The 57,671-nt window shown below is 43.3% G+C and carries 55 protein-coding genes and 1 tRNA gene (2 of these 56 cut by a window edge); 32 read left to right on the top strand and 24 right to left on the bottom strand.

Annotated elements, in window-relative coordinates:
• The 3 genes in view from ACUNWA_RS14385 to ACUNWA_RS14375 are tightly spaced (at most 6 nt apart) and all read right to left on the bottom strand, a layout consistent with a single transcriptional unit that may run on beyond the window.
• On the bottom strand, positions 1–1,942 hold the 5' portion of the coding sequence (locus ACUNWA_RS14385) for a TonB-dependent receptor (RefSeq protein ID WP_445592623.1). 578 nt of this gene lie to the left of the window's left edge; only the first 1,942 of its 2,520 coding nucleotides appear in the window; it begins with the start codon at positions 1,940–1,942; the stop codon falls past the left edge of the window.
• 6 nt (positions 1,943–1,948) lie between these two features.
• On the bottom strand, positions 1,949–2,845 hold the full coding sequence (locus ACUNWA_RS14380; protein WP_445592622.1) for a FecR family protein: 897 nt from the start codon (positions 2,843–2,845) through the stop codon (positions 1,949–1,951).
• Positions 2,842–3,330 carry an RNA polymerase sigma factor gene (locus ACUNWA_RS14375; protein WP_445592621.1) on the bottom strand — a complete coding sequence of 163 codons (489 nt, stop codon included), beginning with the start codon at positions 3,328–3,330 and terminating at the stop codon, positions 2,842–2,844. Before ACUNWA_RS14375 ends, ACUNWA_RS14380 begins: the two co-directional genes overlap by 4 nt.
• Before the next feature lie 171 nt (positions 3,331–3,501).
• Between ACUNWA_RS14375 and ACUNWA_RS14370 the strand changes: the two genes are divergently transcribed.
• Entirely contained in the window at positions 3,502–4,386 is an 885-nt protein-coding gene (locus ACUNWA_RS14370; RefSeq protein WP_445592620.1) for an N-acetylmuramoyl-L-alanine amidase-like domain-containing protein, read from the top strand.
• A gap of 153 nt (positions 4,387–4,539) precedes the next feature.
• Here ACUNWA_RS14370 and ACUNWA_RS14365 read toward each other — a convergent pair whose 3' ends face one another.
• Positions 4,540–5,322, bottom strand: a complete 783-nt coding sequence (locus tag ACUNWA_RS14365) for a glycerophosphodiester phosphodiesterase (RefSeq protein WP_445592619.1) — start codon at positions 5,320–5,322, stop codon at positions 4,540–4,542.
• Between the two features lie 126 nt (positions 5,323–5,448).
• Between ACUNWA_RS14365 and ACUNWA_RS14360 the strand changes: the two genes are divergently transcribed.
• The 6 genes from ACUNWA_RS14360 to ACUNWA_RS14335 all read left to right on the top strand — a co-directional run bounded on the left by ACUNWA_RS14360 (position 5,449) and on the right by ACUNWA_RS14335 (position 11,299).
• Positions 5,449–6,360 (top strand): lysophospholipid acyltransferase family protein, encoded by a 912-nt coding sequence (locus tag ACUNWA_RS14360; protein WP_445592618.1) that lies wholly within the window; start codon positions 5,449–5,451, stop codon positions 6,358–6,360.
• Positions 6,361–6,517: 157 nt separating this feature from the next.
• Positions 6,518–7,426 (top strand): lysophospholipid acyltransferase family protein, encoded by a 909-nt coding sequence (locus ACUNWA_RS14355; RefSeq protein WP_445592617.1) that lies wholly within the window; start codon positions 6,518–6,520, stop codon positions 7,424–7,426.
• A 2-nt stretch (positions 7,427–7,428) separates the two neighbouring features.
• Positions 7,429–8,313, top strand: a complete 885-nt coding sequence (locus tag ACUNWA_RS14350) for a lysophospholipid acyltransferase family protein (RefSeq protein WP_445592616.1) — start codon at positions 7,429–7,431, stop codon at positions 8,311–8,313.
• 40 nt (positions 8,314–8,353) lie between these two features.
• On the top strand, positions 8,354–8,902 hold the full coding sequence (locus tag ACUNWA_RS14345; RefSeq protein ID WP_445592615.1) for a hypothetical protein: 549 nt from the start codon (positions 8,354–8,356) through the stop codon (positions 8,900–8,902).
• A gap of 158 nt (positions 8,903–9,060) precedes the next feature.
• Entirely contained in the window at positions 9,061–9,921 is an 861-nt protein-coding gene (gene dapF / locus ACUNWA_RS14340) for a diaminopimelate epimerase (RefSeq protein WP_445592614.1), read from the top strand.
• Positions 9,922–10,036: 115 nt separating this feature from the next.
• Positions 10,037–11,299: a diaminopimelate decarboxylase family protein gene (locus tag ACUNWA_RS14335; RefSeq protein ID WP_445592613.1), complete on the top strand. Its 1,263-nt coding sequence runs from the start codon at positions 10,037–10,039 to the stop codon at positions 11,297–11,299.
• Positions 11,300–11,375: 76 nt separating this feature from the next.
• Here the strand turns inward: ACUNWA_RS14335 and serS are convergent, their stop codons facing one another.
• From serS to rplU, 3 genes are all read right to left on the bottom strand, one after another.
• Positions 11,376–12,650: a serine--tRNA ligase gene (serS, locus tag ACUNWA_RS14330; RefSeq protein ID WP_445592612.1), complete on the bottom strand. Its 1,275-nt coding sequence runs from the start codon at positions 12,648–12,650 to the stop codon at positions 11,376–11,378.
• A gap of 234 nt (positions 12,651–12,884) precedes the next feature.
• Positions 12,885–13,154, bottom strand: a complete 270-nt coding sequence (gene rpmA / locus ACUNWA_RS14325; protein ID WP_299583157.1) for a 50S ribosomal protein L27 — start codon at positions 13,152–13,154, stop codon at positions 12,885–12,887.
• Positions 13,155–13,172: 18 nt separating this feature from the next.
• Positions 13,173–13,484, bottom strand: a complete 312-nt coding sequence (gene rplU, locus ACUNWA_RS14320) for a 50S ribosomal protein L21 (RefSeq protein WP_445592611.1) — start codon at positions 13,482–13,484, stop codon at positions 13,173–13,175.
• Positions 13,485–13,749: 265 nt separating this feature from the next.
• Here rplU and ACUNWA_RS14315 point away from each other — a divergent pair, with 265 nt between their 5' ends.
• The 5 genes from ACUNWA_RS14315 to ACUNWA_RS14295 all read left to right on the top strand — a co-directional run bounded on the left by ACUNWA_RS14315 (position 13,750) and on the right by ACUNWA_RS14295 (position 18,518).
• Positions 13,750–14,328, top strand: coding sequence for a bifunctional nuclease domain-containing protein (locus ACUNWA_RS14315; protein ID WP_445592610.1), 579 nt, complete (start codon positions 13,750–13,752; stop codon positions 14,326–14,328).
• A complete protein-coding gene (locus tag ACUNWA_RS14310) occupies positions 14,325–15,782 on the top strand; it encodes a NupC/NupG family nucleoside CNT transporter (protein ID WP_445592609.1) in 1,458 nt (485 codons plus the stop codon). Before ACUNWA_RS14315 ends, ACUNWA_RS14310 begins: the two co-directional genes overlap by 4 nt.
• A 217-nt stretch (positions 15,783–15,999) precedes the next feature.
• Positions 16,000–16,995 (top strand): substrate-binding domain-containing protein, encoded by a 996-nt coding sequence (locus ACUNWA_RS14305; RefSeq protein WP_445592608.1) that lies wholly within the window; start codon positions 16,000–16,002, stop codon positions 16,993–16,995.
• Between the two features lie 165 nt (positions 16,996–17,160).
• Positions 17,161–17,955, top strand: a complete 795-nt coding sequence (locus ACUNWA_RS14300; RefSeq protein ID WP_445592607.1) for a thymidylate synthase — start codon at positions 17,161–17,163, stop codon at positions 17,953–17,955.
• A 68-nt stretch (positions 17,956–18,023) separates the two neighbouring features.
• On the top strand, positions 18,024–18,518 hold the full coding sequence (locus ACUNWA_RS14295; RefSeq protein ID WP_445592606.1) for a dihydrofolate reductase: 495 nt from the start codon (positions 18,024–18,026) through the stop codon (positions 18,516–18,518).
• A 55-nt stretch (positions 18,519–18,573) separates the two neighbouring features.
• On the opposite strand, the gene ACUNWA_RS14290 is transcribed toward ACUNWA_RS14295, so the two are convergent.
• Together ACUNWA_RS14290 and ACUNWA_RS14285 are read right to left on the bottom strand one after the other, a co-directional pair.
• Positions 18,574–19,239 carry an inorganic pyrophosphatase gene (locus tag ACUNWA_RS14290; protein ID WP_445592605.1) on the bottom strand — a complete coding sequence of 222 codons (666 nt, stop codon included), beginning with the start codon at positions 19,237–19,239 and terminating at the stop codon, positions 18,574–18,576.
• A 143-nt stretch (positions 19,240–19,382) separates the two neighbouring features.
• On the bottom strand, positions 19,383–20,879 hold the full coding sequence (locus tag ACUNWA_RS14285; RefSeq protein WP_445592604.1) for an aldo/keto reductase: 1,497 nt from the start codon (positions 20,877–20,879) through the stop codon (positions 19,383–19,385).
• A gap of 335 nt (positions 20,880–21,214) precedes the next feature.
• Between ACUNWA_RS14285 and ACUNWA_RS14280 the strand changes: the two genes are divergently transcribed.
• Positions 21,215–21,880: a hypothetical protein gene (locus tag ACUNWA_RS14280; RefSeq protein ID WP_445592603.1), complete on the top strand. Its 666-nt coding sequence runs from the start codon at positions 21,215–21,217 to the stop codon at positions 21,878–21,880.
• Between the two features lie 29 nt (positions 21,881–21,909).
• On the opposite strand, the gene ACUNWA_RS14275 is transcribed toward ACUNWA_RS14280, so the two are convergent.
• Positions 21,910–23,448, bottom strand: coding sequence for a YifB family Mg chelatase-like AAA ATPase (locus ACUNWA_RS14275; RefSeq protein WP_445592602.1), 1,539 nt, complete (start codon positions 23,446–23,448; stop codon positions 21,910–21,912).
• A gap of 123 nt (positions 23,449–23,571) precedes the next feature.
• Between ACUNWA_RS14275 and ACUNWA_RS14270 the strand changes: the two genes are divergently transcribed.
• The 7 genes from ACUNWA_RS14270 (at position 23,572) to ACUNWA_RS14240 (ending at position 29,496) form a co-directional block, all read left to right on the top strand.
• Positions 23,572–24,369 carry an ion transporter gene (locus ACUNWA_RS14270; protein WP_445592601.1) on the top strand — a complete coding sequence of 266 codons (798 nt, stop codon included), beginning with the start codon at positions 23,572–23,574 and terminating at the stop codon, positions 24,367–24,369.
• 113 nt (positions 24,370–24,482) lie between these two features.
• Entirely contained in the window at positions 24,483–24,779 is a 297-nt protein-coding gene (locus tag ACUNWA_RS14265; RefSeq protein ID WP_445592600.1) for a hypothetical protein, read from the top strand.
• Between the two features lie 9 nt (positions 24,780–24,788).
• The gene (mutL, locus tag ACUNWA_RS14260; protein ID WP_445592599.1) at positions 24,789–26,657 is read left to right on the top strand and encodes a DNA mismatch repair endonuclease MutL; all 1,869 of its coding nucleotides are present in this window, start codon (positions 24,789–24,791) and stop codon (positions 26,655–26,657) included.
• 82 nt (positions 26,658–26,739) lie between these two features.
• A complete protein-coding gene (locus ACUNWA_RS14255; protein WP_445592598.1) occupies positions 26,740–27,480 on the top strand; it encodes a rhomboid family intramembrane serine protease in 741 nt (246 codons plus the stop codon).
• 9 nt (positions 27,481–27,489) lie between these two features.
• Positions 27,490–28,362, top strand: coding sequence for a rhomboid family intramembrane serine protease (locus ACUNWA_RS14250; protein ID WP_445592597.1), 873 nt, complete (start codon positions 27,490–27,492; stop codon positions 28,360–28,362).
• Positions 28,363–28,423: 61 nt separating this feature from the next.
• Positions 28,424–28,840, top strand: a complete 417-nt coding sequence (arfB, locus tag ACUNWA_RS14245; RefSeq protein WP_445592596.1) for an alternative ribosome rescue aminoacyl-tRNA hydrolase ArfB — start codon at positions 28,424–28,426, stop codon at positions 28,838–28,840.
• A 44-nt stretch (positions 28,841–28,884) separates the two neighbouring features.
• On the top strand, positions 28,885–29,496 hold the full coding sequence (locus ACUNWA_RS14240; RefSeq protein WP_445592595.1) for a YiiX/YebB-like N1pC/P60 family cysteine hydrolase: 612 nt from the start codon (positions 28,885–28,887) through the stop codon (positions 29,494–29,496).
• Positions 29,497–29,558: 62 nt separating this feature from the next.
• Here ACUNWA_RS14240 and ACUNWA_RS14235 read toward each other — a convergent pair whose 3' ends face one another.
• Positions 29,559–33,218 (bottom strand): sensor histidine kinase, encoded by a 3,660-nt coding sequence (locus ACUNWA_RS14235; protein WP_445592594.1) that lies wholly within the window; start codon positions 33,216–33,218, stop codon positions 29,559–29,561.
• An 18-nt stretch (positions 33,219–33,236) separates the two neighbouring features.
• The gene (rlmH, locus tag ACUNWA_RS14230) at positions 33,237–33,710 is read right to left on the bottom strand and encodes a 23S rRNA (pseudouridine(1915)-N(3))-methyltransferase RlmH (protein WP_445592593.1); all 474 of its coding nucleotides are present in this window, start codon (positions 33,708–33,710) and stop codon (positions 33,237–33,239) included.
• Positions 33,711–33,958: 248 nt separating this feature from the next.
• On the opposite strand from rlmH, the gene ACUNWA_RS14225 reads away from it, so the two are divergent.
• The 4 genes from ACUNWA_RS14225 to ACUNWA_RS14210 all read left to right on the top strand — a co-directional run bounded on the left by ACUNWA_RS14225 (position 33,959) and on the right by ACUNWA_RS14210 (position 38,029).
• Positions 33,959–34,351 carry a DUF4783 domain-containing protein gene (locus tag ACUNWA_RS14225; protein WP_445592592.1) on the top strand — a complete coding sequence of 131 codons (393 nt, stop codon included), beginning with the start codon at positions 33,959–33,961 and terminating at the stop codon, positions 34,349–34,351.
• A gap of 5 nt (positions 34,352–34,356) precedes the next feature.
• On the top strand, positions 34,357–35,286 hold the full coding sequence (locus ACUNWA_RS14220; protein WP_445592591.1) for a YihY/virulence factor BrkB family protein: 930 nt from the start codon (positions 34,357–34,359) through the stop codon (positions 35,284–35,286).
• A gap of 96 nt (positions 35,287–35,382) precedes the next feature.
• Positions 35,383–36,150, top strand: coding sequence for a TIGR00266 family protein (locus ACUNWA_RS14215; protein ID WP_445592590.1), 768 nt, complete (start codon positions 35,383–35,385; stop codon positions 36,148–36,150).
• Between the two features lie 175 nt (positions 36,151–36,325).
• Entirely contained in the window at positions 36,326–38,029 is a 1,704-nt protein-coding gene (locus tag ACUNWA_RS14210) for a PNGase F N-terminal domain-containing protein (protein WP_445592589.1), read from the top strand.
• A 71-nt stretch (positions 38,030–38,100) separates the two neighbouring features.
• On the opposite strand, the gene der is transcribed toward ACUNWA_RS14210, so the two are convergent.
• The 9 genes from der to ACUNWA_RS14165 all read right to left on the bottom strand — a co-directional run bounded on the left by der (position 38,101) and on the right by ACUNWA_RS14165 (position 47,617).
• Positions 38,101–39,408: a ribosome biogenesis GTPase Der gene (der, locus tag ACUNWA_RS14205; protein WP_445592588.1), complete on the bottom strand. Its 1,308-nt coding sequence runs from the start codon at positions 39,406–39,408 to the stop codon at positions 38,101–38,103.
• 160 nt (positions 39,409–39,568) lie between these two features.
• Positions 39,569–40,453: a GTPase Era gene (era, locus tag ACUNWA_RS14200; protein ID WP_445592587.1), complete on the bottom strand. Its 885-nt coding sequence runs from the start codon at positions 40,451–40,453 to the stop codon at positions 39,569–39,571.
• A gap of 80 nt (positions 40,454–40,533) precedes the next feature.
• Positions 40,534–42,972 carry a DUF5686 family protein gene (locus ACUNWA_RS14195; RefSeq protein ID WP_445592586.1) on the bottom strand — a complete coding sequence of 813 codons (2,439 nt, stop codon included), beginning with the start codon at positions 42,970–42,972 and terminating at the stop codon, positions 40,534–40,536.
• The gene (locus tag ACUNWA_RS14190) at positions 42,959–43,642 is read right to left on the bottom strand and encodes a hypothetical protein (RefSeq protein ID WP_445592585.1); all 684 of its coding nucleotides are present in this window, start codon (positions 43,640–43,642) and stop codon (positions 42,959–42,961) included. Before ACUNWA_RS14190 ends, ACUNWA_RS14195 begins: the two co-directional genes overlap by 14 nt.
• Positions 43,643–43,652: 10 nt before the next feature.
• Positions 43,653–44,135 (bottom strand): RNA polymerase sigma factor, encoded by a 483-nt coding sequence (locus tag ACUNWA_RS14185; RefSeq protein ID WP_445592584.1) that lies wholly within the window; start codon positions 44,133–44,135, stop codon positions 43,653–43,655.
• A gap of 38 nt (positions 44,136–44,173) precedes the next feature.
• Positions 44,174–44,992 carry a pseudouridine synthase gene (locus ACUNWA_RS14180; RefSeq protein WP_445592583.1) on the bottom strand — a complete coding sequence of 273 codons (819 nt, stop codon included), beginning with the start codon at positions 44,990–44,992 and terminating at the stop codon, positions 44,174–44,176.
• A gap of 127 nt (positions 44,993–45,119) precedes the next feature.
• A complete protein-coding gene (locus tag ACUNWA_RS14175; protein WP_445592582.1) occupies positions 45,120–45,872 on the bottom strand; it encodes a hypothetical protein in 753 nt (250 codons plus the stop codon).
• 189 nt (positions 45,873–46,061) lie between these two features.
• Positions 46,062–47,291 (bottom strand): LL-diaminopimelate aminotransferase, encoded by a 1,230-nt coding sequence (locus ACUNWA_RS14170; RefSeq protein ID WP_445592581.1) that lies wholly within the window; start codon positions 47,289–47,291, stop codon positions 46,062–46,064.
• 252 nt (positions 47,292–47,543) lie between these two features.
• Positions 47,544–47,617, bottom strand: a tRNA-Met gene (locus ACUNWA_RS14165).
• A 264-nt stretch (positions 47,618–47,881) separates the two neighbouring features.
• Between ACUNWA_RS14165 and ACUNWA_RS14160 the strand changes: the two genes are divergently transcribed.
• The 7 genes from ACUNWA_RS14160 to fmt all read left to right on the top strand — a co-directional run bounded on the left by ACUNWA_RS14160 (position 47,882) and on the right by fmt (position 55,014).
• The gene (locus ACUNWA_RS14160) at positions 47,882–48,259 is read left to right on the top strand and encodes an START-like domain-containing protein (protein WP_445592580.1); all 378 of its coding nucleotides are present in this window, start codon (positions 47,882–47,884) and stop codon (positions 48,257–48,259) included.
• Between the two features lie 64 nt (positions 48,260–48,323).
• Entirely contained in the window at positions 48,324–49,805 is a 1,482-nt protein-coding gene (locus ACUNWA_RS14155) for an LptF/LptG family permease (protein ID WP_445592579.1), read from the top strand.
• Between the two features lie 94 nt (positions 49,806–49,899).
• Complete coding sequence (locus ACUNWA_RS14150) at positions 49,900–51,105, top strand: glycosyltransferase family 4 protein (protein WP_445592578.1); 1,206 nt, start codon at positions 49,900–49,902, stop codon at positions 51,103–51,105.
• A complete protein-coding gene (locus tag ACUNWA_RS14145) occupies positions 51,098–52,291 on the top strand; it encodes a glycosyltransferase family 2 protein (RefSeq protein WP_445592577.1) in 1,194 nt (397 codons plus the stop codon). Before ACUNWA_RS14150 ends, ACUNWA_RS14145 begins: the two co-directional genes overlap by 8 nt.
• Before the next feature lie 68 nt (positions 52,292–52,359).
• Complete coding sequence (locus ACUNWA_RS14140) at positions 52,360–53,583, top strand: bifunctional 3,4-dihydroxy-2-butanone-4-phosphate synthase/GTP cyclohydrolase II (RefSeq protein WP_445592576.1); 1,224 nt, start codon at positions 52,360–52,362, stop codon at positions 53,581–53,583.
• An 8-nt stretch (positions 53,584–53,591) separates the two neighbouring features.
• On the top strand, positions 53,592–53,813 hold the full coding sequence (locus tag ACUNWA_RS14135) for a DUF5522 domain-containing protein (RefSeq protein WP_445592575.1): 222 nt from the start codon (positions 53,592–53,594) through the stop codon (positions 53,811–53,813).
• A 238-nt stretch (positions 53,814–54,051) separates the two neighbouring features.
• Positions 54,052–55,014 carry a methionyl-tRNA formyltransferase gene (gene fmt, locus ACUNWA_RS14130; protein ID WP_445592574.1) on the top strand — a complete coding sequence of 321 codons (963 nt, stop codon included), beginning with the start codon at positions 54,052–54,054 and terminating at the stop codon, positions 55,012–55,014.
• A gap of 218 nt (positions 55,015–55,232) precedes the next feature.
• Here the strand turns inward: fmt and ACUNWA_RS14125 are convergent, their stop codons facing one another.
• The gene (locus ACUNWA_RS14125) at positions 55,233–56,174 is read right to left on the bottom strand and encodes a glucosaminidase domain-containing protein (RefSeq protein WP_445592573.1); all 942 of its coding nucleotides are present in this window, start codon (positions 56,172–56,174) and stop codon (positions 55,233–55,235) included.
• 95 nt (positions 56,175–56,269) lie between these two features.
• Here ACUNWA_RS14125 and ACUNWA_RS14120 point away from each other — a divergent pair, with 95 nt between their 5' ends.
• Positions 56,270–56,761 (top strand): cytidine deaminase, encoded by a 492-nt coding sequence (locus tag ACUNWA_RS14120; RefSeq protein ID WP_445592572.1) that lies wholly within the window; start codon positions 56,270–56,272, stop codon positions 56,759–56,761.
• A gap of 6 nt (positions 56,762–56,767) precedes the next feature.
• On the opposite strand, the gene ACUNWA_RS14115 is transcribed toward ACUNWA_RS14120, so the two are convergent.
• Both ACUNWA_RS14115 and panB read right to left on the bottom strand, forming a co-directional pair.
• Entirely contained in the window at positions 56,768–57,466 is a 699-nt protein-coding gene (locus tag ACUNWA_RS14115; RefSeq protein WP_445592571.1) for an RluA family pseudouridine synthase, read from the bottom strand.
• A gap of 143 nt (positions 57,467–57,609) precedes the next feature.
• A protein-coding gene (gene panB / locus ACUNWA_RS14110) for a 3-methyl-2-oxobutanoate hydroxymethyltransferase (protein ID WP_445592570.1) crosses the window boundary here: on the bottom strand, positions 57,610–57,671 show its 3' end. Its footprint extends 754 nt past the window's final position; the window shows 62 of its 816 coding nt (coding positions 755–816); its start codon lies beyond the right edge, outside the window; its stop codon occupies positions 57,610–57,612.

Raw genomic sequence — 57,671 nt, 5'->3', positions numbered from 1 at the left:
GATAAGTTAGTCCCGCCACCCCATGAGTAGCTTCCAAAACCGAAATAGCCTGATCATCTGAAACAGACCACAAATAATGGTAATTACCCACCTCATCGACCAACGAACTGCGGGTGATAAACTGATTATGACGGCCAACCGCCAAGTTCATTTTGAGCCCTTTTGTCAATTCGATACTCGACGAAACCCGCGGTTGCCAATACCATTTTCCAAGATTCACTGAATAATTACTTCGCAAGCCCAACTTAAATTCGAGTCGGGAACTTACCGAAATCGCATCCTGAACGAAAAAATTAAGCCGGGAAGCTTCAACCTGCTGATCGACCAAATTGATCTGAAAAGAATCCTCCTGAAATTGAATCGGATTAACCACCCATCCGGCGCCCATCTCCAACTGATGTTTTTCAGCCAGTGCACGTTGATGTGTGAGCTGAACCGTTACCTCAGCCACCTCATTCATCAGTAACTGATCCTCATTCAACACATTATCGAAACCACCTTGTCTCTGGCCTTGCCCCTGACCTCCTTGCCCGGATTGCTGCCGACCAATCATTCGCATATTCCGAATTTCCTTGTCCAGGCTAGAGTAAGCAGCCGACAACTTCGTTCGGCTGCCATTACTCCATTTTTTCTGAAAAAATCCGGAAACAGCATATTGATTGTTGTACTCATGGTCTTCATAGGCAAACTGCGACTGCTCGCTCTCCACATCCAACAAATAGGAAAAACGGTCTTCACCCAACAAAGCACTAATACCATAGGAATCGCCGTGCTTATTCGTTCCCGAATACTTCAGGTTCAAATCGCGAAAGTTGTAATCGGGATAAATCAATCGCTCAGTGGTATTGGGCGAATTTCCGGAGCGGCCACTGCGAAAAGACAGCTGCTTGCTATCATACAGTTCGTAGTAAGTTTGCCGGAAAGCTACCGTGAGTGCCGCCTGTTGAGCCACCGGAAGGCTGAACAGGCCATTCAGCGTCATGTTGTTAATCCTTACCCTGAGATGCGGATCATGCACATCGCCATCCAGCCCGGTAATATTGACCAAGCCGCCAACCCGTCCGCCCTGGTCGGCTCCATAAGCGCCTTTCAACACCTGAATATCTTTTGCCATCAAAGGGTTGACCGCACTAATGTTGTCATTGAAGTTTTTCATACCAAACAAGGTAAAGCCATCAAACAAGACCTGACTTTGCCCTTCGTAACTCCCCCAAATTACCAGGTCGTTGGATTGTTCGCCTGCTGCTAGTATTCCTGGTTGCAAGCGCAACAAATTAAACACTGAGTTATCTCCATTCCCAGGCAGGTACTGCGCAATTTGATGATTCAGACGTAAAACTCCGGGCCTATTACCAACCTGCAACGTCCGGACAACTTTCAGCTCTTTAACCTCAATTTCAGGGATTTCAAAGTTAGATGGCTCGAGCAAAAACCGATGATTAGTTCCGGCAGTAACCAGCGTATCCAATAAAAAATACCCCAGGTACGATGCCTGTAAGTGAAATTGATTATCCGGTCCAACAAATGAAAAGTTCCCCTTTTGATCGCTAACCAGGCCTGTACCATCAATTACAACATGGGTATAGGGCAAGGATTCGGAGCTGAATTTATCAGCAAATCGACCACTCAAGCTATAGTTCTTCTGGATGGGAGCCACATGAAATTCATAAAACAAATAAACAGCTCCTGCTTTTTTATAAGCTGCGGGAAGGTTCTGCAACAAAAAATCGAATGCTTTTTCAGGAGATGAAAACTTCTGTGAAACGCTCACCTTAAAATCAGAAAAATAGCGATCATCCAAGGAATATTGCAGTTTGTACCGCTCGCAAATATCAATAAGAATGCTACTCAGACTTTGTTCCTGATAAACCAATTCAACGTCCTGCGTAAAAGCCAGCAAAGTTGAAAAGAGTAGGCCAAGCAATAGAATGTACTTTTTCAAATTGACTTATTCATTTCGGCTAATCCGGTACTCGTTTGGATTGACCTTTTCAAATTTTAGGTTATAAATGGTACAAATCATTTCCAAAATAGCTTCTGCATTCAGTTCAGACCGCACCATATGCCCCGAGATACTTGCATCATAGGTGCCATGATTCAGCAAATCTTTGCCTTGAATATGCACACCATACTGCCGTTCCACCTCTTCCAAAACTTCCTTCAACGGTTTACCCCTGAAATTAAATTCATCGTTGATCCAGGCTGCTTCGGATTTAAAATTAATCTGCCGCTGTATCTCAAATCCATTGCCCGCTTTCAACTCTGCTTTTTCATTCGCTGTCAGAATCACTACCGATCCATCTGCCTGCCCAACAACTTTAACTTTTCCGGTTTGGCAGGCTACCCGGTACGATTGGTCACGCGCAAAAATATTAAAACTTGTTCCTAAAACGATCGTACTCGCCTTTTCAGATTTGACACTAAAACGACTGCCTTTTTCTACTTCGAAAAAAGCTTCGCCACTAAAACTAAGTTCGCGTGAAAAACGCCACCAATAAGGATGATAACTCACTTCTGAAACCGCACTCAGATGCACAGCCGAACCATCTGGCAAATCGACCACCAGCTGCTGCCCGGGATTGCTTATCACGTCAAGTGTGTAAAAGCGCATTAGTCCGACTAAGCCAACAACCAATAGAATAGATGCGGCCATAGCTAAGCGAAAAGCCGGCCGGCTATACAAACGAATCGGCTTAACCTGAGGAACAGTCTCTAACTGCGTCTCCATGGCAGCCCATACGTCCGTTTTCGACCTGGAGTAAGGAATCTCAAGCCGATTATTCAGCCGGTCCAGATCTGCCAGGACTTCGTCTGCTCGATTGGTATTATTATTCCAGGTTTTCATTTTACATTGAATTTCGATTTCAAATCATCAAGGGCATGTTTCATTCGTTTTTCAACGGCCTTTACACTAATATTTAAGCGATCTGCAATTTCATGATACTTCAAGCCATCCATCCGGTTCATTAAAAAAACCACCCGCTGCTTTTCCGATAAGCCCGCCAGGGCCCTTTCATACTTCTGCTGCAACTCTTTATACTGCAATTCCTCTTCCGGCGAAACCTCCTGTATCTTAAATGTCAGAGAGTTTTTGTAATTCAGCTCCAGCTTTTGCCTGCGATACAGAGATACAAATTCATCACTTGCCATTTTATAGAGCAAACCAACAGTAGCCTTTGGATGGTAATCCGGCTGTTTCTCCCAAAGACGCAGAAACACATCCTGAGCTAAATCTGTTGCCAAATCAGCATCGCCCGACCGGTAATAGATGTAATTACGGATGGCATCAAAATACTGGTCAAACAACTTTTTAAATTCTTGCTTCGTCAACGTCCAATAATCTATGTTTCAAAACTTGTCCTTATGGCTAACTTAATCTTTCGCCCGTAAAAGTTAAGCAATATTCGCTGCTTTTCATTCCTTAACCGTTTAAAATGCATCTTACCCTACCTTGCTTTCGAAATATATTTTTGTAATTTCAAACGCCAAATCAATCGGATTATGAAAAAAGCTACTTTTCTCCTTTACAGCCTTACTCTTCTTTTTGCCTGCCAGGGTATGAACAAGGAAAAAGCGATGGCTTCGCCCCCTGAGCAACAGCATGGTGTGCCATGCGAACGAGCCGACAGTCTGAAATTCGCGTCGGTAGCAAATCATTTTTCCACGGTTAAAAACCTGCCCATGCCGCAATTAGTCGCTGCTGTTGGAAAACAATTCCTGGGTGTCCCCTATGTGGCACAAACCCTCGAACACGGAGAAGATGAGCCCTTGACCGTTGAACTGGAAGGACTGGACTGCACCACGTTTGCAGAAACAGCACTAGCTCTGGCACGGACGCTTAAAAGCCCGAAGCCTGACTTTGCCCAATTTACTCGTCAGCTTGAAAACATCCGATATCGCGGGGGAAAACGCGAAGGCTATACTTCGCGACTACACTATTTCAGCGACTGGATTTATGACAACGAACAAAAAGGTTTGATTAGTCAACCGACCAAAACCTTTGGGCAACCACTGGATTTGAATATTGATTTCATGTCAACACATCCAAATAGTTATCCGGTATTAAAAGCAAATTCAGATTTGGTCCAAACACTTGCCCTGCAGGAAAAAGAAATCTCCGGACGCAGCTACTATTTTGTTCCCAAAGATGAAGTGAAAGCAAAAGAAAACAGATTGCAGGAAGGTGATCTCGTGGGCTTAGCTACCAGTATCTCTGGACTTGATGTTACCCATGTTGGCATTGTGGTGATAGTGAATGGACGCCGCCATTTGATGCACGCCTCAACAGTTGCCATGCAGGTGGTTATTTCTGAAGTTCCCCTGGCAGATTTCCTTCAAGCAAAAAAAAGCTATACCGGCATTCTCGTTGCACGACCGATTAACTAACTTGAACTGGATTATTTTAGCTTCAAGAATTTTGATTCGACTTTTTCACTGTCCATTGTTTTTATTGATAATCATTTACCGTTAACAACACAAAATGACCATCAATAACAACAGAGTGACTTTTAGTAATTTTTCAGACACCAACGAAAAATACTAATCTTTTCTTTCCATCTGCTCTTTCAACCAAGCCGGGCGATTCGTGGTAATAGCCATAATCCCCAAGTCAACCAATCGTTTGGCTTCATCCGGATCATCCACCGTCCAGCACAACACTTCCAAGTCAAGCTGATCAGCTAGTACCACCACGTCCTGATCCACTATTTTGTAATGCAGATTCACACCATCCAGGCCCAAGTTGGCTGCTTCCTCCATCCGTTCAGGCAATCCTTCTTTTTTTGAACTCAGCCAATAGCACGCGTTGGATGGGAATTCAGCCTTCGTTGCCAAAATGGTTTCCCAGCCAAAAGCAATGAATACTGCTTGATCAATTTTTCCGCTGGCTTCCACCGTTTTCTTCAATGCTGGCAGCACTTCGACGCCACACTTAATTTCGACCACCAGTTTTTTGCCCTCGGGAACCGTTTCCAGAACTTCAGCCAGCAAAGGAATTTTTTCGCCCTTAAATTGGTCCCCTTTCCACTGACCTACATCAAGCGTGCGCAGGTCCTCAGCCGTAGTTTCTGCAATCAGTAAATCCTGACCTCCCGTGCGCTTAGTCGTTTTATCATGACATACGACCACCTGGCCATCTTTCGACAGGTAAATATCAATTTCTACCGCATCGGCATTCAGCTTCCAGCCCAACTTAGCCGAAGCTAATGTATTTTCGGGAGCCAGAAAGGATGCGCCCCGATGAGCTACAATTTGAGTTTGAGAAAAAGCCGGAGAAACCGCCAGCCAAAGTAAGAAGGAATAGCTTAGTTTTTTTATTTTCATCACTTGAATTTTAAAAGAATACAACACATCATTTATGATTGTCCTAAGTTGTCGATTTCTGCTGAAACTATCCTCAGAGACTTCTTGAAAAAATCTTAAATTTGCACGATTTGAAACCAAAAAGCAATGAGAAAATTTCTCAACAACCTTATTGTCCTCTTTCTAAAAGCATTTTCGCACTTACCATTTCGCCTATTATATCTGATAAGTGATTTCGCCTTTGTTCTGCTGTTCCACATTGTTCGGTACCGAAAAAAAGTAGTGTACACCAATCTCCGGAACTCATTCCCTGAAAAGACGGAAGCAGAGATTGATCGCATTGCACGAGCCTATTACCGCCACTTGTGCGATGTTTCTATGGAATCGATCAAATTATACAGCATGAGCGAGAACGAACTGAACAAACACCTCAAGGTAACTGGCGTCGAAAAAATGGAAGCCTATTTCAAACAGCAAAAGAGCATTATTGTATTAGCCATGCACTATAATAACTGGGAATGGGGCGCTTCAGTCCAGCGTTTTTCCAGCCATCAAATTGTTATGGTATATAATCCGGTACGCAACAATATGGAAATGGAACGTTTCATTTTAAGCATTCGCGAACGTTTTGGCGGAATTTCTGTTCCCGTTCATAAATCGGCCCGAATGGCTATCCAATTTGACCAAACTGATCGTCCGGGACTTTTATGGCTTGGCGCCGATCAAACCCCCTTTCAATCCTCCAAATTCTGGACAACCTTTTTGAACCAGGAAACCCCTTTCTTTAGTGGACCTGAAAAGATAGCTCACAAAACCAACCAGCCAGTATTTTTTCACCACACAAGAAAAGTGGCTCGCGGAAAATATGAAGTAATACTAACTGAATTAGTTGCACAACCACGTGAAGAAAAACCAGAAACTATTTTACTTACTTACATTAATAAAATGGAAGAGATTATTCGCGAACAACCCGAATATTGGTTATGGTCTCACCGCCGTTGGAAACATAAACGCCCGGCTAACATTGCCCTGATCGACCGACACACTAAAACCTGCTAATGAAGCAAACCTATTATAAAATAAACACCACAGGTGAGGAATGATTCTTTACGAATTGCAAATAATCGACTATGCGAATTCCAAATCCTATAGAGAATACTGAAAAGCACCATTACCAATTCGTAAATTGTAATCATGATCTTATAAAATTAAACTTGTGAAAAAAACACTCAACAAAATCCTGATCGCCTTATTGGTCGCCTTGTCGTTTTTGCCCTTTTCGGTTCTATTCGGCATATCCGATTTTATTTACTTCCTGCTTTTTCATGTAACAGGATACCGTAAAAAAGTTGTTTACTCCAACCTTCGAAATGCGTTTCCGGAGAAAAGTGAAAAAGAAATCGATGACATAGCCCGCAAGTTCTACCGCCACTTATCTGATTTAGGGGTAGAAGCCATTAAATTGCAAAGTATTTCGGAGAAAGAACTTGACAAGCGCATAACAGTAAGCGGAATTGAAAAAACAGAAGAATATTTCAGGCAACAGAAAAGTATTATTTTACTGGGAATGCACTTCAACAACTGGGAATGGAGCGCCAGCCTCCAACGTCTATCCAAGCACCAATTGATTATGGTATACAACCCGGTGCGGAACAACAAGGAGATGGAACGTTATATTCTCAACATGCGTGAACGCTTTGGTGCCATTTCCGTTCCTGTACACAAATCGGCCCGAACAGCGATGCAGTTTGATCAAACCGAGCGACCAGGATGCATTTGGCTGGGTGCTGACCAAACACCTGCTCCAACGACTAAATTCTGGACTCAATTTCTGAACCAGGAAACACCTTTTTTTAGTGGCCCCGAAAAAATTGCGAGCAAAACCAACCAGCCGGTATTTCTTCATTATGTCCGCAAGCTGAGCCGTGGAAAGTATGAAGTCAATTTCATCGAACTATTTCCCGAACCGGCTAAGGAAAAACCAGATGATATTTTGTTGACCTACATTGACCGAATGGAAGAAATAATACAGGAAACACCTGAATTTTGGCTGTGGTCGCACCGCCGCTGGAAACACAAGCGCCCCGAAGGAATTGAAATGATTAAACGCTTGCCTAACAATTAAAGATGAGAAAACTGAGTAATTATACTGGCTTTACACTGCTAACCCTTTCGTCACTCCTACCCTTTTGGGTACTCTATGCCATCTCCGATATCTTTTACTTTCTGGTGTTTTACATCATTAAATACCGGAAGATGGTAGTTTTTGAGAATCTGACCAATTCATTCCCCGAAAAATCGGACGAAGAAATAGATCTCTTAGCCCGGAAGTATTTCAATCACTTAGGCGATATGCTGATCGAATCATTCAAGCTAAAAACCGTGTCAGCTAAAACACTCAAAAAGCGGCTGGTGGTAACTAATCCGGAGTTGGTAAACCGCTACTTCGAAGAAGGGAAAAGTGTACTGGTACTAACCATGCATTACAACAACTGGGAATGGAACGCCATTCTTCCAAATTACCTGAGGCACAAATGCCTGATGGTTTACAACCCGGCGCGAAATCCCACCTGGGACTCCTTTATAAACCGGATGCGTCAACGATTTGGAGTCGAACTGGTATCAACAAAGAAAATTCTACGCACCCTGCTAAGCTACGAAAAGCAACACGTTCAAAGCCTTACCTGGCTCTGTGCCGACCAGTGCCCTCAAGCCAACACCCGATTTTGGACCCGTTTTCTGAATCAGGATGCCGGCTTTTTCCCTGGCCCCGAAGTGCTGGCCCATCACACCAACAGTCCGGTACTTTTTCAGCATATGGAAAAAACAAAACGCGGCTACTACCAAAGCCATTTCGAAGTACTGGCTGAAAATCCAGCCTCACTCCAGCCAGATGAATTACTGCACCGCTATGTTCAAAAGCTTGAAGAGGTCATACAGGCACGCCCTGAATTTTACTTGTGGTCGCACAGGCGGTGGAAACATCAACGCCCGGCCATATCGAAACAATAGAACAGCCCGAATAACGTTTTGAAATAAAAACGACCAACACATGAAACAATGGCTAATCTTCTGCCTGCTAGTCCTGCAATGCTTCACATCCTCGGCGCAGGATTCCTTCGAGTCTAGCTTACAACAAGCCTATTCCCTAAGTAAAAAAGCTACCTTGGCAGCTGAAAAAACAGAAGAACACCTCCGTTTCGTGCGAGGCGCTTTTGATGCGAATGAAATCAACCGGCACTTGCTGGCAGCACGCGAAGATTTAGACAGCCTCATTACTTTCAGCAGACAAGCAGCTTACAAAAGTTCGGATGCCGCATATTTTGCCCAAACAAAGAACGCCGCCAGTTTACAACAAGCCGCCAACGAAACCAAAAAGCGACTCCAAAAGAGTACCCGAACGCTGGAAAATGTCCTTCAGAAAATTGACGAATTCATTATCCATGGAACTTACAACCGGGATACTTATCTCACTCAACTCATGCAAAACTTTGACTTGGGCCAATCACAAGTTCACACCGCCAGCCAAAACCTAAAAAAAGCTCTACCCCAGCTTTCCAACTCAGAATTAGTACCAGATTCCACTTTGCAAAAGCAGTAAACTAACGCTACTTTTCTGGGTAACCCCACTCACTGCCAGAAACCACAGAGCGAACAAGCACGGCATCCCTAAATTGCCAAAGGCACTTTCAAACTTAATTGAGCGCTCAAGTCAAAAACAGTTGCTACTTTTGTTACAAACTCTTTTGAAAACAACCTATGAAGAACTTTTTCGTCAAATCACATGGATTAGGTAACGACTACCTAGTGATGAACAGCCACGATATTGACTTTGAAATGAATATCAAAAACATCCGAACCATTTGCGACGTGCACTATGGAATTGGATCAGATGGCATCTTACTGCTGGTTGACAGCGACCGGGCTGACTTTGGCCTGCGCATCCTGAATCCGGATGGATCGGAAGCCGAGAAAAGTGGCAATGGCCTGCGTATTTTTTCGAAGTATTTGTTTGACTATGGCTATACAAAAAGCAAAACCTTCAGCATTGACACGCTAGGCGGCCTTGTTTATGCCGAAGTGATCGAAACAAAGAATGAGAAAGCCACCATGATCCAGGTTGATATGGGGAAAGCCATTTTTGAATCGGCGAAAATCCCCGTAAAAAGTGAGCTCGAGGAATGCCTGGATGAAGAACTGCAACTGAAAGACCGCAGCTACCTTATCAACTGCGTATCGGTTGGAAACCCCCACTGCGTGATCCTTCAGGATGAATTGTCAGAAGACGAAATCCGGAAATATGGATCAGAAATTGAAAATCATCCCAAATTTCCCAACCGCATCAACCTGCAATTTGCCAAAGTAGTATCGCCCGATGAAGTGGAAATACTAATTTGGGAGCGCGGCGCCGGCTATACCTTAGCGTCTGGAAGCTCATCAAGTGCGGTGGCGGCAGTGATGGTCAAAAAAGGCCTTACCAACCGTAAGCTCACACTCAAAATGCCGGGCGGAAAACTAAAGCTGGAGATTGCTGAAGACTGGCAAATCCGAATGACCGGCGAGGTGCGGGAAATTGCTTCGGGCTACCTGAGTGCGGAACTATTGGAAGATCTAAACTAAATCGGAGAAAAGAGCAACATGTCAAGTCTGCGTTAACAGCGCTCGCCTTAAACAGATTTATTCTAAATAATATTGACAATTTCCTATCTTTGTAATTGCTAAAAACTACAAATTTATGCTGGAGAAAAGATTACCGTTTGACAAAGAACAAATAGAAAAGATTATCGAGAAACACCCAACCCCTTTTCATATCTACGATGAGAAAGGGATGCTGGATTATGCGCAAAAATTCAATGAAGCCTTTTCGTGGAACGAAGGTTTTAAGGAATACTACGCCATCAAAGCAGCGCCAAACCCCTTCCTAATGAAATTACTTCACAAGCAAGGCTTTGGAATTGACTGCAGCTCCATGGCCGAATTACTATTGGCAGAGAAAGTTGGCATGCGGGGTGAAGAAATCATGTTTACCTCTAACGATACACCGGCTTACGAATATCAAAAAGCAATCGAGCTTGGAGCCGTCATCAACCTGGACGATATCAAACACATCGACTACCTGGAAAAACATGTCAGAATACCTGAGCTGGTAAGCTTTCGCTACAACCCGGGTGCCTTAAAGGGTGGCAATATCATTATCGGAAACCCCGAAGATTCGAAATACGGATTCACCCGCGAACAATTGTTCGAAGGCTATAAAAAGCTAAAAGACAAAGGTGTTAAGCGATTTGGCATTCATACCATGGTTGCCTCCAATGAGCTGGATGCTGATTATTTCATTGAAACAGCCGAAATTATTTTTGATGTTATTGCCGACATTGCCAAAGAGCTGGATATTCGTTTTGAATTTGCCAACCTGGGTGGTGGAATTGGTATTCCCTATAAAAGCGAACACAAACCCGTCAACTTAAATCGGGTAAGCGATGGCATCAAGGAACTATACGAAAAAATTATTGTTGCCAATGGACTGGATCCATTAAAAGTTTATTTTGAATCGGGACGCGCCATTACTGGTCCATTTGGATTTTTGGTTTCCAAAGTCCTGCACATCAAAGAAACCTATAAGAAATATGCCGGATTGGATTCGTGCATGGCTCACCTGATGCGTCCGGCCTTGTATGGCGCTTATCATCACATTACCGTTATGGGTAAAGAAACAGCTCCACACAACATTTTGTATGATGTGACCGGATCGCTTTGCGAAAACAATGACAAATTTGCCATTAACCGTTTGCTGCCGGAAATTAATCCCGATGACACGGTGGTCATTCACGATACCGGTGCTCACGGACATTCCATGGGCTTCAACTACAACGGAAAGCTGCGTTCGGCTGAATTGCTGCTTCGCGAAAACGGTGAAGTTGTTGAAATCAGACGTGCTGAAACAATGGATGATTTGTTTGCCACCCTCGATTTTGATGCGGCTCAACAATTTGAATAGAGTTCTGCTTAACGATACAAAAAAAGGTCATTTCGAAAACGAAATGACCTTTTTTATGCGGCTCAACGGGCTTAAACTAGCTAATCATATCAAACCCGCAATAAGGAATCAATACATCCGGAACTTTAATGCCGTCAGCAGTCTGGTAATTTTCAAGCAAGGCAGCTACAATACGAGGTAAAGCAAGAGCACTACCATTTAAGGTATGTGCAACTTGTGGTTTCTTTTGTCCTTCCTCGCGGAAACGCAGTTTTAAACGATTGGCCTGGAACGATTCGAAATTGGAAACCGAACTTACTTCAAGCCATTTCTCCTGAGCGGCCGAGTAAACTTCAAAGTCGAAAGTCAACGCCGACGTAAAACTCATATCGCCACCACACAAACGAAGAATGCGGTATGGTAATCCTAGTTTTTTCACCAAGCTCTCAACATGCGCCACCATTTCATTTAAAATGGCATAGCTTTGATCAGGATGAGCCACCTGCACCACTTCAACTTTATCAAACTGGTGTAAACGGTTCAACCCACGAACATCTTTTCCGTATGAACCGGCTTCGCGACGGAAGCAGGCACTGTAGGCTGTATTTTTGACCGGCAACTGCCTGGCATCCAGAATGACATCGCGGTATAAATTAGTCACCGGAACTTCAGCAGTTGGAATCAGATACAAGTTATCTTCAGTAATATGGTACATCTGCCCTTCTTTATCAGGCAACTGCCCGGTACCGAAGCCACTGTCTTCATTGACCACCAGCGGTGGCTGAATTTCCAAATAGCCAGCTTTCTGTGCTTCATCTAAAAAGAAATTGATCAAGGCCCGTTGAAAACGCGAACCTTTTCCTTTATACACAGGAAAACCTGCGCCAGTCAATTTCACTCCCAATTCAAAATCAATCAAGTCGTATTTTTCAGCCAATTCCCAGTGTGGCAATTTATCTACACCTAAATCCGGATGCTCGCCTCCGGTTTTCACCACCTCATTATCTTCCGGTGTTTTTCCGGCAGGAACCTGATCAGCCGGCAAGTTAGGCAGCTGCACCTGCAAGGCAAAAACCTGCTCATCAATTTTGGCAAAGTCATCATCCAGTTGTTTGATGTTTTCCTTCAGTTCCGACGTGCGGGCTTTGGCCTGGTTGGCTTCTTCCTGTTTGCCTTCGCGGAATAATTGGCCGATTTCTTTCGACAGTTTATTCATTTCCGACTTGAACTGATCGGCTTTAACCTGAATTTCATTCTTGGTTTTATATAAATCACTAATCTGACCAACGATAGACGAAGCGTCAAAATTTTTCTTTTTAAGCTTTTCAACAACCAATTCCGGGTTTTCCTGGATAAAACGTAAATTGAGCATTTCTGAAGTGGTTTTAATTTTGTCGGGCAAAGTTATAAAATAATGACTAGCTGCATACTTCCAAAATCAGGCTTTTTTAGCATCATTCATTGATTTCCCGACCATTCAATGATTTCATACAGGCCCAAATGCCGAACAATTTCTGAACAGACACCTACTTGCAACAGCTCTAAAACAAAAAATCTCCTGCCTTAGTCAAGACAGGAGATTCTCCTAAACATATCTTAAAATCGTTTAGTTTTCTGCTGCCACAACGGGTTCAACAGAGATATACGATTTGTTGTCTCTTTTCTTTCTGAAAACAACAGTTCCATCAATTAATGCGAATAATGTATGATCTTTTCCCATACCGACATTATTCCCAGGATGATGAGAAGTTCCGCGCTGGCGAACGATAATGTTTCCAGCTTTGCAAACCTGACCGCCGTAAATTTTCACACCAAGTCGTTTACTTTCCGATTCGCGTCCGTTTTTCGAACTACCGACACCTTTCTTATGAGCCATGGTCTAATGTTTTTAGGGTTATCCAATAATTTCTTCAATCTGAATCTGAGTCAAATACTGACGGTGACCGTTTTTCTTTTTGTAACCTTTTCTTCTCTTCTTTTTGAAGACGATTACTTTGTCACCCTTCATGTGTTCCAGTACTTTGGCACTCACTTTTGCTCCGTCAACTTTTGGTGTTCCAACTTTTACGTCTCCATCATTGTCAACCAAAAGAACGTTACTAAACTCAACATTTGCACCTTCTTCTTCCTGAAGACGGTGGACAAAAATCTTTTTGTCTTTTTCTACTTTGAACTGCTGTCCAGCAATCTCTACAATAGCGTACATGTTCTGTCTTTTATAATTACCTCCGGCAGGCGGGAACAACAATTCCTTCCACTTTTTAGAGCCTACTCGAAAACTTCGGATTGCAAAAGTAGATATTTTTTATTGACAAGCAAAGATTCCAGGATCTTTTTTCCTGAGTCTAATTGAATTACGGTACGCATTGCATCATCAATCAGTTGACTGTTTAAGAAACAGTCGCAGAATTTAATAAAACACTAAAACAATTGTTATATTTGCTAGCAAACATTGCTGATGTTCTACACTTATGCAGAAAAAAAAACTAAACATCCTTGGACTCTCAGTTAGTCAAACCCAATCAGGTGCCTATGCCTTGGTTTTAGCAGAAGAAAATGGAGACCGCCGAATCCCGATCATAATCGGACCGGTTGAAGCGCAAGCCATTGCCATCCAACTGGAAGGCTTACGACCTCCGCGACCACTCACCCATGATCTGTTCAAAAACCTGGCCTTTGCCTTCGATATTAACGTTTCAGAAGTGATTATCTATAAGTTGGAAGAAGGAATTTTTTATTCAGAACTGGTATGTGTCATGGGTGAAGAAGAAATTCGGATTGACTCACGAACTTCCGATGCTGTTGCCCTCGCCCTTCGCTTCAAATGTCCTATTTATACCAACGAAGATATTCTGAACAAAGCGGGAATTGTGATGGATAACGAAGAAGATAGTCCGGTTGAATTTGAAGGTGATCCGGCTGGCTCAAAAAGTGAGTTTGAGAGTTACACCGAAAATGATTTGAACGAAATGCTCAACGAAGCAGTCAGCAATGAAGACTATGAACGGGCATCCAAAATAAGAGATGAACTGAATCGTCGGAAGAAATGACTAGACTGCTAATCCTACTTCTGGCAACATGTTGCTTGACGCTCGCCTTGCCACAAACTTCCTACTCGAGCAGCCCAACAAGCAGCGACAATGTAACGCTAGTTCAAACGCAGTCTTCAGGAACATCTAACGTACTGCCCTCTCATTCGAATAACCGGGACTTTAGATTCAGCACCATACTTCGAGGACTTGTGGGTATGCTGGTTCTGGTTGGACTTGGCACACTGCTATCCAAAGATCGGAAAAATATTCCATGGAAAACAGTAGGTGTTGGCCTGGTTTTTCAGACAATCCTTGCACTGGGCGTTCTTTATGTTCCTTTTATCCGCGCTGGATTTGACTTTTTCGGACAAATTTTCGTCAAAGTACTCGACTTCACCAAAGTAGGGAGTGAGTTCTTGTTTGGCAGCCTGGTTGACTTCAGCCAATTTGGAATGATCTTCGCTTTTCAGATTTTGCCTACCATCATTTTCTTTTCAGCTTTAACCAGCCTACTGTTTTACTGGGGAATCATTCAGCGTGTCGTGTGGGCTCTGGCATGGGTCTTTACCAAGCTAATGAAACTATCAGGAGCTGAAGCACTTTCGGTGGCCGGCAATATTTTTCTGGGACAAACTGAATCGCCACTGATGATTAAGGCCTACCTCTCGAAAATGAACAATTCGGAGATTATGCTGGTGATGACCGGTGGAATGGCCACTCTGGCCGGAGCTGTACTGGCAGCTTACATTGGCATGCTTGGTGGCAACGACCCTGTGCTACGACTCGAGTTTGCCAAACACTTGCTAACAGCTTCCGTTATGGCAGCTCCTGGAGCTGTTATCTTCTCCAAAATCATGGTTCCCAACCCCGATAAAGTCAATAAGGATGTTGAAGTGAGTAAGGATCGCATCGGGAGCAATATTCTGGATGCCATCACTAACGGAACTTCCGAAGGATTGAAACTGGCGGTTAATGTTGGAGCCATGCTTTTAGCTTTTTTGGCATTGATTGCGATGTTCAACTTTATTTTTGGAAAAGTAGGCGACTGGACAGGCCTCAACGAAATGATTGCACAGGGAACTAATGGCCAATTTACAGAACTGTCGCTCCAGTTTTTACTGGGCTACTTGTTTGCCCCTATTATGTGGTTGATCGGGATCAACACACAAGACATCATTCTGGTTGGTCGATTGTTGGGTGAAAAGCTCATTCTAACCGAATTTATTGGCTACATCAGCCTGTCGGAACTCAAAACTGCAGGAGCCTTTATAGAACACAAATCGGTTATTATGGCGACCTACATCTTATGTGGTTTTGCGAACTTCGCATCCATTGGCATTCAAATTGGGGGGATTGGCGCTCTGGCTCCAAGTAAGCGCATCACTTTATCAAAATATGGCGTTCCCGCCTTAATTGCCGGCACACTCGCCTCACTAATGTCGGCCACTATTATTGGGATGATCTTGGGCTAATATAGATACAAAAGCCCCCCTACTGTCATAATTAGAACAGGCAAGGCACACCGTGACCCTCCGTCAGAATCGAACACTTCCGAACAAAAACTTCGGTTATAAACCGCGAACCGACGGCTCGTAAATGTTACAAAGCGTTCCATGTTGTTGAATAGCTAACAATAAAACGGTTGTTGACGTATGATCAGTTATATAAATCATTCAAAAACTTTCCGTTATGAAACACATCAACGTAATTTTCGGATTTTTCTTGTTGATCTTTCTATTTTCCGGTTGCAATACCAAACCTGTTGTGGGTCTATTGATGGACACCATAGAACGCGAAAGATGGGCAAAAGACAGAGACCTGTTTGTTGAAAAAGTGAATGAACTGGGAGGCTCTGTAGTCGTAAAAGTTGCCGATTCTGATCCATCGGTTCAGTTTCAGCAAGCGCTTGATTTAATCAATGAAGGGATTGATGTTCTTGTAATTATTCCGGTAGATAAAACCGTGGCTGCAGGAATTGTGAAAACAGCTAAAAAGACACGTATCCCCGTATTGGCCTATGACCGGCTCATTTGGGATTGTGACCTGGACTTCTATATTTCTACGGACAACATCCAAATCGGAGAAAAGCAGGCTGAGTTTCTTACCAAATCCAAACCCGAAGGCAACTATGCCTTAATTGGTGGCCCGACCACAGACAACAATTCGGTACAGCTCTACCTGGGATGGATGAACGTACTTCAGCCTCTTGTCGACAAAGGAGATATTACCATCATTTCCAACACGTTTGTCGATGCTTGGCAACCTGAGGAAGGCTATAAGGTAACCAAAGAACTGCTTGAAAAAGGGGAAACCATTGACGCGATCATAGCAGGAAACGACGCCTTGGCCAGTGGCGCTATTCAAGCCTTGCATGAACATGAAATGGATGGAGAGGTACTGATTGCAGGGCAAGATGCGGACATCAATGCCATTCGAAACATTGTCTTTGGCAACCAAACCATTACGGTTTACAAACCACTGGAATCGATGGCTTTCAATGCTGCTATAGCCGCAGTAAAAATGGCCAAAGGTAAAGACCCGACTGACAACATGAGTTTCACGGTTAACAATGGCCATCGCCTGGTACCAGCCATTCTTCTGGAAGGACAAATTGTGAACAAACAAAACATACGAATGACCGTCATTTCTGAAGGTTTTGTAGCCGAACAGGAAGTATTTGAATGATACCAAACCGGTCATTTTGCGAAAGAGCGCGGGCATTATGCTTGCGCTCTTTTTATGACCGTCGCCCAAATTGTTTATAAAATTACCTTTCCCCATTCAAGCAAAAAGCGTACCTTTCCGCATTCAAAAAAATAGACAGAAACAAACATCGCTGAAAGATAAATCATGAGGCAATATCTTGACCTACTGAATCATGTCACAAACAATGGCACTAAAAAAGATGATCGCACAGGAACCGGAACCACCAGTGTTTTTGGCTACCAAATGCGGTTCAATCTCGAAGAAGGCTTTCCGGTATTAACCACTAAAAAACTCCACCTAAAATCTATTATCCACGAATTGTTGTGGTTCCTAGATGGTGACACCAATAACAATACCTTGAATGAAAAAGGCGTTCGAATTTGGAATGAATGGGCCAACGAGGATGGCGATTTAGGTCATATCTACGGATACCAGTGGCGGTCGTGGCCAACCCCCGATGGCAAACACATTGACCAGATTTCGGAAGTGGTCAATGCCATTAAAACTAACCCCAACTCGCGCCGCCTCATCGTAAGCGCCTGGAATGTGGGCGAACTGGATCAAATGAATCTGCCTCCCTGCCATTTACTGTTCCAGTTTTATGTAGCCGACGGCAAACTTAGCTGCCAGCTTTATCAGCGGAGTTGTGATGTTTTCCTGGGGGTACCGTTCAACATTGCCTCCTATGCCCTGCTGACGATGATGATGGCTCAGGTGACTGGACTTCAACCCGGCGAATTTGTATGGACCGGTGGCGATGTGCACATTTACCAAAACCACCTGGAGCAGGTAAAACTTCAGTTGACAAGGGAGCCCAAGAAACTGCCGCAAATGAAGATCAACCCGAAAGTAAAGTCCATTTTTGATTTCAAATACGAAGATTTTGAATTAGTTAATTACGAGGCTCATCCCCATATTCCGGGAAAAGTTTCAGTATAAAGCAGCATTGCAGCTCAGCGTATCAGCAAAATTTAAACTCGTAGAAACCAGAACCCAAAAGCTTTCTTATGATTCACGAAAATATCTCCATCATTGTAGCCATTGCTCAAAATTTCGCCATTGGTAAAAACAACGATTTACTGTTTCATTTACCCAACGACTTAAAACATTTCAAAGACATCACTTCCGGGCATACCATTATCATGGGTCGAAACACCTTGCTGTCGCTACCCAAATGGCCATTGCCCAACCGTCGCCACATTGTAATCAGCGACCAGCCGGATGACTGTTTTGAAGGCTGCGAAATGGTTGCTTCCATCGATGAAGCGATTGAAAAAGTGAAAGATGAAAAAGAGGCATTCGTAATTGGAGGCGGCATGATTTACCGGCAGTTCTATCCTCTGTCCGGAAAACTTTACCTAACGGTGGTCCATCAGGATTTTGATGCTGATGTTTACTTCCCCAAAGTTGACTACACGGATTGGGAACAAATCAGCCAGGAAGATTTTCATGATGAAAAGAACAATTTTGATTATTCCTACATCAACCTGAAACGCAAATAAATTAAAGTAGATACCATAAAAAAAGTCCGGCTTAAGCCGGACTTTTTTACTATAGTTAATAGAGCAACTTTCCTAAGTTATCGAATCGTTTTTGGTAGTCTGAAATTGCGTGTCGCATCACCTCACAAGCTTCTTCCGCATCGTAGGTGTGGGTTATTTCCGTTTCATTATCTTTTCCTGGCATGTCCTTGTAGGTCAAAAAATAGTGTTTCAAGCGTTCGACCACCACTGCTGGCAAGTCGGAAACATTTTTATAACCTTCATACACAACATCGTTATTCAATACAGCAATAATTTTGTCATCGGCCTCATTGCCGTCAATCATCCGAAATCCACCAATAGGGCGTGCATCCACCAAAATATCCCCGTGTGTAATATCCTTTTCCGTCAACACACACACGTCAATGGGATCGCCATCACCACGGATTCCTTTTCTCCCTGTTTTTTCCATACAAAATTCACCTACCTCATCGCCGCAGAACGTTTGAGGAATAAACCCATACAAAGCAGGAACCACATTCGAATATTTCTGTGGACGATCGAGACGCAAATAACCACTGTCTTTGTCAATTTCGTACTTTACCGTATCCGTTGGAACGACTTCAATAAAGGCAGTGACTTTTTCTGGTGCATCTTTTCCGATGTAAATACCATGCCAGGGATGTGACTTATAACGAAGCCCCATCAGTCTCCCAATGGGATCAGACAACTTGTCTACCATATTTAATTTTCTTTATTCGTTTAGATTGTAAAACCTGATTAAAACAAAAATGTTTTAAAGATCCCGCAATTTAGTCAAAATAAAAAAGCCTGCCAGTCATCACAAAACAAACAAGCAGGCTTTTCAATGCATTTAATCAATTTTCATGCCTTTAGCTCATTTGAAGCAGCTTTTCGGCCAATTCGATCTACAGCAACCACCTGAAATTCATCTCCCTTCTGTGGATTCGAATCCTGATAAACCATCTTTTCCTTTGTGAGCAGAAGCCGATGTGGCAAGTCAGTCACTTTTTGCCCATTTCTCAACACTTCGTAATGACTAAGCGGCTCATCGCCGGCAAATGCCATCCGCCACGACAGCTCGACTGCTGTATCTTTCCATGCCAAATCGACATCATTGGGAGCACTCAACGGATGTTTTTCAATCTGAAAATAATTAGTTTTTCCATCTTTTGCCTTCAAGCCCAGCTCTTCATATTTCCGACGTTCAGCTTCAGCCAACTCATTCGGGCCTATCTGCGCCGCATAATAGTTCTGTATCAATTGGCATTGCATCGGATCGTCGTGAATCTGACCGATGCCAATAATGGCCGTATGCACGCCTGGCGTAGTCAAAGCATATTCAACCAATGGCCGGCTGGGAATAGCCTTGGTTCCCACCCTGCGAACCACATCTGCCGGGACATTCGACCATTTAGCTTCTTTATCGTACATCGCTCCGTCAGCAAAAACTTTCATCGCAATAATGCCCATATTTTTTGCCTGGGCCAAGGGAATGGCGTTGTATTGCATATTAAACATACGTCGGTCGTTCACATTAATGGCAATCAGCATAGCATCCAACAGATTAAAATGGTCACGCTGAATCATCTCCATCATCACCGGAGCACTATAATGACCTGAAAACCCAATATGTTTCACCAACTTTTCGTGCTTCGGATTCAGTCCGGTCAGGTTCGTTCCGTCGCGATAATCACGCAAAGCGACAAAAGCTCCAAAATCCCCCTTAGGATCCAAGGGTGTTTCCAACCCTTTGAAAAGCACATCCACCTCCTCCATGAAATTGAGATTATGCGCTAAAACCATATCCACATATGCCCCTTCGGGATAACTGCCTTTACCATCGCCAAACAACTGAGAGAGTGAACGTTTCAAATCGCCAACAGCACCCATCCCATGATCACCATTCGTCCAATTTCGGAGAGTCTTGGTATCTGCAGGAAACGTGTTGTTCCCCCATCGAATGTGCGTCTTTGTTGTCAGAAATATGGATTTCCGTCGGCTCTCATCGTAATTGGCTTCTCCGGGAATCAAATGCAATTGGCGAAAAGCTTTCCCAAAATTGGCTTGACTAGGCCCATAAAGGTTGGAGGTATCATAATAATTGACTCCCATCCGAAAAGCTTTCAAGATGATAGGCACCGGATCAACATCATCTGGAGTCCATTGCAACGAAGCCTGACCACCTAACCCAAGCGTGGTCACGTCGAAATCGATCTTGCCAAATTTACGTTTCATTGGAGCAGGAAGTTTATCCAAAGCAAAGTTGTCAAGAGGGAGAAAAGTTGCGCCGGCCGTAGTCGCTGCCGACAAGCGAATAAAATTCCGTCGATTGAGTTTGTAAGGTTCGTCCTGTTTCATGTTATGCTTGTTTTACCGTTAAATATACTCCGAAAAATCAACAATCGCGAATGGCCTGAAGAGTTACCCGGGGGGTCATAGTTTCACTAAAAGCGACAAAGACAGGAATTGAAGAATCTATTTTTCACATTTTACTTAAGCATCTCATTAATTACAGATTCAGCTCCATTTAAAGATGCGTGCCTTTAGTCCGGACTCCTTTGGATTCATGCTTCTGATGATTTCAATCACGAGACTACGCGCCGGGCCGCAGCCAACATAAACACTTACAATCAACCAAATACGACACCCTCCCTCATTTGGAATAGCAACAAATATTTTTTAGTTTCGCCCCCATGAAGTATTTGTTGACCCTGATTTTTAGTTTATTTCTCGCTCATTCCTGGGCTTTTTTACCCGACCCCATCCCGCAATTTTTCTCTGATTCCGCGAACATCCGCCGTGCTGAACTGTATGCCGAATCGTATGTACACAAAAAGCTGGATGCGACTTACCAGGAGCAAGCGCAAATTGCCATGAGCCATTATCCTGAATTGAAAGGAGTAGCCATCGAATTTGTGCGGAAAGACATTAAAACAACCATGGCCTCCCGACCTTCGATTGATTTCATTTTCCGCAAAAAAGAGAATAGACAATACAAAATCTACATCGACACCCAAGTAAAAAAAGAACAAGGTCTCCTGCTGAGCGATGTGCCCTACAACGCTCAAATTGGAGTTATCGGGCACGAGTTGGCACATATTGCTGACTATGAGAACAAAACGACCATGGGCGTCGTACTCACCGGACTAGGCTACTTGTTTCACCCCTTCCGCAGAAAGCTGGAGCATAAAGTAGATGAAATAACCATTGCCCACGGACTGGGACATCAGGTGAAAGAATTTTCTGCCTATGTGTTGAACGAATCAAACGTTTCGGAGAAATACAAAAAATACAAACGGAAGATTTACTACAAACCGCAACAGCTTTCAACACTCATGTCCGGTTATTCGATTTATTGAAAAGTATTTATCACCCAATTTAGCGTACATCAAGATCCCCAATTCTCCCGATCCAAACTTCGGTACTGGATAGCTTCAGAAATGTGCAGAGATTCGACCTGATCGGAAGCTTCCAGGTCGGCAATGGTGCGTGCCACACGCAAAATACGATCGTAAGCACGGGCCGACAAGCCCAATTTCTCCATCGCATTTTTCAGCAAAACGTTGCTGGCCTCATCCAACTCTACATAGTCGCGAATTTGGCGCGACGACATTTGGGCATTGCAAAACACCCCCTCCACCTTACTGTAGCGATTGGACTGAATCTCCCGGGCATGAATCACCCGTTCACGAATAGCTTGGCTATCTTCCGTCTCGTCCAACTCCGACAATTTCTTAAACGGAACCGGCACCACTTCCAAATGAATATCAATACGATCAAGCAACGGGCCTGATATTTTATTCAAATACTTGGGAACCATTCCCGGAGCACAAACACACTCCTTGGTGGGATGATTGTAATATCCACAGGGACACGGATTCATAGAGGCGACCAACATCAAGCTGGCCGGATATTCCACCGAAAACTTAGCACGCGAAATAGTAATCTTTCGATCTTCCAGCGGTTGTCGCATGACTTCAAGCACTGTACGCTTAAATTCAGGCAATTCATCCAAAAAAAGCACCCCATTGTGTGCCAAGCTTATTTCGCCGGGTTGGGGATAAGTGCCCCCGCCGACCAAGGCAACATCGGAAATTGTATGATGCGGACTACGAAATGGGCGTTCGGTCATCAGCGAAGTGTCTCGGTCTATCTTCCCCACGACCGAATGGATCTTCGTGGTTTCCAAAGCCTCATGCAAGGAAAAAGGCGGCAAGATGGTTGGAATGCGTTTAGCCAGCATGGTTTTCCCTGCTCCCGGTGGCCCAATCATGATGACATTATGTCCGCCAGCAGCAGATATCTCCAGCGCCCGTTTTACATTTTCCTGTCCCTTTACATCTGAAAAATTCAGATCGGTATGATTCAGTTTCTTGTAAAATTCATCACGGGTATTGACGATGGTTTGTTCCAGCTCCACCCGGTCGTTGAAGAAATCAACCACTTGCGAGAGGTTCTCCACGCCATAAACCTTTAATTGATCGACCACCGCTGCCTCGCGTGCATTTTCACGAGGTAGAATAAATCCATCAAAGCCTTCTTCGCGCGCTTTAATCGCTATGGGCAAAGCCCCCCGAATAGGTTGCAGCGTTCCATCCAACGAAAGCTCACCCATCAGCAAGTAGTGCTCCAGTTTTTCGGGGGCCAGCTGTTCCGAAGCGGCCAAAACAGCGATGGCCAGCGGCAGATCATAAGCCGAACCTTCCTTGCGAATATCAGCCGGAGCCATGTTGATGACAATCTTCTTTCGCGGCCACTTAAAGTCATTCAGCCGTAAAGCTGACTCAATACGTTGCTGACTTTCTTTAACCGCACTATCAGGTAAACCAACCAGAAAAAACTTGATTCCCTGCGAAACATCGGTCTCAACAGTTATGGTGGTGGCATCAATTCCATGAACTGCAGCCGCAAAAGTTTTGATCATCATAGAAGTGGTTTTTAGAAAATCTCTATACAAAATATAAATTTACAAGGAGTAAGTATCAAATCCAAGTTTTCTTCCTATCTCTCAATTTACCTATCTTCGTAGCTTAATCAAGCTAACAAACGCATGTCACGGAAGCAAAAACTATATGAAATCATTTTCGAAGCCGACACGCCAAAAGGAAAACTCTTTGATGTCGCATTGCTTGTTGTCATCCTATTAAGCATCGCGCTGGTGATATTGGAAAGTGTTCCCTCTATCAATGCAAATTACCGTGAGCTATTACGCCTTTTGGAATGGTGCATCACCATTCTTTTTACAGCTGAATACATCCTGCGCATCCTGGTTGTTCAGCGGCCATCGAAATATATTTTCAGCTTTTACGGAATCATCGATTTTTTATCTGTCTTGCCTTCCTACCTTACTTTAATTTTTGTTGGCAGCCAGAGCTTGGTGGTCATCCGGGCTATCCGCCTGCTACGCATTTTCCGGATTCTAAAACTTAACCGCTACACCGTTGCCGGCAATAACCTGAAATTGGCCTTGCAGTCCAGCCGGGAAAAAATATTCGTATTCCTGTTTTTTGTGATCAATGTGATTCTTATTGTGGGCACCTTAATGTATTTGATTGAAGGCCCCGAAAATGGGTTCACCAGTATACCAACGAGCATTTACTGGACCATTGTTACAATGACCACTGTAGGTTATGGCGACATCTCCCCACAAACCCCGGTCGGTCAAATGCTGGCTAGTGTACTGATGATTGCGGGCTATGCCATTATTGCAGTTCCCACCGGGATTGTCACGGCAGAAATGGTCCGATCATCGACTAAGTCAAATACACAGGTATGCCCTCGCTGTCTGCACGATCAGCATGAAAACGATGCCGCTTTTTGTAAAAAATGTGGCAGACAGCTGAATTGAGCCACTAATATTTCAACTTTTTGATCTTAGGTCATTTCTTACTTTTTGCCTTCTGCTCTTCATCATCTGGCTTGATTTTTGTATTTTTGCAAGTCAATCAATAAATTAATATCATGATCGGGAGCTTTTTTCATTCACCCAAACATCGTCGTTTCAGCATGCCCTTTCGGTATTACAATCCCGAAAAAGAGGAAATGCAAGACCGTGAAGACCGGATTAAAAAAGAACTGGGGATTCATGAAAAAAAAGGAACTGACAGTGACTATCGTCCCAATATTCGCGGACAGTTTCGTCGGGCCATGAATCATTCATCCAAAACGGCTTCGGGAGAGCGACGTCGATCCAACACCCGCTTGCTTTTGTTGATTGTAATTATTTCGCTTGCTGCATACCTGTTATTCAAATTTTAAATTTCGTCTGTGCCAGATATTATCCAATTACTTCCCGATTCCGTTGCCAATCAAATTGCTGCAGGAGAAGTTATTCAACGACCTGCATCGGTAGTTAAAGAGTTAGTGGAGAATGCCATTGACGCCGGATCCACTCATATTCAAATCAATTTGAAAGATGCCGGACGTACACTCATCCAAATCAGTGATAACGGCTGTGGCATGTCGGATACCGATGCGCGCATGGCTTTTGAACGTCATGCGACCTCAAAAATAAAGGCTGCCAAAGATTTATTCGCCATCCGAACCATGGGTTTTCGTGGTGAAGCGCTGGCCTCCATTGCTGCCATTGCCGATGTGGAGCTACACACCAAGCAGCACGATCAGGAGCTCGGAACAATGATCCACATTAACGGATCGCAAGTATTGAAACAGGAAGCCACTAACTGCCCCAGCGGGACAAACTTTCTGGTCAAAAATCTTTTTTTCAATGTGCCGGCCCGTCGTAAGTTTTTAAAGTCGAATGCCGCCGAGCTAAAACACATCATCCACGAAATTCAGCGGGTAGCACTGGCCAATCCAGATATTGCCTTCTCCATGATAAACAACCAGCAACCGGTTTACGAGCTGGGACAAGACAATATTCGCAAACGAATTGTGGCTCTGTTTGGAAAGCACAGCATCCAAAAACTAATTCCGGTAAATACCGACACCAGCTTGGTGAAAATTACCGGATATATTGGTCAACCTAAGCATGCCCGAAAAACCTTTGGCGAGCAGTTCTTTTTTGTGAATAAGCGATTTATGCGTCATCCGTTTTTTCACAAGGCAGTGGTACAAGCGTATGAGAAAATACTACCACCCGATAGCATCCCCTCCTATTTTTTATTTTTTGAGGTGAAGCCCGAAAATATCGACATCAATATTCATCCGACCAAGACCGAGATTAAATTTGAAGATGAATCGGCCATTTGGCAGATGATTAAAGCCACTGTTCGTGAATCATTGGGAAAACACAATGTTGTGCCTTCCATTGACTTTGATCAGGCAGGCAGTTTTGACATTCCGGTAGCGCCCAAAAACGCCGATGAAGTTCGTCCTCCGGAAATCCAGGTCGATCCAACGTACAATCCCTTTGAAACTGACGTAGTATTTACCGGTACCAATCCTTTTACCCAGCAGCCAAAGAAAACCTCAAAAGCTCAATACTGGGAAAAACTGTATCAGGATTTTAATAAAAAAGAACACGAAGATCAACTACCGGAAGAACAAGAAGACCTGTTTCCAGAAGAGCTAGAGCAAAGCCCTAATGAAATTCAACACGAGGAATCATACTCTGGTAAAACTTTTTTTCAGTTTAAAGGCAAATACATTCTAACTCCTGTCAAATCCGGATTAATGGTCATTGACCAGAAACGAGCCCACGAACGGATTCTCTTTGAGAACTTCATGAGTGTGATTAACAGCAATCAGATTATCAGTCAAAAACAATTGTTCCCGCACACGTTTGACCTGAATGCGGCAGATGCACAATTACTTCATTCGGTTTTAGACGATTTGAGAGCCCTTGGGTTTGACATCAGTGGCTTTGGCAACAACAGCTTTATCATTAATGGTACGCCGGGAATGCTTGACAACTCGTCGCCGGAAGCCATTATCGAAAGCTTATTGGAGGACATCAAAAGTTCATCAACCAATTTGCAGGAAAAAGCGCGTGAAAAAATTGCCGCATCACTGGCACGAGCATCATCCATAACCTACGGCTATGTTATGAAGCAAGAGGAGATCAACCAACTGATTGACCAGCTATTTGCCTGCTCAACACCAAACTATTCCCCCACGGGAAAGCAAGTGTTAACAATTATGCCCATTGAACATTTTGAAAAACTTTTGAAGTGACAAATTGTCTATAGAATTGTTTACTTTGTATTGAAATCCATTTTTGGCCTGGCTCTTGTAGCCCGCATCTAAATTTTCAACTATGCAAAATTTCAGACCCTCTTTCAGCTCAATTCCACCGGTCGTCAAAAACCTGATTATAATTAATGTGCTGATGCTCGTGGCAACTTACATCATGAGCATGCAAAACATTGATTTAACGCGGATTCTTGGCCTTCATTATATTGCTTCACCCAAATTCGAACCTTACCAAATTGTCAGCCACATGTTTATGCATGGTGGCTTCACTCACCTTCTGTTCAACATGTTTGCTCTGTGGATGTTTGGACGCGTGCTGGAAAGTGTTTGGGGACCGAAGCGTTTTTTCATTTACTATTTCGCCACCGGATTAGGAGCTGCTGTATTGCACACTTTCGTCAACTTTATTGAATATCAATCGGTCATTTCAAAGATGTCGCCCGAACAAATTGACCTGGTCATGCAAAACGGCGCCGACATCTTAATGCAGGGAAAAAACTACACCGACCCCCTGAAGGGCAAACTCAACTTGCTACTTAATATTCCGACAGTAGGAGCGTCAGGTGCCGTATTTGGTGTACTGCTCGGCTTTGGAATGCTTTTCCCAAACACCCAATTGATGCTACTATTTCCGCCTATTCCCATCAAAGCAAAATACTTTGTTATCGGCTATGGGGTGATTGAGTTGTATCTGGGGCTGGCGCGTCCGGGAAGTAATGTTGCTCACTTTGCTCATTTGGGAGGGATGCTTTTTGGCTACCTACTAATTCGTTACTGGAACAAAAACAGTCGAAATTTCTATTAATTAAGCCATATGAGTATTATTGACGAAATAAAGGAATCTTTTAAAAAAGGCTCAATCCTCACCCGGTTGATCTATGTGAATCTGGGCGTTTTCCTCTTTATTCGCATTCTCAACGTGTTTTTCTTTTTGCTTGATCAGAATTTCTCCGTGTTGAACTGGCTGGCCTTGCCTGCAGACATCCATCAGCTGGCCTACAAACCCTGGACGCTGGTCACCTACATGTTTTTACACTTCGACTTTTTCCACATCCTCTTTAACATTCTATGGCTGTATTGGCTTGGCAAAATATTTCTGTTCTATTTTAATGAAAAACAGTTGCTTGGTATTTACCTGCTGGGCGGACTCGCCGGAGGAATCTTCTTTCTGGCTGCATACAACCTATTTCCCGCCTTTACCGAAGTGGTTGTTTTCTCGCAACTGCTAGGAGCCTCAGCCTCGGTTATAGCTATCGTTATTGCGGTAGCGATGTGGGCACCTAATCACACTATCAACCTGCTGTTCATTGGGCCAATCCGCATGAAATATATTGCCTTAGTATCTTTGGCCATGTATGTTATCGGCATTGCTTCGTCTAACTCAGGAGGGAACCTCGCGCACTTGGGCGGCGCTTTTATGGGGATGATCTTTGTCTTGCAGTACCGCAAAAATAAAGATCTGACAAAAGGACTTTCCGACCTGATTGCTAAAGGCGAAAAACTTTTTAAGCCTCGACCAAAGATTAAGGTCACCTACAAAAAATCGGCGACCGATGATTTGGAATACAACCGCCAGCGAAATCTAAAACAAAAAGAAATTAACCGGGTTTTGGAAAAGATCAGTAAATCGGGCTATGATTCCCTAACCAAGGAAGAAAAAGAACTGCTCTTCAAAATGGGGAAATAATCCCTTAGTTAGGGCATCTTGGTCTTGGCTCAAAGCCAATATCATTTTTCAATCACAAGTCATGGACAAACCATCCGTTCATATTCCCGACTTAAGCAGCGAATTTTCGTTTCGAACTTCGCGTAGCAGCGGTCCGGGAGGGCAGCATGTGAATAAAGTTGATTCGCGTGTCGAATTGCGTTTCAACATTTCTGCCTCGCAGCAGCTTAGTGATCGGCAAAAAGAAATACTTCAACAAAAACTAGCGAACAAACTTACTTCCGATGGCGATCTGATTGTAGTCAGCCAGAAAGAACGTTCGCAAATTCGGAATAAGGACATTACGATTGAAAAATTATATGCTCTCCTTGAAAAAGCATTGCGTCCCGTCAAGAAAAGGAGGCCAACCCGACCGACACGTAGCTCGGTAGAAAAGCGGATAACATCAAAAAAACAAATGGGAGAAAAGAAAAAGAGACGAGGTAAAATTGATCTGTAATACCCCAGCACATGAATTTCAAACAGCTAAAACATCAACTGGTCATGGTTCTCCTAATACTTAGTTCGAGCTTAAATGCGCAGCATATAAACCCACTGGAACTTCGAACCGGTGATCTGCTTTTTCGCGAGTCTGTTTCGGGCGGTTTATCGCAAGCCATTGATCAGGTTACTCAAAACCGCAAGGAAACGCACTTTTCGCATGTTGGCTTGGCCATCCTCGAAAACAATTCGATTGAAGTACTGCATGCCAGCCCTATGGGAGGCACCTGTCGGGTTTCACTGGCTCAATTTTCACATCCCGACGGCGATTCGGTCCAGGTTACTGTTTACAGATTGAAAAAAGAATTTCGGAAAACCATTCCGCAAGCGGAGGAAAAAGCAAAAGCCTTACTGGGGAAACCCTATAACTTTAGCTATGTCCTGTCAGACACCAGTCATTATTGCTCCGAATTTATTTACCTTGCTTTTGAGAATGATTCTCTTTTCGAACTAAACCCGATGACTTTTAAAGATCCAAAAACAGGAGCATTCAGCCCGACGTGGCAAAAGCATTACGAAAAGCTTCAGATGGAAATTCCGGAGGGTCTACCCGGCTGCAACCCCAATGGAATGGCAGCATCGGAAAAGCTGGAGCGTCTGGGATTCTTGGAATAGGCAAAATCCTCATTGGTGCATTACAAACCTTGTGCGCAAGGTTCATTCAGCGGTTCTCGTTTTCAATTTTCGGAATAGACAGGAAGCTCGACATAAAACGTTGTGCCTTTGTCCAGTTCAGTTTCAAACCAGATGCATCCACGTGCGTTTTCAATAATCTTCTTCACAATTGCCAGTCCCAGTCCCATGCCACTGCTCTTGGTTGTAAAGTTTGGCTGAAACATTTGCTGACGAATATCTTCCTGAATACCCGTTCCATTATCCTGTACGGCAATTTGGGCAAATCCGTCCTTCTCCGTCAACACGACCTGCACTTTTCCGCTACGACTGGGCGGAATGGATTGAATAGCATTTTTAATCAGATTGACCAAGGCCCGCGAAATTTGCTCATGATCCGCATTAACCAGCAATTCCTCCTGTCCGTTCAAATCGACCGATAATTCCATGTGCGTACTTGATTCAAACAGTTCAGCCACCCGGGTTAACTGATCAGCAATATTAAACACCTCGTTTCGTGCTTTAGGTATTTTAGCAAAATTGGAAAACTCAGTCGCAATCTCTGACAACGTATCAATTTGCTCAATTAATGCTCGGGTCACCCGATTAAAAAACTCGTCGAAATGATCCGCCTTTTCATTTTTAGCACGCTGCAGGTATTGAATATTGAGCTTCATGGGCGTCAGTGGATTTTTAATTTCGTGAGCCACCTGTTTTGCCATCTCTCGCCATGCCAACTCTCGCTCGGTGCGAGCTAGCAAATCAGCACTTTCCGCCAACTCCTCTACCTTCCGGTTATATTCTTTAATCAAGGCGCCAATTTCATCATCGCGCTGATAACTGATTTGCTCATTTTTCTTAACCAGCTGAATTCCTTTCAATCTCTCCCGAACGATACTTAAGGGCCTGGTTATCTGATTAGCCAATAGTACCGCAACAATAACACTCGCCAAAAATAAAAACACATATAAGTTGATGAAAGCCACGATAAAAGTGGAAATCTCTTGTTTCAGCTCATCGCCCCGCGTAAAATAGGGCAAATTGATAAAGCCCAGGTAATCGCCCATATCGTTGATGATTGGTTCATAAACCGATAAGTAAGACAACTCTCCAATCTGTTCAGGCTGAGAATAAGTCACCTGGTAGTTTTCAATCAACTCATAATAGGCTTCGGTATTGATTCGATTCGAAATAATCCCCCGCAGAAAAATTTCGGGCCGTGAAGAGGCAATCAACTGGCCATCGAGCCCAAAAATATTGATATCCGTCCGAAAAACGATAGACAGCTTGTTAAGTTCACTCCAAAGCCAGTCAATCAAATCAGGCGATAGTTCATTCACATCATTCATCCGCATTTTCACTTCTTCGGCAATAGATTTCATTTTTTCATTCAAATCATCCTGATGTCGGTTTTCGTACTCCTGAATATTATAATAAATGGTGCCAGCAGCAACAAAAAAGAGCGAGCTTAACACCACCGCAATAATGGACGCCTGTATTTTAAACTTCAAATCATAAAACATGGCTTTCTTCCGGTACTGCGAATTTCCACCAAAAACAATCAGAAGAATGAAAACGAAGTAGAAAACAAAAAGATAAGGAAACGATATCAGGTAGTCCTTCAAGCCGAAAGACTTACTACTGACAATAATGTAGTTATCATTTCCCAGATCGTGAATCAAATGGTCATAGCCATCCCATTTTTCTAATGCAAATTCTGAACTGTCATTCTGAATATTGTACGAATCAATGTAGTAATTGTATTGATAGTCTCCATTCAAGGTAACCAACTCTTTGTCGAAATACTTGGCATACGAAAAATGTTGATAGCGCTTGGGCTTAGCCATCGATTGATCCAACAACAATTCGGGAAAGCCAGATCCCTCGGGCAACAAACGCGAGTTCAATTCGAAAAAGACGGAGGTCCCCAACGAATCAGCTGACAGCGGATAAAAAATACGCCCCATATAAGAGATTCGGCCGTTCAGGTTATCCATGAAGTAAAAATTGGTTCCCGGAATTTGCGTGCCCGATTCATTAATCATATCCTCAAAAAACGGAAAACAAGGCACCCAACGGTTATCCGGCTCAACTAACAAACTATCGGAACCGCTACATAAGATGATGTCCAGATCATATTTCCGGAAGTAGCCTCCAAAATACTGTCGTTCCAGATAGCTCTCCAGTTCCTGGTAAGTTGTAGATAGCAAATACGGAATAACAGAATCAACACTTAGTTCCCGCTGAATATCGGTCAGAAAAATTTCAGCTGCCGGATCATGCTCCGAATTTAGCGTCACGGTCATTAGCTTTTGACTTTCAACAGTCCGAAGCTGGTTATAATACTGGATATTGATGAGGGAAAAGAAGGCAAAAAGCGAAACAAAGTAAATAATATACGACAAGGAATGCCGCTTAAACTGGGTGTTCTTAAGCGCAAACACCGAAAAATTAGTCAGCAAAAACAGGCATACCATATACAGGTAACTATCCTTTAATGAAATGGCCAACCCAACAACAGCTACGCTCAGAATCAAATGCACTTGTAAAAATCGTTTCCGGGGAAGGTAGCGCTCACTCGATTCAACAACTTTTAAATTGATCAGAAAAGCCGAAAAGAAAAGCAGTGCGATGATGATAAAGCCCACCACACTGTAAAAATTAATGTCATCAATGCGATTCAGCTGAAAAGAAATACTACTGTTCCGAATCAGGTTCCCGATGAGGTAATTGGCAAATAAATAAACCAACAAACTAAACACATAAGCCGAAAACATTTCCTGCTGCCTCGCTCCTTGGGAATAGGTAAAATCTTTCACAAAGTTCATGCTCCAGAAAAAGAATAAAACTGCCAGCAGCAACAAATCACCCAACGAAGGCAACCAAAAAGAATACGCGTAAAGCGATGGTCCAAACAGCTCAAAAGCATAAGCCAGCTGAGGCAAGTGAAACAGCACATGAAACCAGTAAAAGCCCAAGAGCGAAAGTCCCAAAATAGTGACCCGCATCAAAAAGTTTTCGTGCCGGTAATGCTTAACCCGCTGACGAACAAAAACCAGCAAGATTAAAAAGGCAACAATAAAAAGAGCGGCAGGACCATAAAGCTGAGCTTTCGTACATTTAAATTTACCAGTGGGTAAGATTGAAAATAAATAGTTGCCCTCATCATCGCGAACCGAAAGGTTATAAGCCGATTTCTCGCGCTGAATGACAAAGCCTTCAGGCAAAACAAAAGGATCAACAAATTCATTTCGAATAAATTGATTCTCAATACTATAAATATCCTTAACATGAATTAAGCCAATCAGGTTCAGCGAATCAACCTGCCGATTAAGCCCAAAATAAGTTCCATTGGGCAAAGCTAACAACTCCTGGGCTGCCATCTTCCCAGAAAACCGACTGGTAAAGGCAAAATGATTATGCGACCAGTAAATAATTTCATTGCCATCCAACACCACAAAGCCCAAACCCTGATCGCGATACATCTTTGAATAAGCAGAAAACGAAGACGCAAAATTCCCATCAAAATCAGCCTGAGTCATCGCTTGCTCAATCTCATCCAGCTGAACGTTTAACGCTTGTTTCTGCAGCAGTAACTGCTCTTCGAACGCCTCCACCAAGCCTACTTCCGGCCGGTGTTTCAACGTATGGTGCTCAAGCAAAAAAGCAAAAACAAATAACGACAAGGAAAGGATCAGGAAACCGTATTTTTTGATGTTGTCCATACGCCGGGTTAAGATCAATTATTCATGATGGTAAGGCTCGCCCTTCAAGATGGTTAAGGCCCGATACAACTGCTCACTAAAAACCAACCGAATCAACTGGTGCGAAAAAGTCATTTTTGACAAACTCACCTTGCCGGCCGCTCGCTGGTAAACCGCATCGGAAAAGCCATAAGGGCCACCAATTACAAAAACCAGGGTCTTTAAGCCACCAAGCATCTTCTTCTCCAAAAACCGTGCAAATTCTGCCGACCGAAACGTTTGACCCCGTTCATCCAGTAAAACGAGCTCATCGCCAGCCTTTATCTGCACCAGAATCAACTCCCCTTCTTTCTCTTTTTGCTGATCTTCGGAAAGCTTCCGTGTATTTTTTAAATCAGGAATAACTAAAAACTCAAACGGCAGGTAATGCGGGATTCGCTTATGGTAATCTTCAAGCCCCTCCCGGAGGTATCGTTGGTCTGTTTTTCCTATCACAAGCAATTTTATCTTCACACGCTAAAAATTTAAGCAACGTAAGCTGTCTCACGTTATTTTTATAACTATCTTGAATTGTTAACGATAAATATCAGCATTCTATCTGAAAAGTAAGTACCTTTTCGCAGGATAAAATCCAAGGCAATTCCGGTCTGAAATTGTATGCTGAAAATTGTTAACTTTACAAAGTTATGTATCCTGTTGCATACTCTCTGCTTTTTGGTACAGTTTATGCATAACAGCAGGGCGTTTAAAAGATATAAAAGATGAAAAATCAACGGATTAGAACCTTAATTTCGATACTGGCATTTTTCCTTATTGCTATCACGAGCATGGCACAAGTTCCGGATGAAGTGATCTTGAGCCTGAAAACCGGAGATGCATCCACTTTATCCAACTATTTCAATGAAAATATTGAGTTAGTGGTGTTGGACAAAGACAATGTGTACAGCAAGGAACAGGCCAAGCAAATTGTGGCTTCCTTTTTCAGCTCCAATTCGCCCCAGCGTTTTGCTATCATACATCAGGGAGGAAAAGAAGGTGCCCGCTATGCTATTGGGAACCTGACCACAACCAAAGGAGTTTTTCGCGTTTATTTTTTATTAAAGGAAAAAGGTCAAAAAGACTACATTCATCAGTTACGAATCGAAAAACAATAAGCTAAATGGTGCGCAGCAAGCGAAGCCATAAGATTAAGCGTTTCTTCCTAAAACTTTTAATTTGGGTAAGAAAGATCAGCTTGCCCGGCTTTGACGAAATTGCCATCTATGATGTTGGCATGTTCTTTTACAAAAGTATCGTACAAGGATCGATCACCACGCGGGCATCAGCCATTGCTTTCAGCTTTTTTCTGGCACTTTTTCCCGCTATCATTTTCTTATTTACCCTGATTCCGTATATCCCAATTAAAAATTTTCAGGTCGAGTTATTTCTGTTAATTCAGGAGTTTCTTCCACCAGATGCCTTCGCAATGGTAGAAAAAACAATCCAGGATATTCTGACGCGACAACGGGGAGATTTGCTTTCGCTGGGTTTCTTTATGGCTCTGATATTTTCGACCAACGGGCTGGCAAGCATGATGAGTGCTTTTGACGCTTCATTGCATACCTTTAAGCGCAGAAGTTGGCTGGGGCAGCGACTCATTGCCATTATGCTGCTTTTCATCCTGTCCATCCTGATCACGCTAAGCATTGCCCTGATTACCGGAGGCCAATTTGCCATCAACTACCTGGCAGACCACAACTTGCTCCGCGATAATTTCACCTACTACCTCCTCACCTTCGGTAAATGGATCATCACAGTGGTTTTGTTTTTCTTTACATTTGCCTTTCTCTACTATTTTGCCCCAGCCAAAAAAACCCGCTGGCGATTCATCTCTCCAGGAGGAACCCTGGCTACAATCCTAAGCATCATCACCATGGTTGGCTTCAGTTACTACATCACCAATTTTGGGCAATACAATAAACTGTATGGTTCCATTGGCACGCTACTGGTTCTGCTGCTACTCTTCTACCTCATGTCGCTTATTCTTCTCATAGGCTTCGAACTTAATGCCAGCATCAACGAAGCACACCAGCGCGCGCAAGAAGATTAGTTTACCCTGAAAAATCACCATTTTATCGAAAAGCTCGTGACGCTTCCCCGGCAATTCGTAAATTTAGGCTTCCGAATAAATTTAAAATTCATTCCTATGCAATCACATGAAATCGATTACAAAATTATTGGCCACGATGTCCAATTAGTCGAAGTTGAATTAGATCCGGGTGAGTCAGTCATTGCCGAAGCTGGTGCCATGATTTATATGGAAGATGGCATTAGCTTCGAAGCCAAATTAGGCGATGGATCCAATCCACGTGCCGGATTCTTTGACAAAATATTATCAGCCGGTTCACGCATCATTACCGGCGAATCCCTTTTCCTTACACACTTCACCAACCAAGGCTGGGGAAAAAAACATGTCGCCTTCTCCGCGCCATATCCCGGGTCCATCATTCCGCTGAATTTGACGGCAATGGGTGGACGCATTATCGTTCAGAAAGATGCTTTCCTTTGCGCAGCACTAGGCACCAAGATAGCCATCATGTTTAACAAACGGCTCGGCGCCGGTTTCTTTGGCGGCGAAGGCTTTATTATGCAAGAGCTGCGTGGCGATGGAAATGCCTTTATCCATGCCGGAGGAACAGTTATTGAGCGACAACTAAACAATGAAATATTACGCGTTGATACTGGATGCATTGTAGCCTATGAACCGAGTATTGATTTTAGTGTCGAACAATCGGGTGGTTTGCGGTCGATGGTATTTGGCGGCGAAGGGATTTTCCTGGCCACTTTGTGCGGAACAGGAAAAATTTGGCTGCAGTCGATGCCGATTCGAAAACTGATTACCGAATTGTCGCCACGTGGTGGAAACCAGCGCAAAGAGTCAGGCGGACTTTTAAACCAATTCCTGCAAGATTAAATTTCTGTAGGTCGACTTTTCGATTTTCACCAATTGGTAAGGTCTGATTGTGGAGATTCACTATTTTTGAAGCTTCCGGGCAAGAAAAAGAATGCCCCTTATTTTCGGCCGATGCCCGGCTTATGCAAAAACGCATCGGCTTTCTTTTATTTTTAATTAAAGTCATTCAACGCTAATGAAATCAGTAATTACATCCATCTTTATTCTGCTTATTCTTTTTGCGGCTCCCACATACGGGAAGAAACACAAGAAAGGATCAGCCTTCGAAATTAGTTATGCCTCCTACCGTAATGGATCGGAAGTTCCCGGAAGAGGCATGAGCGTGAAATATGCCAACCAAATTGCTTATCTATCCAACAATGGTGACAAAATCCGCAGCTATATTGACTATGCCAAAAACAAAACGGTGACCATCTTGAATTATGAAGATGAACTGTTTAAAACGCTGACATCTTTCGATTCTCTTCCTCAACCAAAAGCGGGAGGTAAAACAGAAACTATTCTTGGTTACGATTGCCAGTACGCCAAGCTATCTTCGTTCTCAAACACCATCGAAATTTGGTATTCTGATCAGACTGGCGCCAAAGGGTCACCTTACCAAGGCTATTTGCCTGACAACAGCTCGTTAGTGCTGAAGGTGACGATCAATGGTAACCGAACACTTGTAGCCAAAGCCATTGATAAATTGCATGCCGATTCAATTCCGGACTACCCACTGGATGAAGCCACCGAAGTAACAGCCAGCGAGCTGGAAGAACTAAAAATAAAATCGCGCTACACGGTACTTCCGGTTTTTAAGGATGAAATCATCAATTTCGAAAATTTACCAGAAACCTATGAAGGACAAACGCTGGAGTCGAATCGGACTTACCGCTTTTCAAAAGGCAGTGTGATCATGAAAAAAGTCACGCTTCCCGAAAGCTGGAAATCGGGCGGACAAGTATTTGCCAAACTAACCAGCTGGTCGAATGGCGATGCTTATGATCGTACCGGATCCATCTTTGTACTTCCTGCTTCGCACGAGAAAAAGACCATCCTGGCAGCACTGAAAAATGGGCTGGATGAGCTTCCTGTTTTAACCGACAATAAAGGAGCCGAATACCAGGGCATCGCCAGTACTAAGACATACGACAGCCCCATAGAAATTATGCGCTTCTTTACCTCTTTTGGCGTGGGTCATTTCAACAACCTTCGGGTAATTAACAACTACCCATGGGAGTTTGAAGCAACTTACAAGCAAGAGGTTACTCCATTAATTCCGAATGATGATGAGGAAGTTTGGGTCGGTGTTTTTATCGGCAACTACGATAAAGGAGGGCATAAAGTAAATCTGGAGCTGGATTTTTATCCTGGATTTGATAAAGAAGAACAAGCTACAAAATACATTCAGCCTTTATTTTACACGGTCAACATCATGGAAATGTCGGGTCAAAACTATGGACGCTTGTTCCGGAACGACACCCTTACCGTTGAATTTGAAGTGCCCGAGAATGTTGAGAATCTGCAACTGCAGTACACCAGCACCGGCCATGGCGGCTGGGGTGGCGGCGATGAGTTCAATCCAAAGCTTAACCAGATTTTTATTGATGGTGAACCAACATACAAGGTTGTGCCATGGCGGACCGATTGTGCAACTTACCGCTTTTCGAACCCGGCTTCGGGGAACTTTGGAAATGGGCTTTCGTCAAGCGACTTGAGCCGCTCGAACTGGTGTCCGGCCACCTTAACTCCGCCGGATATGATTCCACTAACAAATTTCACTCCTGGCAAGCACACCTTAAAAGTGGTGATTGACCAGGGAGCCGATGAAGGCAATAGCTTTAGCCACTGGAGTGTTGCCGGCGTATTAACCGGGAATTACAAAGAGGCTTCGAAATAAGCAGTTCATCCCACAAAAAAAAGAGCCTGTTCATTGATTTTGAACAGGCTCTTTTTTTATATCGTAGCTTCTTATTTTTTTCTGAAGAAAATCTGTAGCGGCACTCCCGAAAAGTTAAAATTCTCACGAATCTGGTTTTCGATGTAACGCCGGTAAGGATCCTTAACATACTGTGGCAAGTTAGCAAACAAGGCAAACGAAGGTGTTGGACTTGGCAACTGGGTCACATATTTAATCTTAATATACTTTCCTTTAAGGGATGGTGGCGGATACCGCTCGATGGCTTCCAACAACACCTCATTCAACTTCGACGTTTTCAGTCTTTGTTGACGGTTCTCATAGACCTCAATTGCCGTTTCCAGCGCTTTAAAAATACGTTGCTTCGTCAATGCCGACATGAAAATAATTGGTACATCGACAAACGGAGCAATACGCTCGTGGATTTGCTCGGTAAACTTCTTCACCGACGCATTGTCTTTCTCAATCAAATCCCACTTATTCACCAAAATAACCACGCCCTTTTTATTGCGAACCATTAGGTTGAAGATATTAACATCCTGACTTTCGACACCACGAGTGGCATCAATCAGCAACATGCAAACATCCGAATCTTCAATAGAACGAACTGAGCGAAGAACCGAATAAAATTCGAGATCTTCGTGTACTTTTGCTTTTTTACGTAAACCAGCGGTATCTACCAGGTAAAAGTCATGGCCATACTTGGTGTATCGGGTATTGATGGCATCACGGGTTGTTCCGGCCACATCGGTCACAATGTTTCGATCAACTCCCGTTAAGGCGTTGATAAACGATGATTTCCCAACATTCGGACGACCAACCACCGAAAAGCGGGGAATGCCTTCTTCTACTTCCACCTCTTCATTTTTGGTAAAACTACGCACGACAGCGTCCAGCAAATCACCAGTTCCACTTCCGGTCATGGCCGAAATACAATACAACTCTTTCAACCCGAGGCCATAAAACTCCTGTGCATCAATGATGCGCTGGTTATTATCAACCTTGTTGACAGCCAAAAAGACAGGTTTCTCCGAACGACGTAAAATGTGGGCAACCTCTTGATCCAAATCCGTAATTCCTCCTTCTACATCAACTGCAAAAAGAATGACATCGGCCTCGTCAATTGCCAGGTGCACTTGTTTACGAATTTCCTCTTCAAAAATATCATCCGAATTCTTGACATAACCTCCCGTGTCAATCACGGAAAAATCCTTTCCATTCCATGTTGACTTTCCATAATTCCGGTCACGGGTAACACCTGAAACCCCATCGACGATAGCTTTTCTACTTTCAACCAAACGATTAAATAAGGTTGATTTCCCAACATTGGGTCTTCCTACAATAGCAACTATATTACTCATTTCTATTCAATTCCTAATTTCTGTTCCGGGATACCGGATTTTTTCATATTCCATGATTCTGAATTTCTGCAATTCACAAACCAATTTTCGCTCCAGATTTCATCCAACATCCAATCCAATTTCAAAACAAATCCTGATTGATCTGGCAAACCTAAGTTTGTTACTGGAAATCATACCCGAAGCTGCCCAGCATCCGGTCCTTGTCACGCCAGTCTTTCGACACTTTAACGTACAACTGCATAAATACTTTCTTCTGAAAGAATTCTTCCATATCTTTTCGTGCCTGCGTGCCTACTTTTTTCAAGGCTGCGCCCTGATGGCCGATAATAATTCCTTTTTGACTGTCGCGGGCCACATTAATAACGCAGCGTAAGCGAAGTAGGTTATCTTCTTCTTTAAATTCTTCTACTTCTATTTCAACCGAATAGGGGACCTCTTTCTGGTAGTACAGCAAGATTTTCTCCCGAATGATTTCCGACACGAAGAAACGGTCGTTCCGATCAGTTAACTCATCTTTAGGAAAATACGGAGGTGCCTCGGGTAACAATTCTAAAATCCGATCGAATATGGGTCCAATGTTAAACCGTTCGGTAGCTGAAATAGCAAATACATCTGCTGCCGGCAACAGGTCTTTCCAATATTCGTACATCTTCATCACGTCCCCTTGGTTCGAGAGGTCAATTTTATTAATCAGAACGATCACCGGAGCATTTGACTTGCGAATTTTCTCCAGATATTCCTCATTTTTATCTGCTTTCTCCACCACATCGGTGACGTACAAAATGACATCAGCATCAACCAAAGCGGTGTTTACAAACTTCATCATCGATTCCTGAAGCTTGTAATTCGGTTTCAGAATCCCCGGCGTATCTGAATACACAATCTGAAAATCCTCTCCGCTCACAATCCCTTTTATCCGGTGACGCGTAGTTTGCATCTTTTTGGTAATGATTGACAAACGCTCGCCGACCAAGGCATTCATGATGGTTGATTTCCCGACATTCGGGTTTCCAATAATATTTACAAATCCTGATTTATGTGTCATTTATATGATCTCCTTTTTAAAAAGCTGGGCAAAGATAACAATATCCTTTTAGCAGTTATAAATCAAGCCTTTAATTTTGATTAAATTGCCAAATCAATGGTGAATTTTAACGCTAAGTTCTTTTGGAACGAATCCAGTCGATAAGGACCGAAGCGATAAAAGGCTCCGGTACCAAAAGTAAACAAGCCAAAATTAATCAATTTCGAGACAAGTACTCCCCCTTCGTAGTAGCCCTTATTAATTGATGAGTAGAGATTAGAGAATCCTTCTTGAAAGTCATAGGCCGTACTTCCTATACCCGCATTGAAGGCCAGTAAAATATCGGGGCGAACCTTTTTGTACTGAAAAAGTAAAGAACCAAAATTATGACGCCAAAATAAAGCCAACAGCTCATCGGTGACAAATTCATTGATGCGCATAGTCGAAAAAGAACTTTTGCTATAAAACGAAAATAGTTGCGGCCGCGATGATGGCGGGCTGCTTAGCAGATTGACAACTCCACTCGATTCGCGCAAAGAGCCAAGCAAGACAAACTCACTTTCGCCTAAATTGCGTAGTTGATACGAATCGGACAATTTAAACTCAATTGCACTGTATCCCCGATCGGAACTGGCGCGCAAAGCCCGCTCATAATTAAAATGCAAGACAGGAAATCTCCCACCCAGCGAATAAATCTCACCACGCCGACGAAACAGACGCTCCTTGAACGTTAAGCGAAGTTTAACGCCCAGTTTGTTATAACTTAAAGTCTGCGCACTTTGACTTCCATCAATCAGCCACGGATCCATGATCTGGTAGTTTTTCCAATAAGCTTTGGCCAAAAGCGATGGAAACAAACGCCCTTCGACACCGGCCTGATAAAGCTCGTGATAAGAAAAGTTCGTCCGGTACCAGGTATCCAGCTGCTTGGAAATAAAAGGCTCCTTTTGCTCCAGAAATTCAATGACTCCATTTTCACGCACGTCATTTTCATAATAAAAAAACAACTTAGTATCGCTCTGTTCATCAACCCTAAACCCCAAATTTGCCCCATACTTACTCACTTCATCTTTCATCCCATAGCGCCAATAGCCACCCAGCACCAGCCGCTTACTGAATTTGGGATTCGTCTCCAGCGCCAGTCCCAAGTGTAATCCTTCAAGCTTATTCAAGCCAGCCACCCGATCCAGCAAAACATCCACCTGCCATATCGGCAAGCGCCAATCAGCCAACGATTCAATCGCATTCATCTTCGCATCAAAACTGGCTTGTTGTCCCAAACTGTCAACAAACTGATAGATCAGCGAGTCCTTAGGCGACAATGGCACCGAGCGCAAAGCCTTCCAATGGCTTTCAGATTGCTGTGTGGCAGCCGGATCAACGCTCAGCTGAGGCCCCTGGAATTTTTCTCTCTCCAACGGAACATTAACCTCACGCTTGCTCAGATACGTTTTCCCTAATGCCCGAACAGTAAGCGAATTGGCTGGAAACCCAATTCCCGGAAGATTCAATCCTGAAAACGAAATTTCCGAGCTCAGCGCTTTGGGAAACCAATGCCCCGAAGGCAGTTGGTCGTACAATTGCTCAATAGATAATTGTATCTTCTTACTGGTACTTTCAGCATCTTTCACCCGAAGCGATTCAATCGCATAACCATTCGAACTAATTTTCAGTACGCCTTTCAGTCCGGCAAAATTCTTATTCTTCCGAGGATAAAAGCGAACGACAAACAAGCTGTCATTACGGGGTGTCAACAGGGTTTCTTCTAAAATATACACGTACCTGTTCCACGAATTTGGTGATACTGGACTTAAAAATTGTTTCTCGAACAGTTTGATGTAATCCTGGTAAAAGGTAAACGATTGCAGTTGCGTGGCCAACAAGAAAAAGGATGGATCTTCCAGTCCAGAAACCCGGCTGGCAATAATCACTTCCTTTTCTTTTTGGGGTCTCCGATAGGCTTTTTCGCTCACCGACTCCATCAAAAAAAGATCCTGCTGATCGACAAGCCGTTTCAACTTCAGCTGACTCGAATCCGGCGTTTCTCCCATCGATTCCAGAAAACGTGCACGCGTTTCATCGGTAAGCGAAAACGTCATTTTATTATACGACTGATAATAATAGGAAGCGAGGTTTTTGGGTCGGTGAAGTTCGCGGTTTTCCACCACTTTTTTCATAATCGTCTCTGCCTGGTTTATCCCGGGAAGCACCTTCACCTCTGCCAGCTCAATAGCACTGGCCAATAACTCAATCTGGTCACCATCTTGCAACCCCCGAGCATCCAACTTTTTTCTGAAATAACCAACATAGCTCACCCCAATGGAATCAACCTCCTGGGCATTCAGATTAAAAAAACCATCGATATTGGTGCTCGTTCCCTGGTTTTGCGCATCAAAAAGAATATTGACAAATGGAAGTGGACGGAACGTTTCGGCATCAACAATACGAATAGTAAGCGTTTGACCAGCCAGTTGAAGGGAAACAACAAACAGCGTCAAAAAAAAAGCACATTTTCTCCAGGCGCAACTAGTCAATTTCATCCAGCTCTTTCAGTGTTTCTTTCAGTTTGAAAATATAATTCCCGTAAAGTTTACGGAATCCCCAGCGAAACAGTAAAAACAACAGGGATACCACCGTCAGTAAAATGACGATGCCCAGCATAAGGCGACGGAGCATTTCCGGTGAACTACTCACATCGGTCAGGCTTGCACCCAATTCGTGCGCTTTTAAGTCTATGCCGCTATACAAACCGGTAATAAAACTAATACTCAGCACCAACAAGAGAATTCCTAAGGCCTGGTAAAAAAGCTTGCGATAAGCATATAAAATCCGGATGATGGACTGCAGCACTCTCGCCAGGTCGTTACTTTGCGAATAGTCTTTAGTAGCCGCCCGGTAACTAAGCCAGAAATACACAAAGGAACCAGCAATAAAGAAGACGCCAATCCCTTCCATCAGCTGAATCCAAAGCGGTGTCAGCTCATAATCGGCTACAAAATTAGGGGAAAAAAGGAAGTCATCGACAACAAAAAACAACGTCAGCAAGAGGAGCACACCAAAACCAATTTTGATGTTGCGCTCAATTCGCTCAATCAAATTTTTCGTGCGTTTTTTCAGCAAGTCATAAATGGCCGCTTCCCCCAGCTGATGCTTATTGGCATCAGCAGACGAAAACTTACTCCATGCCGATTTTAAATCTTTCAGTTCCATTCCTCCGAATTCAGTTATTCATATATTTCTTCAACTTTTTCTTAATCCGGTTCATCTTCACCCGCACATAATTCTGTGTAATACCGGTTATTTCAGCAATTTCTTCGTATTTCTTGTTCTCAAGATACAACAGCACAATCGATTTTTCAATCCCACTGAGTTTAGCAATCGCTTGGTGCAACTGTTTGATTTGCTCCTCTGTTTCGTGATCATACTCCTCAACAGCTACTTGAAAATTCTCGATTCCTATTCCACTTTGATCGGGCTGTCGTTTATTTTTCTTGAAACTTGTAATGGCAGTGTTTAGGGCAACCCGGTACATCCAGGTTGTAAATTTGGCTTCGCTCCGAAAAGAAGGAAAAGACTTCCACAACTGCGCCAGAATCTCCTGAAACAAATCGCGACGGTCTTCTTCAGAATCACAATAGATGGAACATACCTTGTGTATGATCCCTTGATTTTGTGATATGATCTTGACAAATTCCTTTTCCAAAGCAAAGCTATTAGTCTGGACTTTCTGGATAAATTACACTAACTCATTTTCAAAAAACCTACTTCCTTATCAGTTAAAAAACGCCAGGTACCACGGGGTAGCTTTTTCTTGGTCAATCCGGCAAACATCACCCGGTCGAGTTTTAGTACCCGATAGCCCAAATGAGCAAAAATACGACGTACAATCCGGTTTTTTCCTGAATGGATTTCGATGCCTACCTGCCGGTTATCGGTTGCCTCAACAAAGCTAATTGCATCGGCAGCAATAAAACCGTCTTCCAATTCAATTCCGTTTTTCACCTGATCCAGATCGGCCTGGGTGAATTCTTTATCTAGAAATACATGGTAGATTTTTTTCTTCTCGTAGCTTGGATGTGTCAACTTGGTTGTCATCTCGCCATCGTTGGTAAACAGCAGCAAGCCCGTGGTATCTTTATCCAAACGACCAACAGGATAGATGCGCTCTTTACAGGCATTTTTCACCAGCGAAATCACCATTTTCTCAGCATGCGGATCATCCATGGTTGTAACGAATCCTTTGGGTTTGTTTAAAAGCACATACACTTTTTTCTCCGCACTAATTGCTTTCCCCTTATAAACCACCTCATCTTTAGAGGTCACTTTATATCCCAGGCTAGTGATCACTTCCCCGTTCACTTTAACCTCTGCCTTCTCAATCAACTGATCGGCCTCGCGACGGGAGCAAATACCTGCATTGGATATAAACTTATTCAGTCGGATCTCCCGATCGGACGTTTTAACAAGACTTATTTTTTTACTTTGTGGAACCTCCTGTTCCTCACTCGACTTGTTCATCTTTGAAAATTGGTGTCCTTCAGACTTAAATTTCTTTGTCATAACTTGTTTTAAATCGATGCAAAGTTCGGAAAAAGAATTTAGATTGACACACGATAAGCTAAGATTGAGCAATTAAGTCGATTTGCACAGAAAATCAATCCGGAATTTGGAACCTAAAAGATACAACCTACTCTTTCTCTAGTTGATACAATTCATACTGTTCCAGAATAGCTTCTCGAACCTGATAGTTATTATTAACTTCGTTGAGCATGCCTTTTGAATTGAAGTAGATCATGAAAGAATCCGCTTCCACTTCATCTAAACCAGTCAGCTCCATCACAACGTCCTTACTGTAATATTGCGAAAGATATTCCCAGCGCTTTTCGGAAACAATAGCACTACGCACTTCCCGCTTTTGCTTTTCCTTCCGGCTAACATGGTACTGAATAAACGATGCCGGCGAAAAAACAGCGGCATACCACGGCGGTTTAGTATTGAACGCATCGCCACGCAACTCCGGATCGATATCGACCGGTTTTCCGGTTGAAATTCCATCCATGTTCACTACGTTGGATTTCCCTTTCACCTCCACTTCTCCAATGGCAAAGCGGAGTGGGCGCAGCCAAATAATGAACAAGCTATCGGAATGAAGCTTGGGAGGCACCTGCACATATTCTTTCATGAATCCCATAGCTGAGATTGCCAGACTATCCACATTCAACATTTCCATGGCAAATTTCCCTTCCGAATTGGTGGTTGTTCCGCCATGCGTTCGAAGGTTCACCACATGCACATAAGGAACCGGCAAACCATCATCACGGTTCAGAATCTGTCCTTTCAAATGAATCAAAATAGGATCAATATCAGCCAGGTCCTGTGCCTCCAAACGAACCGAAAACAGGATCAGTAAAAATGGGACGATGAAAATCAGTTTTTTCATGATTGCAACAAATTTAGCACTTTATGGCTGATTATTTATGGAAACAAACAAAGCTTAACCGCTTTTAACAATCTTTATGTCTTCAATCAAACAAGTCAGTCGCCCGGCATGTTTTGTCGAGGCTCAAATTCTGCAAAAAAAAGCCTTGATAATTTAATACCAAGGCTTTCCATTAATCTCTATTTTTGATTAGCTCAAATTCTTGACGCGCGTCATGGCTTCAATTACACTGTCGCGATCGGCAAAAGCTGAAAAACGGAAGTAACCTTCGCCAGCAGGGCCGAAGCCAGAGCCTGGCGTACCAACCACATTCGCCTCACTCAACACCTTATCGAAAAATTCCCAGGAAGTCATTCCTCCTTTGGTTTTTACCCAAACGTAAGGAGCATTTATTCCGCCGTAAACCGAGTAGCCAATTTCCTTCAAGCTCTCACGCATGATGCGAGCATTTTCGAGGTAATAAGCAATAACTTCAGCCACCTCTTTTTTACCCTCAGGAGTGTATACCGAAGCGGCAGCCTTTTGAACAGGATAAGATACCCCATTAAACTTTGTGGAGTGACGACGCAACCACAATTTCTTCACCGAATGGGCATTGCCTTCGCTATCGTAGGCTTTCAGTTCTTCGGGAATTACCGTAAACGCACAACGAGTTCCGGTAAATCCAGCAGTTTTCGAAAAGCTGCGGAACTCAATCGCTACTTCTTTCGCACCTTCAATTTCGAAAATAGAACGTGGGATAGAATCATCGGTGATAAAGGCTTCATAAGCGGCATCAAATAAAATGATACACATATTTTCGCGGGCATAGTTCACCCACTTCGTCAGTTCTTCTTTGCTGGCAACCGTTCCGGTTGGGTTATTCGGATAGCAAAGGAAAATCAGATCAGGACGCTCAGTTGGAAGCTCAGGAGTAAATCCATTTTCTTCGGTACAAGGCATGTAAATCACCCCTTCGTAATAACCATTCGACTGGCAAACACCTGTTTTTCCTGACATTACTGTTGTGTCAGCATAAACCGGGTAAACCGGATCGCAAATGGCAATTTTATTGCTGGCTCCAAAAATCTCCTGGATATTTCCAGTGTCGCACTTCGAACCATCCGAAACAATAATATCATCAGCCGGAATATCGATTCCGTTGGCCTGATAGGCATGCTCTGCAATTGCCTTGCGCAAAAATTCGTAGCCTTGCTCAGGTCCGTAGCCTTTAAACGACTCTGCTTTTCCTTGTTCATCAACACCTTCGTGAAAAGCTTTCAGCACCGTAGGAACCAATGGACGAGTAACATCCCCAATTCCCATCTTAATAATTTTTTTATCGGGATTTGCCGCTGCGAATTCACTAACACGTCGTCCAATTTCGGGAAACAAATAGCCCGCTTGCAATTTCAGATAATGCTCATTAATCAATGCCATATCAATTCTTTATTTTTAGTGATTATTTTCTATGAATTTGTTCAATTTCAGGCGCACAAAGGTATGAAATTGCTTTGTTTCTGCCTAAAATGTCAAACAAATTTCAACAGCGAGAGGCCACCCCCCGTCCTTTTTGCAGCCAATCCTTAGAATCAAACAAATGAAGAAATCCGGAAAATTTCTATTTCGAAGCTGAAATAGTTTTTAAATAAAAAAGGCAGTTAAGGATATCCTTAACTGCCTTGCTTTCAGTAGCGAGAGGCGGGCTTGAACCGCCGACCTCATGATTATGAATCATGCGCTCTAACCAGCTGAGCTACCTCGCCATTGTTTTTTAGCGGTTGCAAATATAGTATTTATTTTTTGTCACCATAAACACATTGGAACTTTTTTTTCCATGAATTTCAAAACAAGAAATAAGACTTGGCTGTTTCTTCCAACTATTCAACATTTTAAGATGCCTGTTTCAACATGAATTTCTTTCAAACAAAACAAGGAACAAATAGAAATAACTAAGATTTTTCGCCCCGAACGTATAACTGATTGCTATATTGATCCATAATACCTATATTGCACAAAACGAAATTCCGATGACTGAAAAAACTAAAATCCGGCTAGAGTTCCCTATAAATTGCTCACCCAAAGTATTGTTTAACCGACTAAGCTCAGCCTCGGGGCTGGCCGAGTGGTTTGCTGATGACGTAAAAGTGAAAGGTAACATATTTACTTTCGTATGGGAAGGCGCGGAACAGCAAGCTGAAAAGACATCACACAAAGAAGACCGCCTTGTTCGCTTTAACTGGATCGACGAAGAGGACAGCTATTTCGAATTTAAAATCTCCAAAGATGAGCTGACCGGTGATGTTTCGCTAATTGTGATTGATTTCTCGGATGCCGACGAATCAGAAGAAACCACAAGCCTATGGAATTCTCAGATTGCTGACCTAAAACACCTCTTGGGCTGTTAAGCGTTTTTTAACTTTCTATTTCTCGAAAATACCTTAGCTTTGTATTCGTTTCCAAGAATAGAATATGAAACGACTGCACTTATTTATTTTAAAGACTTTTTTCGGGCCATTCCTGATGACTTTTTTCATCGTTGTTTTTGTCCTTCTGATGCAATTCCTTTGGAAGTACATCGACGACATGGTTGGCAAAGGACTGGAATGGAGCATTGTAGCTGAGCTGCTGCTTTATGCCTCATTTGCATTAATTCCCATGGCTTTTCCATTGGCCATGCTTCTGGCCTCCATCATGACCTTTGGTAACCTGGGCGAAAACTACGAATTGGTTGCCATTAAAGCTTCCGGTATTTCGCTGTTTCGCATCATGCGCCCATTAATTGTTGTTGCAATAGCCTTAAGTTTATTTGCCTTTTATTTCTCGAACAACATACTCCCCAAAACCAACCTGAAATTCGGGGCGTTACTGGTGAGTGTGAAGAAACAAAAGCCGGAAATGATTATCTCCGAAGGCGTATTCACTAATGAAATAGACGGCTACAGCATCAAAGTGGAACGAAAAAGCAACAAAAGCAATATGCTTTATGGCTTGATGATCTATGATCATAGGGACAATAAAGGGAATATTAAAGTGACCGTTGCAGATTCCGGATCCATGAAAATTTCAGAAGATAAAAAATACATGGTGATGACCCTGTATGACGGTCAATCAGCCACAAATTTGGAACCCAATAAACGAGGAAAAAACCGAACCTTTGCTTTTAGGCGTGAACGCTTTGGGAAAGAGGTAGCTACAATTCCGCTGGAAGGGTTTGATTTTCAACGGACCGATGAAAACCGGATGAGGAGCGCCTATAAAATGATGAACATGAATCAGCTCACCAATCAGGAAGATTCACTTTACAATGAATATTCGGCCCGAGTCAGACGCTTTGCCATTTCAATGAATTACCCGAAGCCTTTAACTAGCGCGGTGCTCAATTTAACACAACCTATTGACTCACTAAAAAAGGACTATCACGTACAGGCCGACACCTTGGTTAATTTCGAAGAGCTTTACCAATCGCTGGATACGCACGTTCAGAATGAGCTTTTAAGCACGGCACTAGGCCAGGCTCGCTCCAATCAACAAACGATTAACCAAAACCTGAATGAGCTATACAGCCGAAAGAACTTTATCAACAAGGTGACTATGGAGAAACACCGCAAATTTACGTGGTCGGTAGCTTGCCTTATTTTCTTTTTCATTGGAGCTCCGCTTGGCGCTATCATTCGAAAAGGAGGACTAGGAATGCCAGTTGTTGTTTCCATATTGATGTTCATTACTTACTACATGGTATCCATTTCTGGCGAAAAGTTTGCCCGCGAAGACATGTGGAATATGACCAATGGTATGTGGTTTTCGACCTACCTCTTTTTACCTTTAGGCATGTTCCTAACCTACAAGTCGGCTAACGACTCGGGACTTTTAAACATTGAGACTTATCAACACAACTTAAAACGTTTGTTCCGCTTCCTGTTCAACCGGAAAGAAAAAACGGATACGAATTAGAACCAGAGCCTAGCATGACACATCTAACTCATAAACATAACAACAAACTTATTCATGAAGTAGTGTTTTCAATATCAAGCAAGCTCCACAAAGCATGAGAATTCTTCAGCTTTGCCATAAAAGCCCATGGCCTCCCAAAGATGGGGGGGCAATTGCGATGCTTACCATGGCTAAAGGGTTCTCCCTTTTAGGACATGAGGTTCATGTGTTAGCCATGAACACCCGGAAACATCAGATACAAATCGAAGAAATTCCGGATGACCTGAAGGAAAAGATGCATTTGAAACTTGCCGATGTTCCAGCAAAAATAACGCTGTTTGGCGCAATCGCAAACTTGCTCTTTTCAAAATTACCATACAATGCCACTCGTTTTATGGAGGTGGATTTCAACCGACAACTTACCAAGCTTTTAAAAGAGACCGAATTTGATTTGATTCAGCTTGAAGGACTTTACCTCTGTTCCTACATTCCAACAATCCGGGAATATTCCAAGGCTCAGATTGCCTACCGGGCACACAACGTGGAACATGAAATTTGGGAACGCACAGCCTTGGTAACTCCTGGCCTCAAACGAATATACCTGAAAGGGCTAGCCCAGCGCATTAAACAATTTGAGCTTAGCCAACTAAATAAGTATGATTTACTGGTTCCAATAACCGACCGGGACGGTGAAATTTTAGATCAGCTTGGCAACAAAAAACCAAGACATACAGCGCAAACGGGAATTGACCTCGCCACATTGGTTCCCAAAGCTGGACAGCTCGAATACCCATCCCTTTTTCACCTTGGTGCCTTAGACTGGGCACCCAATCAGGAAGGTTTGCTCTGGTTTCTGGAAAATGTATGGAGCAAGCTTCATAAGCAATATCCCAACTTAAAATTTTACGTAGCCGGAAGAAATGCACCCGAGTGGTTGCAGGCAAAGCTTCATTATAAAAACGTCATCTTCCTGGGTGAGATTGAAGATGCCTATACGTTTATGAACTCCAAAGCCATTATGGTTGTCCCCTTGTTATCAGGAAGTGGCATGCGTGTCAAAATCATTGAAGGGCTGGCACTGGGCAAGGCCATCGTGTCAACCACCATTGGTGCCGAAGGGATTGCCGTACAAAAAGGCAAGCACATTCTATTGGTAGATGATGCCGATGAATTCATACAAACGATCAGTCAGCTGATCGGAAACCGGGATCTTTACGACCAGTTGTGTAAAAATGCCATTGATTTTATTCACGAAAAATTTGATAACTTAGCCATTGCCGAGTCTTTAATCGACTTTTACAAGCAACACCTTCATGGCTGAGATTTTCTTTTGGATATTACTCTTCCTTGTAGTTTACACCTATGTGGGCTATGCCTTCGTAATCTGGATTCTGGCCAGCATCAGGCAACTCCCTCGAAAGCCAGTAAAACCAGCAAAACAAGACCCAGGAGGAATGCCTGATGTATGCCTGTTCGTCACCGCTTACAACGAGCTAGATGTGGTGGAACTCAAAGTTCAAAATTCCTTCAAACTAAACTACCCAAAGGATAAGATTCAGTATTTATGGATGACTGATGGCTCTAATGACGGAACCACCGAGTGGCTTCAACACTATCCGGAGATCCAGGTCGAGCACCTTTCGGAAAGACGAGGTAAAATTCATGCCATAAATCGGGGAATGCAGCTTGTAAAAGCCCCCTTTGTCATCTTTTCCGACAGCAATACCCTACTAAGCGAGAATGCGATTCAGGAGATTATCCGGCCATTTCAGGATTCAACAATCGGCTGTGTAGCGGGCGAAAAACGTATCAAGAAAAAAGATCTGGACACTGCTGCATCCTCGGGTGAAGGCTTTTACTGGAAACTCGAATCGTTTATCAAACAAATGGATGCCCGATTCAACTCAGCTGTAGGAGCCGCAGGCGAACTGTTTGCCATCCGCACCGCCCTCTATGAAGACATTCCTGCCGACACCTTACTCGATGATTTTATTATTTCGCTTCGCATTGCCGGCAAAGGATACAAAATTGCTTATGCTCCCGAAGCCTATGCCGTGGAAACGGCTTCAGCCAATGTGAAAGAAGAACTGAAACGAAAAACAAGAATTGCGGCCGGCGGCATGCAAAGCGTTTTCCGGTTTCCCCAGCTACTCAACCCTTTTCAGTTTGGCTGGCTCAGCTTTCAATATTTTTCACATAAGGTTTTACGATGGACCATTGCCCCCTTCGCTCTGTTTCTCCTTTTTATTATCAATTTTTTAATTTTAGCTGAAACTCCAACCCAAAACCTTTCGAATTTCTACACCTTCTTTTTTTATTGTCAGCTTGTTCTGTATTTGATTGCCGGCACCGGCTACCTTCTTGAAAACCGACACCTTCGCTTCAAAACAGTATTCATCCCCTACTATTTTGTCGCAATGAATTACGCCTCTATCAAAGGGATCATACGCTACCTCAGAGGCAAGCAACCGGCCATATGGGAGAAGTCAAAACGCTCGAAGGTGTAATTTTATCATTTATAAACCGATATTTTTCTTTAATTTTGCACCTGCATTTTGGAAACCAGATAATTATAATGAGCGAGTTCAAATTAAATACCATACCGGAGGCAATTGATGCCATCAGGAACGGTGATCTCATCATCGTTATTGACGATGAAGATCGTGAGAACGAGGGTGACTTTATTGCTGCGGCAGAACTGATTACTCCCGAGAAAGTGAATTTCATGGCCACACACGGCCGGGGATTAATTTGTGTACCCTTGACGGAAAGTCGATGCGAAGAGCTGGAACTTGAACTCATGGTGGGGAAAAATACTTCCTCTCATCAAACACCATTTACCGTATCAGTTGATTTAACTGGACACGGATGCACAACAGGCATCTCAGCCAGCGACCGGGCAAAAACCATCCAGGCATTGGCCAATGATAACACCGATCCGGAAGAATTGGGACGTCCCGGACATATCTTCCCGCTAAAAGCCAAAGACCGCGGGGTACTTCGTCGTACCGGGCATACCGAGGCAGCCGTTGACCTGGCGCGCTTAGCCGGACTGAAACCTGCTGGTGTGCTGGTTGAAATCATGAACGAAGATGGGACTATGGCCCGCCTTCCACAATTGATGGAAGTGGCTGAGAAATTCGATCTGAAAATTATTTCGATTGAAGACCTCATTGCTTACCTTCTGGAAACAGAAAGCCTTATAGATCAAGGAGAAGAAGTAAGCATGCCAACCAAGTATGGCGATTTCCGCATTATTCCTTTCCGCCAAAAATCAAATGGAGCAGAACATGTTGCGCTGATTAAAGGTAGCTGGGAAGAAAATGAAGAAATCCTCGTTCGGATGCACTCTTCTTGTATGACTGGCGATATTTTTGGATCGATGCGATGCGAATGTGGCGACCAGCTGCATAAATCGATGGAAATGATTGAGAAGGCCGGAAAAGGAGTTATTGTTTATATGATGCAGGAAGGTCGTGGCATCGGACTCATGAATAAAATTGCCGCTTACAAACTTCAGGATGAAGGCTTGGACACCATTGATGCCAACATTCACCTCGGGTTTCAGCCCGACGAACGCGACTATGGTGTAGGCGCTCAAATCCTGCGAAAAATTGGTGTTCATAAAATGAAGTTGCTGACTAACAACCCAATCAAACGCGTGGGCATAGAAGGTTATGGACTGACGGTTACCGAAACCATTCCGGTTGAAGTAGCTCCTAACGAATACAACCAGCGGTACCTGAAAACCAAACGTGACCGTATGGGCCATTTTCTTCAAAAGTTTAAATACGAATAAGCTGTCATATGGGAATGTTTGATCACTTATTTCCCGACAGCTACGACAACTCGGTTGAAGGGGAAGATTATTACCTAAGTAAGGAAGGCTACCGCGTAATGACTGAAAGTTATTTGGTGAAACGGGGCTATTGCTGTTCCAACGGATGTAAGCACTGTCCCTACGACCCAAAAGCCCAAAAGGGAAACCGCAAACTCAGGCCCGATGTGGCTCGAAAATATAAAGACTAGCCGGCTCGAAAAGCCGGCTTTTTTTATGCCCAAAATTAATTCTATCATGAAAGCAGGTCCGTTCATCCAATTCATATTTCGACTCGTTGAGTGAATGCTGAATGCTCGTCGCGTGCCTCTTCCCTCTCAATGCTGCTACTGCAATTGAACACAGAACGTGGCTACTGTGCCCGAAAACTGCGATTGGAAGTTGGAATTTCTTCTGCTTTAAAAGTATCTTTGTACAAAATAAGAAAATATGACCGGAAAAGATTCACGCATCGTTTTTATGGGTACCCCCGATTTTGCTGTCACAAGTTTAGCCGCCTTAGTTGAAAATGACTACCACATTGTAGGTGTCATCACGGCCCCGGACAAACCTGCCGGCAGAGGAAGAAAACTGCAGGAATCAGCCGTAAAAAAATATGCTTCGGAAAAAGGGCTGCGTGTCTTACAACCCGAAAAACTGAAAAATCCGGCATTCATTGAAGAACTGGAGAGCCTAAAAGCCGATCTGCAGGTTGTAGTAGCCTTTCGGATGCTACCCGAAATTGTATGGCGCATGCCACGGCTGGGAACATTCAACCTACATGGTTCTTTACTGCCTCAATACCGCGGAGCTGCGCCACTAAACTGGGCTGTTATCAATGGTGAAAAAGAAACCGGCGTAACCACGTTCTTATTATCGCACGAAATTGACACCGGCGCCATTTTGTTTCACAAAAAAACGCCCATCCACGCCAATGACACGGTAGGCGATATCCATGACCGCCTTATGGTAATTGGAGCTCAACTCGTTGTAAAAACAGTGGATGCTTTAGCTGAAGGAGATTACACGCCACTGGAACAGGACGAAATTCAAACAGCTGAACTGAAACCGGCGCCTAAAATTTTTAAAGATGATTGCCGAATTGACTGGTCAAACTCCGGTGAGCAAATTCGTAACCTCATCCGTGGGCTTTCACCCTATCCGGCAGCATGGACTGAACTGCAGGATGACAAGGGGCAATCGTTGGCTTTAAAAATTTTCTTTGCTGAGTTGGAAGAAGCAGCCAACCTCGTTCCAGGCACTATTGAATCGGATGAAAAAACATACCTAAAGATTGCAGCAGCCGATGCTTGGCTAAATATTACCGATCTTCAACTATCGGGTAAGAAACGAATGAAAACAGAAGATTTTCTTCGAGGCTACCACGGCATCAACAAGCTCGAAACAAAATAAAAGCATGTAAAATAGCCCCAAGAAACAGGGGCTATTTTACATGCTGACCATATTTTTATTGAGCTAAACCACTTTCCTTTCGAAAACTATTTGATCTTCAAAAAAGAATGTCACGACTGACTGCAAAATCAGCATTGATTGCTTAGTCGATTGCTCTTATGCTAACTTTCTCGTCCTACAAAAGGGAATCCAATTATCGCCCAAACAAGACAGCCTAACTAATGGCGAGGTTTCTTTTTTCGCAGATAAACCGAAGAGCCAGTTTCTGGCCGTTCTCCCGGCTTCAGCCGATTGAGTCGATAGAGCCGTTTCAGCTTTATGCCATAGCGTTGTGCAATAAAATGCATCGTATCGTCTTCTTCAAAACGATGAGTCCGATGTTTTTTCGCTGCTCTTCGTTGTTTTGGCTCAATGTATAAAATCTCATTTTCCTGCGGTTGATGCCCTCTAGGGTAATCATTATACGTATATACTTCCCATTCCTTCATATCAAACTCCTGAGCAATTCGTTGGAAAGTATCGCCCGCTTTAACAACAATTGACTTCAGCCCATTGCGTAACACCACTTTTCGCGTTTGGTAAGGATTAATCAAATTTCGACCATCAGCCGGCCGATGAACCTGCCTGATTCGGGCTATCCGCGATTGATCAATTCCTTCGTCGTAGAGGTACAACTTATGCTCTTCAATAATCCGAATTAAATGATTGGCATAATGCGGATTGGTTGCATACCCCGCCTTTTTAAGTCCCTTGGCCCAACCTTTATAGTCTGTCGTTTTCAAGTTGAAGAGTGAAGCATAACGCGGATTTAGCAACAAAAAATCCGAGTGATCCCAAAATGATTCCTCAACTGAATTGTAGCGACGAAAACATTCTCCCTTCGCATCATCATCATGATACACCCGCTTGCCGTTCCAGCTACTTTTACATTTAATTCCAAAGTGGTTGTTACTTTTCACACTAAGGGTAGAATTCCCATTCCCCGACTCCAAACAGGCTTGTGCCAAGGTAACACTTGCAGGAACACCACTTCGAATCATTTCACTGACGGCCAGTTCGGCGTATTTTTTAATGTATTCTTCACGCGTGTTAATTCGTTGGCCAAAGCCAAGCAGAACCAATATCAGGAAGAAAATACTTAACGACGTTTTTCGGATCATAAACCAAAGTTTTTAACAAAAATAAAAAAAGCTGCCTGTATTTAAAGCGTTGGCATAACTAAACAAAAAAATGTAAATTTGGGCAAAGCCTCCCTATGAAAACGAAAGAAATTAGAATTAGTATCTCAGAGTTTGAAAAACTGGAGGAACTATCGACTCCTGATCAAGAATTGATACGCCGGGCACGGGCATCAGCCTTGCAAGCCTACGCTCCCTATTCCAACTATCTTGTTGGGAGCGCTCTTCGTCTTGAGAATGGGACGATTGTAACGGGCAACAATCAGGAAAATGCTTCCAGCCCACTGGGAACCTGCGCCGAGCGAGCAGTCATTTTCTGGGCCAATGGAAACTACCCTGATTTAGCGATCGAAACCCTTGTGGTAACAGCCGTTGATCAAAATGGACAACCAGCGGCCAATGTCAGCCCCTGCGGCGCCTGCAGGCAAGTGATGCTAGAAGCACAACATCGATTTAAAAAACCGATTCGCGTAATTCTGGATAGTTCCAATAAGATTGAAGTGCTTGACAATATCAATGATCTTTTACCCTTGAGTTTCAACGGCAATTCATTGAAATCAATTGTCTGACAAGCACTACTCTTTTAATTCCTTAATCTGGACCAGCTCACTCCAAATAGCATCTCCCTTAGGTGGTTGAGCTACAATTTTCAGGGCTTTTTTACTCACAGGATGGATAAACTCCAACTTACGGGCATGCAAATGAATTCCGCCTCCTTGATTGCTTCGGGCTGCTCCGTATTTCAAATCACCTTTAATGTGACAACCAATTTTAGCCAGCTGTACACGAATTTGGTGATGACGACCAGTTTGCAAATCAACCTCCAACAAATGAAAACGATTCAAACTGGCCCGATGCTTATAAGTCAAACTACAAAAACGAGCCCCTTTTTTGGGTTTCGGCGTAGGTGAAGCATAGCTTTTATTCTTGCCTTCATCTTTCCACAGGTAATGCTCAAGAGTATCCTCCATTTCCTCAGGCAACACGTCTACCACCGCCCAGTAGGTCTTTTTAATGGCATCCTTATCCTGAAACATTTCACTCAGCCGAGTCAATGCCTTGCTAGTCCGTGCAAACAGAACCACCCCACTGGTTGGCCGATCCAGCCGATGAGGTGAGCCCAGAAATACATCACCAGGCTTATTGTATTTTTTCTTGATGTAGGCTTTCACCTGATCAATTAGTGTTTCATCACCTGTTTTATCACCCTGTACAATTTCGCCACAGGCTTTATTGACTGCAATAATGTGATTGTCTTCGTAAATAACTTGCATGATTTGGTAATTAGATAACTTGTTATTGGATAACTGAAATACGAGCTGCTATATATTGAGAAATTACTTATGTAACTGCCAACTACTCTTAACGAGTTGCCAGCAGTTCCTGTCAGTGACTATTGTACGACCAATAACCAATCTTAATATTGTTCCCGTTCGTTGGGAAAATTGACTGATTTAACATCATCGATGTAACTGCCAA

The organism is Sunxiuqinia sp. sy24, from assembly GCF_052677165.1.
The sequence above is the reverse complement of the archived record's forward strand: the minus strand, read 5'-3'. Positions and strand labels throughout refer to the sequence as shown.

What these genes read in the sequence shown, in the direction of transcription:
- ACUNWA_RS14380 (WP_445592622.1), bottom strand. Translation starts at nt 2,845, where the DNA reads ATGAAAACCTGGAATAATAATACCAATCGAGCAGACGAAGTCCTGGCA.
- ACUNWA_RS14370 (WP_445592620.1), top strand. Translation starts at nt 3,502, where the DNA reads ATGAAAAAAGCTACTTTTCTCCTTTACAGCCTTACTCTTCTTTTTGCC.
- ACUNWA_RS14365 (WP_445592619.1), bottom strand. Translation starts at nt 5,322, where the DNA reads ATGAAAATAAAAAAACTAAGCTATTCCTTCTTACTTTGGCTGGCGGTT.
- ACUNWA_RS14360 (WP_445592618.1), top strand. Translation starts at nt 5,449, where the DNA reads ATGAGAAAATTTCTCAACAACCTTATTGTCCTCTTTCTAAAAGCATTT.
- ACUNWA_RS14350 (WP_445592616.1), top strand. Translation starts at nt 7,429, where the DNA reads ATGAGAAAACTGAGTAATTATACTGGCTTTACACTGCTAACCCTTTCG.
- ACUNWA_RS14345 (WP_445592615.1), top strand. Translation starts at nt 8,354, where the DNA reads ATGAAACAATGGCTAATCTTCTGCCTGCTAGTCCTGCAATGCTTCACA.
- dapF (WP_445592614.1), top strand. Translation starts at nt 9,061, where the DNA reads ATGAAGAACTTTTTCGTCAAATCACATGGATTAGGTAACGACTACCTA.
- ACUNWA_RS14335 (WP_445592613.1), top strand. Translation starts at nt 10,037, where the DNA reads ATGCTGGAGAAAAGATTACCGTTTGACAAAGAACAAATAGAAAAGATT.
- serS (WP_445592612.1), bottom strand. Translation starts at nt 12,650, where the DNA reads ATGCTCAATTTACGTTTTATCCAGGAAAACCCGGAATTGGTTGTTGAA.
- rpmA (WP_299583157.1), bottom strand. Translation starts at nt 13,154, where the DNA reads ATGGCTCATAAGAAAGGTGTCGGTAGTTCGAAAAACGGACGCGAATCG.
- rplU (WP_445592611.1), bottom strand. Translation starts at nt 13,484, where the DNA reads ATGTACGCTATTGTAGAGATTGCTGGACAGCAGTTCAAAGTAGAAAAA.
- ACUNWA_RS14315 (WP_445592610.1), top strand. Translation starts at nt 13,750, where the DNA reads ATGCAGAAAAAAAAACTAAACATCCTTGGACTCTCAGTTAGTCAAACC.
- ACUNWA_RS14310 (WP_445592609.1), top strand. Translation starts at nt 14,325, where the DNA reads ATGACTAGACTGCTAATCCTACTTCTGGCAACATGTTGCTTGACGCTC.
- ACUNWA_RS14305 (WP_445592608.1), top strand. Translation starts at nt 16,000, where the DNA reads ATGAAACACATCAACGTAATTTTCGGATTTTTCTTGTTGATCTTTCTA.
- ACUNWA_RS14300 (WP_445592607.1), top strand. Translation starts at nt 17,161, where the DNA reads ATGAGGCAATATCTTGACCTACTGAATCATGTCACAAACAATGGCACT.
- ACUNWA_RS14295 (WP_445592606.1), top strand. Translation starts at nt 18,024, where the DNA reads ATGATTCACGAAAATATCTCCATCATTGTAGCCATTGCTCAAAATTTC.
- ACUNWA_RS14290 (WP_445592605.1), bottom strand. Translation starts at nt 19,239, where the DNA reads ATGGTAGACAAGTTGTCTGATCCCATTGGGAGACTGATGGGGCTTCGT.
- ACUNWA_RS14285 (WP_445592604.1), bottom strand. Translation starts at nt 20,879, where the DNA reads ATGAAACAGGACGAACCTTACAAACTCAATCGACGGAATTTTATTCGC.
- ACUNWA_RS14280 (WP_445592603.1), top strand. Translation starts at nt 21,215, where the DNA reads ATGAAGTATTTGTTGACCCTGATTTTTAGTTTATTTCTCGCTCATTCC.
- ACUNWA_RS14275 (WP_445592602.1), bottom strand. Translation starts at nt 23,448, where the DNA reads ATGATGATCAAAACTTTTGCGGCTGCAGTTCATGGAATTGATGCCACC.
- ACUNWA_RS14270 (WP_445592601.1), top strand. Translation starts at nt 23,572, where the DNA reads ATGTCACGGAAGCAAAAACTATATGAAATCATTTTCGAAGCCGACACG.
- ACUNWA_RS14265 (WP_445592600.1), top strand. Translation starts at nt 24,483, where the DNA reads ATGATCGGGAGCTTTTTTCATTCACCCAAACATCGTCGTTTCAGCATG.
- ACUNWA_RS14255 (WP_445592598.1), top strand. Translation starts at nt 26,740, where the DNA reads ATGCAAAATTTCAGACCCTCTTTCAGCTCAATTCCACCGGTCGTCAAA.
- ACUNWA_RS14250 (WP_445592597.1), top strand. Translation starts at nt 27,490, where the DNA reads ATGAGTATTATTGACGAAATAAAGGAATCTTTTAAAAAAGGCTCAATC.
- arfB (WP_445592596.1), top strand. Translation starts at nt 28,424, where the DNA reads ATGGACAAACCATCCGTTCATATTCCCGACTTAAGCAGCGAATTTTCG.
- ACUNWA_RS14240 (WP_445592595.1), top strand. Translation starts at nt 28,885, where the DNA reads ATGGTTCTCCTAATACTTAGTTCGAGCTTAAATGCGCAGCATATAAAC.
- ACUNWA_RS14235 (WP_445592594.1), bottom strand. Translation starts at nt 33,218, where the DNA reads ATGGACAACATCAAAAAATACGGTTTCCTGATCCTTTCCTTGTCGTTA.
- ACUNWA_RS14225 (WP_445592592.1), top strand. Translation starts at nt 33,959, where the DNA reads ATGAAAAATCAACGGATTAGAACCTTAATTTCGATACTGGCATTTTTC.
- ACUNWA_RS14220 (WP_445592591.1), top strand. Translation starts at nt 34,357, where the DNA reads ATGGTGCGCAGCAAGCGAAGCCATAAGATTAAGCGTTTCTTCCTAAAA.
- ACUNWA_RS14215 (WP_445592590.1), top strand. Translation starts at nt 35,383, where the DNA reads ATGCAATCACATGAAATCGATTACAAAATTATTGGCCACGATGTCCAA.
- ACUNWA_RS14210 (WP_445592589.1), top strand. Translation starts at nt 36,326, where the DNA reads ATGAAATCAGTAATTACATCCATCTTTATTCTGCTTATTCTTTTTGCG.
- der (WP_445592588.1), bottom strand. Translation starts at nt 39,408, where the DNA reads ATGAGTAATATAGTTGCTATTGTAGGAAGACCCAATGTTGGGAAATCA.
- era (WP_445592587.1), bottom strand. Translation starts at nt 40,453, where the DNA reads ATGACACATAAATCAGGATTTGTAAATATTATTGGAAACCCGAATGTC.
- ACUNWA_RS14195 (WP_445592586.1), bottom strand. Translation starts at nt 42,972, where the DNA reads ATGAAATTGACTAGTTGCGCCTGGAGAAAATGTGCTTTTTTTTTGACG.
- ACUNWA_RS14190 (WP_445592585.1), bottom strand. Translation starts at nt 43,642, where the DNA reads ATGGAACTGAAAGATTTAAAATCGGCATGGAGTAAGTTTTCGTCTGCT.
- ACUNWA_RS14180 (WP_445592583.1), bottom strand. Translation starts at nt 44,992, where the DNA reads ATGACAAAGAAATTTAAGTCTGAAGGACACCAATTTTCAAAGATGAAC.
- ACUNWA_RS14175 (WP_445592582.1), bottom strand. Translation starts at nt 45,872, where the DNA reads ATGAAAAAACTGATTTTCATCGTCCCATTTTTACTGATCCTGTTTTCG.
- ACUNWA_RS14170 (WP_445592581.1), bottom strand. Translation starts at nt 47,291, where the DNA reads ATGGCATTGATTAATGAGCATTATCTGAAATTGCAAGCGGGCTATTTG.
- ACUNWA_RS14160 (WP_445592580.1), top strand. Translation starts at nt 47,882, where the DNA reads ATGACTGAAAAAACTAAAATCCGGCTAGAGTTCCCTATAAATTGCTCA.
- ACUNWA_RS14155 (WP_445592579.1), top strand. Translation starts at nt 48,324, where the DNA reads ATGAAACGACTGCACTTATTTATTTTAAAGACTTTTTTCGGGCCATTC.
- ACUNWA_RS14150 (WP_445592578.1), top strand. Translation starts at nt 49,900, where the DNA reads ATGAGAATTCTTCAGCTTTGCCATAAAAGCCCATGGCCTCCCAAAGAT.
- ACUNWA_RS14145 (WP_445592577.1), top strand. Translation starts at nt 51,098, where the DNA reads ATGGCTGAGATTTTCTTTTGGATATTACTCTTCCTTGTAGTTTACACC.
- ACUNWA_RS14140 (WP_445592576.1), top strand. Translation starts at nt 52,360, where the DNA reads ATGAGCGAGTTCAAATTAAATACCATACCGGAGGCAATTGATGCCATC.
- ACUNWA_RS14135 (WP_445592575.1), top strand. Translation starts at nt 53,592, where the DNA reads ATGGGAATGTTTGATCACTTATTTCCCGACAGCTACGACAACTCGGTT.
- fmt (WP_445592574.1), top strand. Translation starts at nt 54,052, where the DNA reads ATGACCGGAAAAGATTCACGCATCGTTTTTATGGGTACCCCCGATTTT.
- ACUNWA_RS14125 (WP_445592573.1), bottom strand. Translation starts at nt 56,174, where the DNA reads ATGATCCGAAAAACGTCGTTAAGTATTTTCTTCCTGATATTGGTTCTG.
- ACUNWA_RS14120 (WP_445592572.1), top strand. Translation starts at nt 56,270, where the DNA reads ATGAAAACGAAAGAAATTAGAATTAGTATCTCAGAGTTTGAAAAACTG.
- ACUNWA_RS14115 (WP_445592571.1), bottom strand. Translation starts at nt 57,466, where the DNA reads ATGCAAGTTATTTACGAAGACAATCACATTATTGCAGTCAATAAAGCC.